Source organism: Phaeovulum sp. W22_SRMD_FR3, assembly GCF_052113705.1.
GTDB lineage: Bacteria > Pseudomonadota > Alphaproteobacteria > Rhodobacterales > Rhodobacteraceae > JBGQOG01.
In genome coordinates, this window is record NZ_JBGQOG010000013.1 from 1 (window position 1) to 54,819 (window position 54,819).

Genomic DNA, 54,819 nt, shown 5'->3' on the forward strand with positions numbered 1-54,819 from the left:
GTCGGTTCGGGAAAAAGGTTGGGGGGTGGGGGGGGGGGGTTGGGGGTGGTTTTTTTTTGGGGTTGCTGGTGTGGGGGGGGGGGGGGTGGGCTGTGGTGGGGCCCCTCCCCCCCCACCCCCGGGATATTTCTGACAAAGCAAGGGCAGGGGCGGTGCTTGTGCGGTTGACAGTGCGCGCCGCCCCTGTATAAGCCCGCCATCCGGGTCCTTTGGGGCCCGGTTTTCATTGGTGTTGGTGGACTTCGCAAGAAGAACCCTGTCGGGCCTCGGCCAAAGGACAACGCCCTTCGAAACTTAAGAAGGAGATCAGAGATGACCAAACGGACCTCTGCCAAGTATAAAATTGACCGCCGCATGGGCGAAAACATCTGGGGCCGCGCCAAATCCCCGGTGAACAAGCGTGAATACGGCCCCGGCCAGCACGGTCAGCGCCGCAAGAACAAGCTGTCGGACTTCGGTACCCAGCTGCGCGCCAAGCAAAAACTCAAAGGCTACTACGGCGACCTGACCGAAAAGCAATTCCGCCGCATCTATGGCGAAGCTGAGCGCGTCAAGGGCGACACCGGTGAGAACCTGGTGGGTCTGCTCGAGCGCCGTCTGGACGCCATCGTCTACCGTGCGAAATTCGTGCCGACCGTGTTCGCTGCCCGTCAGTTCGTGAACCACGGCCACGTGACCGTGAACGGTCAGCGCGTGAACATTGCCTCCTACCGCGTCAAGGAAGGCGACGTGATCGCCGTTCGCGACCGGTCGAAGCAACTGGCGATCGTGCTGGAATCGGTCTCGCTGACCGAGCGCGACGTTCCGGACTATCTGGAAGTCGACCATTCGAAAATGACCGCCACCTTCGTGCGCACCCCCTCGCTGGCCGACGTTCCGTACCCGGTCGTGATGGAACCGAACCTGGTCGTCGAATATTACGCGAAAAACTGATCCTTCGCGGATATTGGAATTCAGGGAAGGGCTGCGCCGCAAGGTGCGGCCCTTTTCTTTTGTCCCGGGCCGTAGCTCCGCGGTGGCTGTGGCGCTTTGGCGCCAACGCGGCGTGAAGGCGGGGTGGCGGGGCAAAATCGGCAACAAGTCGCTGGCGTCGCGCCCGGTGCAGGGCTAAAAGGCGCCAATTGGGAGAGTGATCCATGACCGAACATATCCGTCCGCAGCCCGGAATTCTCGACATCGCCCTTTATGAGGGTGGGGCAGCGCATGTGGCAGGGGTCTCGGACGCGGTGAAACTGTCGTCGAACGAGAATCCGCACGGGCCTTCTGACAAGGCGCGCGAGGCCTTTTCGCGGGCGGTTCACAAGCTGCACCGCTATCCCAATACCGACCACGCCGCTTTGCGCGAAGCCATTGGCGACATGCACAAGCTGGACCCTGCGCGCATCATCTGCGGGGTGGGGTCGGACGAGATCATCCACTTCCTCTGCCAGGCCTATGCCGGGCCGAAGGATGAGGTTTTGTTCACCGAACACGGCTTTCTGATGTACCGGATTTCGGCGATGGCGGCGGGGGCGACCCCGGTCGCCGTGGCCGAGCGCGAGCGCACCACCGATGTCGATGCGCTGCTGGCGGCCGCCAACAAGCGCACCAAGGTGGTGTTTCTGGCCAATCCGAACAACCCGACCGGCACGATGATCGGTCTGGCCGAGCTGGAGCGTCTGGCCACGGGCCTGCCGAAACAGGCAATTCTGGTGATCGATTCCGCCTATTCGGAATATGTTGAAGGCTATGACGGCGGGGCCGAACTGGCCACGCGTCTGCCGAATGTGTTCATGACGCGCACCTTCTCCAAGATCTATGGTCTGGGCGGGTTGCGCATCGGCTGGGGCTATGGCCCGAAACACATCATCGATGTGCTGAACCGCATCCGGGGGCCCTTCAACCTCTCGACCGCGCAGCTGGAAACGGCCGAGGCGGCGGTGCGTGACGTCGAATATCTGGACAAATGCCGCAGCGAGAATGCCCGCATGCGCAGCTGGCTGGCCGAGGCTTTGGCCGAGCGCGGTGTGCCCTCGGACACGTCCTGCGCCAATTTCATCCTCGCGCGCTTTGCCGATGAGGCCGAGGCGATTGCCTGCGACCTGCATCTGCAGGGCGAGGGGCTGATCGTGCGGCGGGTGGCGGGATATGGCCTGCCGAACTGTCTGCGCATCACCGTGGGCGATGAGCCCTCTTGCCGCCGCGTGGCGCATGTGATCGGCTTGTTCAAAGCGCAATACAAGGCCTGATCCCATGGCGGTTATCTACAATCGCGTGGCCCTGATCGGTCTCGGGCTGATCGCTTCTTCCATGGCGCATGCCATGCGCTGGAAGGGGTTGGCGGGCGAGATCGTCGGCCATGCGCAATCCGAAGCCAGCCGGGCGACGGCGCTGGAAATCGGCATTTGTGACCGGGTCTTTGCCACGGCGGCCGAGGCGGTGCAGGGCGCCGACCTTGTCGTGCTCTGTGTGCCGGTGGGCGCGATGGAGGCGATTGCCAGTGAGATCGCGCCGCATCTGGCGCCGGGGGCCACGGTCACCGATGTGGGTTCGGTCAAGCAGGCGGTGATTGATGCAGTGGCGCCGCATATCCCGGCGGGCGTGCATTTCATCCCGGGCCACCCCTTGGCGGGGACCGAGCATTCCGGCCCGCGCTCAGGCTTTGCGACGCTGTTTGTCAACCGCTGGTGGCTCCTGACCCCGATGCCCGAGGGCGATGAGGCCGCGACCGCGCGGCTGCGGTCGCTGCTCGAAGGGATGGGGGCCAATGTCGATCTGATGGATGCGCCGCACCATGATCTGGTGCTGGCCGTCGTGTCGCACACGCCACATCTCATTGCCTATACGATGGTCGGCGTCGCCGATCACCTGCGCCGCGTCTCGCAATCCGAAGTCATCAAATATTCCGCCTCGGGGTTCCGCGATTTCACCCGGATTGCCGCCTCTGACCCGGTGATGTGGCGCGATGTTTTCCTGACCAACCGTGAGGCGACGCTGGATATTCTCGGCCGCTTCACCGAGGAACTCTTTGTGTTGCAGCGTGCCATCCGCATGGGCGACGGGCCGCAGTTGCAGGAGTATTTCACCCGCACGCGCGCCATCCGCCGGGGCATCATCGAGGCGGGGCAGGATACGGCGGCGGCCGATTTTGGCCGGGGCACACCGCCGCCGCCTGCCGCCGATGCGTCTGTGGATCCCAAAGCATGATGCGGCGGCGCGCCTTGCTCGCCTCGGTCGCCCTTGCGGGGGCGCAGGGCTGGGGCAGGGGGGCAGCCGTTGTTCTGCTCGCGTTGCTGCCGCTTGGTGCATTGGCTGCCGGGCTGGAGCAGTCGCCGCGCCCGCAGCCGCGTCCCGCAAGCGAAACTGCGGCCAGTACCAGTGCGGCGGTGCTGACCGTGCCCGCATCGGCGCTGTCGCTGCCCGAAACGCCGGGCGGGGTTCAGGTTTCGCTGGCCCCCGCGGATGCCCGCCGCCCGGCGCCGCGCCCCGATGATCTCGTGCAACCCGCCGTGGCCGCGCCGGATGGCGCGCTGGCGGTCAGCGCACGTCCGGTGGCCCGGCCTGTCCTGAACCCTGAGATGACCGTGGTGGCCCCCGACACCGACCATATGGCGGCCGCCGCGCCCGCGCAAACAGCTCCGGCGCCCAAACGTGGCGGCTTGGCAAGCCTGTTCCGCGCGCCCGCCAAGCCGGGGGCGGCGGCGCGGTCCGCGCCCTCGGGCGAAGCGGTGGATCCGATTGATACCGCCGCCGTGGGCGCCATGGTGGCGCGGCCGGGGCAGACCCGGGGTCAGCTCTGCGGCATCGCCGGGCTGGAAGGCGCGCCGATCCCGCCGATCCCGGGGGCGGCAAAGGGCTGTGGTCTGGCCGATGGGGTGCAGGTCACCCGCGTCTCGGGCATTCCGCTCTCGATCCCGGTGCAGGTGGATTGCACGACCGCGATCGCGTTGAAAACATGGGTGGACAAGGGGATTGTCCCCTCGGTTGGCAAGACCGGCGGTGGATTGGCGCGGCTGGAAATCGCGGGCTCTTATGCCTGCCGTCCGCGCAACCATCAGTCGGGGGCCAAGATCTCGGAGCATGGCCGGGGACATGCGGTCGATCTGCGGGGCATCAAGCTGAATGATGGCCGGGTGATTGATGTGGCCTCTGGCTGGCGCAGTCAGGCCAAGCTGATGCAGGCCATTCACCGCACTGCCTGCGGCCCCTTTGGCACCGTGCTCGGCCCGAAATCGGATGCGTTCCACAAGGATCACATCCATGTCGATACGGCCAGCTACCGCAGCGGCAATTACTGCCGCTGAGCGCTGCGGGACCAAGGCGGCGGCCTGATCGCCAGCCGCCGCGCACCCGTCAGATCGGCTGTTGCAGCACCGGCGCCATGCCCAGCGGGATCGGCCCCAGCGACATCCGCCCGCCCTGGAACACCAGCGGCAAGGTCACCGATTCCTGCCCTTTCGCCAGCATCGCCAGCATGCCTTCGCCCATCTGCGCCACATTCGGCGGCAGGATCCTGGCGGCCACGGACATCGCGAGGAGCTGTTTCCAGCCGGTCACCGTCACCTCAACCGTGCCTTCGGGCTGCCCGGTGGCGGTCACCGTCAATGCGCCCTTGGCCTCCAGCGTGATGTCGCCCCAGCCAAGCGACAGCGCCCGCAGATCCAGCGTCATCAGGCGCGGCTGTGACACCGCCACTTGATTGTCGAGCACCCGGTCGAGGCCGACCCGCGCATCCAGCCGCGCCCATTGCACGATGTCCGACCCCGTGTCAGAGCGGGTGCCACTGGGATCGGCGGCGGGCATGCTGCCCTGCAGCCGCGCGGTCAGCGCCTCGGGCAGCGAGAGGTCGAGGATCTCCACCCCCAGCTGATAGCTCGGATACCCCGCCGCATCGGCATCGGTTTCCTTGATCGCGGCGCGGGCCTCGCGGGCCTCCATCTGCCCCTCATTACCGCCGATGCGGGGGGCCTCGATCACCAGCACCGCTTCATCCAGCGGCAGGCCAGAGCGGGGCTTGACCTTGAGGCTCGCGCGCATGTCGTCGTTTTTCACGGCGTAATCATGGCCCGCGATGCGCAAGGATTGCTCGGGCGACCACCAGCCGATCAGGTGATGCGGCGTGTAGCTGAGCGACATCAGCTGAAACAGATCCGCCCGCCATTCGATGACGCCATTCGGGCTGCGCAAAACCGGCTTGTCGAAGGTCAGGTCAAAACGGGCGGGATAGCCCTCCATCGTGACGCCTGCCGCATCAAATTGGCCGGTGCTGCGGCCTTCGGCCACCAGCGCCTCGGCCCAGTTCAGCGCGGCGCGGGAGCCGACCCACCACCATCCGCTGCCGCCAATGATCAACACCAGCGTTATCGCCCAAAGTTTGCGCATGTGGGATCTTTCCTTTGCTGCCCGCGCCTGTTTACACAGGGGCATGGACAAGAACCAGCCTCTGCCCGCCCCGCTTTGGATCTTCGGCTATGGATCGCTGATCTGGCACCCCGGTTTTACCCCCGCCCGGCAAGAGCTTGCCGTTCTGCAGGGCTGGCACCGCTCATTCTGCATGCGCTCCATCCACCATCGCGGCACTGAGGCCGCGCCGGGCCTCGTGCTGGCGCTGGATGCGCAGGCGGGGGCGCGCTGCGCGGGCGTCGCCTTTCAGGTGGCACCGGGCGAAGAACCTGCGGTGATGGCCGAATTGCGCGCGCGTGAGCTGGTCAGTTCCGCCTATCTCGAGGTGGTGCTGCCGGTCACGCTCGCCTCGGGCGCGGTGGTGCAGGCGGTGACCTATGTGATCGACCCAGACCATGTGCAATATTGCGGCGGCCTGCCGTTGGATGAACAGGCGCAGATCATTGCCGCCGCCGTGGGCGGGCGTGGGCCCAACGCGGAATATCTGTTCAACACGGCGCAGCATCTGGCCGAGCTGGGCCTGCCCGATGCCGAACTTGCGGCGCTGGCGTCACAGGTGCGCGCGCTGATTTCTTAAGGCTTGGCAGCACCGGGTGTGCCGCCTATCCTCGCGGAAAATCGGTGGAAAAAGGCAGGGACAGGATGCGGGCGCCGTTGCGGCAGACAGAACCACAGTTTTCGCAACCGGTGCGTCAGGTCACCCTGATGCTGCTGGTGATCGGTCTGGTGGCGATGGGCGGGTATTTCACCTATGCCCGTATTTTTCCGATCTTTCTGGCCAGCCCGCTGCTCAACGGGTTGATCCTGTCGGTTTTCGTCCTGGGGATTCTGGCCTGTTTCTGGCAGGTCGTGCAGCTGGTGCAATCGGTCAGCTGGATCGAGAGTTTTGCCACCGACCGCCCCGGCCGCCCGATGCACAAGGCGCCCTTGCTGCTGGCGCCGCTGGCGGCGCTGCTCGGCAGCCGCGACGTGCAGCGCGGCATCGCCAATTCCTCGGCCCGCTCGATCCTGGAATCGGTGGCGACGCGGATTGACGAGGCGCGCGACATCACCCGCTATCTGGCCAGCCTGCTGATTTTCCTCGGGCTTCTGGGCACCTTCTACGGCCTTGCCACCACCGTGCCCGCCGTGGTCGAAACCATCCGCGCCCTCGCTCCGCAAGAGGGCGAGACGGCGATGGCAATCTTTGAAAAGCTGATGACGGGGCTGGAGAAACAGCTGGGCGGCATGGGCACGGCGTTTTCCTCCTCGCTCCTTGGCCTCACCGGCTCGCTGGTGATCGGGCTGTTGGAGCTGTTTGCCACGCATGGTCAGAACCGGTTCTACCGCGAGCTGGAAGAGTGGATTTCCTCGATCAGCCGTATCGGTCTGGCAGGCGACAGCGGCGATGGCGCGGGCAACAATGACGCGCTGATCGTCAGCGTGCTAGACCAGATCGCCGGGCAGATGGAGGCGATGCAGGAGGTTGCGATGCAGGCCGATGCCGGGCGCATCGCGCTGGATGAGCGGCTGGCGGCGCTGACTGAGGCGGTGAATGCCATGGCCGCGCGCAATGCCGCGCAGGATGACAGCTCGGCGATGGACCGGATCGCCGCCTCGCTGGAGGCGCGCAGCGCGGGTCTGGTGGACGACGGCGAGGCGCGGATGCGCCTGCGCTCGATCGACGTTCAGCTTTTGCGGCTTTTGGAAGAGGTGGCGGCGGGGCGTCAGGAAAGCATGGCAGAATTGCGCAATGATTTCGCAGCCTTGACCCGTGCGATCCTGTCGAACCGTGGCGGGCGGGGCGAGCACTGATGGCCCTGTCGCGCCGCTCCAATCCGCAGCGCTTCTCGGCCATGATCTGGCCGGGCTTCGTGGATGCGATGACCTCGCTCTTGCTGATCCTGATGTTCGTGCTGACGATTTTCATGGTGGTGCAATCGGTCCTGCGCGACACGATCACCTCGCAGGATACGGAATTGGACGCGCTGAGCACGCAGGTGTCGGATCTGTCCAGCGCGCTCTCGCTCGAGACGGCGAAGACGGCAGAGCTGAACACCGCCCTGCAAGGCGCGCGCGACAAGGCCGATACCCAGGCCTCGCTGATCGCCACGCTGACCGGGCAGATCGCCACGCAGAATGACGCGCTGAATGCCGCCCAGCTGAAGATCACCGATTACGAAGCGCAGGTGGCCAACCTCTTGGCGGGCAAGGAACAGGCCGAGACGCAGCTGGCTGAGGCACAGGGCACGATCACCGCGCAGGATGAGGCGGCGAAGCTGGCCACCGCGCGGCGCGAGGCGCTGGAGGCGCTGCTGGAGGAATTGCGGCAGGGCAAGGCGGATACGGAAACCAAACTCTCGGAGGCCGAAACTGCGCATCTGGCCGATGCGGCCGCGCTGGCGGCGCTGCGCGACAAGCTGAAAGGGGCGGAGGATGAGATCACCGCCATGACGCTGTCGCTCGAGGCCAGCCGCAAGAAGGCCGAAGACACGCTGACCCTGCTGGCGGCGGCCGAGGCCGCTAAGAAGCAGCTGGAAGCGGGCAAAGGCGACGAGATGAGCCGTGCCGAGAAAGAGGCAGCTCTGCGCGCGGTGGCCGAACAGACCTTGGCCAGCGAAAAGGCGGCCTCTGCCGAGGCGCAGCGCAAGGTGGCCCTGCTGAACGAGCAGGTCACGGCATTGCGCGGGCAGCTGTCGGCGCTGCAGGCGGTGCTGGATGAAAGTGCGGCCAAAGATGCGGCAGCCAAGGTGCAGGTGGAAAACCTGGGCGGGCAGCTGAACGCGGCGCTGGCGCAGGTGGCGGCCGAACAGCGCCGTCGGGCGGAACTCGAGGAACAGGAACGCAAGCGGCTGGAAGAGGAAGCCAAGGATCTGACGCGCTACCGCTCGGAATTTTTTGGCAAGCTCTCCAAACTGCTCGAGGGCCGCGAAGGGGTACGGGTGGTCGGTGACCGCTTCGTCTTCTCCTCCGAAGTGCTGTTCCAGCCGGGCTCGGCAGAGCTCTTGCCCGAGGGGAGGGCACAGATCGCGCAGGTGGTGGCGACGCTGACCGGCCTCTCGCGCGAGATCCCGCCGGAGATCGACTGGATCCTGCGGGTGGATGGCCATACCGACAATGTGCCGCTCTCTGGCAATGGGCTCTATGCGGATAACTGGGAGCTGAGCCAGGCCCGGGCCCTTTCGGTGGTGCGCTACATGCAAAACCAGCTGGGCTTTCCGCCGGAGCGGATGGCGGCAACCGGCTTTGGTGAATACCGCCCGGTGGCGACCGGGGACAGCGCGGATGCCCGGGCGCAGAACCGCCGCATCGAGCTGAAGCTGACCGAGCGCTGAGGCCGGCGGCGAAAAGGGGGGCTCTGCCCCCCGCCTGCGGCTCCCCCCGGGATATTTAGGATCAGGCAAAGGGGAAAGACTGCCCCATCCCTTTGCCTGATCTTAAATATCCCCGCCGGAGGCTTCCGCATTTGTCGCATCTGTCCGGGTATGAAAAAGGGCGCCCCGCGGGACGCCCTTGATTTTTTTCTGTGAGGCGTTGCTCAGCCAGCGGTCAGCAGCGGCGGTTTGGTGCCGGTGATGCGGGCCTTTTGCGGCTCTTCCACGATGAGCTCGATCGCGTCATCCTTGACCGTAACCTTCACCACGCCGCCTTTGGTCAGGCGGCCAAAGAGCAGTTCTTCCGCCAGCGGTTTCTTGATGTGCTCCTGGATCACGCGGCCCAGCGGACGCGCGCCCATCTTGTCGTCGTAACCCTTCTCACCGAGCCAGGCGGCGGCTTCCGGGGTCAGTTCGATATGCACATTGCGGTCGATCAGCTGCGCTTCGAGTTGCAGCACGAATTTGTCGACCACCTGCAGGATCACCTCACGCGGCAGCGGCGCAAAGCTGACCACCGCGTCGAGACGGTTGCGGAACTCCGGGGTGAAGGTCCGCTCGATCGCGGCAGTGTCTTCGCCCGTGCGGCGGTCGCGGCCAAAACCGATGGCCTCTTTCGCCTGTTCCGAGGCCCCGGCATTCGAGGTCATGATCAGGATCACATTGCGGAAATCCACCGTCCGGCCGTTATGGTCGGTGAGTTTGCCGTGGTCCATCACCTGCAGCAGGATGTTGTAGACATCCGGATGCGCCTTTTCCATCTCGTCAAGCAGAAGCACGCAATGCGGGTGCTGGTCGACGCCATCGGTCAGCATGCCGCCCTGGTCAAAGCCGACATAGCCCGGAGGCGCGCCGATCAGCCGGGAAACCGCGTGTTTCTCCATGTATTCCGACATGTCAAAGCGCAGCATCTCAACGCCCAAGGTGTTGGCGAGCTGTTTGGCCACTTCGGTCTTGCCCACCCCGGTCGGCCCGGCGAAGAGGTAGTTGCCGATGGGTTTTTCCGGCTCGCGCAGACCTGCCCGCGCCAGTTTGATCGCCGAGGACAGTGCCTCGATGGCTTTGTCCTGGCCGAAGACCACGCGCTTGAGCGATTTTTCCAGATCGCGCAGCACTTCGGCATCGTCCTTGGTGACGTTTTTCGGCGGGATCCGCGCGATTTTCGCCACCACGGCTTCGATCTCCTTGGCGCCCAGCGTCTTGCGGCGTTTGCTTTCGGAAACCAGATGCTGCGCGGCACCCGCTTCGTCGATCACGTCGATCGCCTTGTCGGGCAGTTTGCGGTCATGGATGAAGCGCGCCGACAATTCGACCGCCGCCTTGATCGCATCATTGGTGTAGCGCAGATCGTGGTGCTTTTCGAAATAGGGCTTCAGCCCCATCAGGATCTTGATGGAATCCGCCACATTCGGCTCGTTCACGTCGATCTTCTGGAAGCGGCGGGCAAGGGCCCGGTCTTTTTCGAAATGCTGCCGGAACTCTTTATAGGTGGTCGAACCCATGCAGCGCAGCTTGCCGCCCGCCAGCGCCGGTTTCAGCAGGTTGGAGGCATCCATGGCGCCGCCCGAGGTGGCACCGGCACCGATGACGGTGTGGATCTCGTCGATGAAGAGGATGGCGTCCGGATGGTCCTCCAGCTCCTTCATCACCTGTTTCAGCCGTTCCTCAAAATCACCGCGGTAGCGGGTGCCCGCCAGAAGCGCGCCCATGTCGAGCGAGTAGATGGTGGCCTTTTTCAGCACATCCGGGGTCTCGCCACGGGTGATCTTCAGCGCGAGGCCCTCGGCAATCGCGGTTTTGCCCACGCCCGGGTCACCCACCAGAAGCGGGTTGTTCTTGCGGCGGCGGCAGAGGACCTGAATGCAGCGCTCCACTTCGGACTCGCGGCCGATCAGCGGGTCGACATCACCCTTTTTCGATTTGTCGTTCAGATCGACGCAGTATTTCGACAGCGCGGATTCCTTGGCCTCGCCCGGAGGGGCTTCGGCCTTGTGCTCTTCTTCGGCGCCGATCACCGGGCGCGGCTCGCCAAAGCTGGGGTCTTTCGCCACGCCATGCGCGATGAAATTCACCGCGTCATAGCGGGTCATGTCCTGCTCTTGCAGGAAATAGGCGGCGTTGCTCTCGCGTTCGGCAAAGATCGCGACCAGCACATTGGCCCCGGTCACCTCGGTGCGGCCCGAAGACTGCACATGGATCGCGGCCCGCTGGATCACCCGCTGGAAGGCGGCGGTGGGGACGGCTTCGGAGCCCTCCACATCGGTGATCAGCGTCGAGAGGTCATCGTCGATGAACTCGGTCAGGGTCTTGCGCAGCTCGTCCAGATCGACGGAGCAGGCCCGCATCACCTTGGCCGCCTCGGGTTCATCCACGAGCGCCAGCAGCAAATGCTCCAGCGTGGCAAGTTCATGGCGTCGTGCGTTGGCAAGCGCCAGCGCACCATGGATGGCTTGTTCGAGAGTGGTTGAAAACGACGGCACGGTGGTGCTCCTTTCCTTGGACCGGAGGGCGGGCGGATGCCCACGATCAGCTTGGCCCAATATGGTTAAACTTCGGTGGAAATCGCGCCGCTTCAAGTCCTTTCTCAAAGATTTTGGGTGCGAAGGTCCTCAAAGCCCAAAATGTGATCGGCAAAACACGTCGGATGCCTCTTCAGAATCGATCTTTCAATGCGCGGAGGGCGGCAAAGACCGCCAGCGGCTCTGCGTCGGGCAGACCGGCGGCGCGGGAAAGGGCCGGATCAGCGGCCCGCAAAAAGGGGTTGGTGGCGCGTTCAAGCGCGAGGGGAACCGGAACGGTGGGGGTGTTTGCGGCGCGGGCGGCATTCACATCTCCGAACCGCGATATAAGGGCGGGATTGTCCGGTTCAAGATGCAGGGCAAAGCGGCCGTTTGAGGTGGTGTATTCATGCCCCGAACAGATCAGGGTCTCCTCGGGCAGCGCGGCCAGTTTTTGCAGGCTCTCCCACATCTGGGCGGGCGTGCCCTCGAACAGGCGGCCGCAGCCCCAGGACATCAGGCTGTCGCCGGTAAACACCATATGGCTGTGCGGCAGGTGAAAGGCGATATGACCGACCGTATGGCCGGGCACGTCGATCACCTCGAAATTCTCGGTGCCGAATTGTACCATGTCGCCCTCGGTCACCGCTTCGGTCAGGGGCGGCAGGCGGTGCGCATCGGCCCGGGCGCCGACGACGCGGGCGCCGGTGGCCGCAACCAATGCCTCTACCCCGCCGATATGGTCGTCGTGGTGGTGGGTCAGCAGGATATGCGTCAGCTTCCAGCCGCGCTCGGCGAGGGCGGTCAGGATGGGGGCCGCCTCGGGGACATCCACCACGGCGGTGGCATCTGTCGCGGTGTCATGGATGAGATAGGCATAGTTATCGTTCAGGCAGGGGACGACGACGAGATCCGCGGGCATGGTATTTGGCTCCGATATCCGTATGGTAGGGGCCGAGTTTTGCCCAAACCCGGGGAGGGGCGCAATGCATCTTGATGTTCTGGACCTGCGCAACTTCTATTACCGCACGCAGCTGGGCCGGGCGGCGCAGCGTGCCATCCGCGACCGGGTGGTGCAACTGTGGCCCGCCACCCCCTCACGGATGGCCGGGCAGACCGTGCTGGGCTATGGATTTGCCGTGCCGTTGCTGCGTCCCTATCTGGCGGATTCGCGCCGGGTCATCGCGCTGATGCCGGGGCAACAGGGGGTGATGCCCTGGCCCGCGGGGATGCCCAATGTCTCGGTGCTCTGCGATGAGATCTCCTGGCCGATCGAGACGGGCATGGTGGACCGGCTGATCGTGCTGCACGGGCTGGAGACCTCGGAACATCCCACGGCGCTTCTGGAGGAATGCTGGCGGGTGCTGGGGCCGGGCGGAAGGGCGCTGTTCATCGTGCCGAACCGCGCGGGTCTCTGGGCGCGGCGCGAGGGGACGCCCTTTGCCTTTGGCCGTCCCTATACACTCAGCCAGCTCGACAGTCAGGTGCGCAACGCGGGCTTTGTGCCCGAGGGCCATGCGGCGGCCCTCTATACCCCGCCCTCGGACCGGCGTTTCTGGCTGCGCTCCGCCCCGATGTGGGAGCGGATGGGGCAGCGGTTGCCCGCGCTGCTGGCCGCCGGGGTGGTGATGCTGGAAGTGTCGAAACAGGTGCATGCGCCCCGGCGGCCGGGGCTGCGTGCTGCAGTGCGGCGACCGCTGGCGGTGCTGGAGGGCGCCACCCAGCCGCAGGCCGCGCCGGCGGGGCTGTTGTCCGGGCCGAACGCGACGGCGGTTTCGGCCAAAGGGGCGCCGCGCCACAGCCTGATACCGCTACCACCTTTCCCTGTGAAATAAGACCGTTTCGGGCCTTTCGCGGCGTCAGACGGCGCGGCGACCTGCGGGCGGCTAAGGGCGGGCGATGTGCGCGCAGGGGGGGGGCGGGCAGGGGGCCGGCACCCCCGGATTGGTGCGGAAATGATTCCGTGCCGCGGGCGCCGGACAGCGGCGACAGGGGGGTGCCAAAGCGGGCAATCGGGCCGGTTTTCCGCCAAATTGCCTGTTGACGCGGCGGCGCAGCAAATCAGGGCCGCTCCCGAGACGATTCTGCGGCAGAATGACCCGCAGATCTTCACATTCTGTTGTGCAAGGCGGTTGCGGGGTAAACAGGGCTCTGCTACACGAACCCCGAATTGAGACGTGCGGGGTCCCTCGCACGCCATGGGGAGCCTCTATCCTGTCACCAGATGGGAGGGGGCAAGTTATCGGAAGGGTTGACGTGTCCGAACCAGCTTCGATTTCCGCAGCCATCGCCGGGCGCTATGCCTCGGCCGTGTTCGAGCTTTCGCAAGAAGCCGGCGGTTTTGCCGCCCTTGAAAGCGATATTGCTGCACTGGCCGCTGCATTGGCCACCAGCGCTGATCTGCGTGACCTGATCTCTTCGCCGCTCTACGCACGCGAAGCGCAGGCCAATGCGATGGCCGCCGTTGTGGCGCAGATGGGCTTGTCCCCGCTGATGGCCAACACGCTGGCGCTGATGGCCGGCAAACGCCGTCTGTTCGTGCTGCCGCAACTGCTGTCGGCGCTGAACGCGCTGATCGCGGAAGCCAAAGGCGAAGTCACCGCTGATGTGACCGCCGCAGAAGTTCTTTCTCCGGCGCAGGCCGACAAACTTGCCGCGGCCCTCTCGGCCAAAACCGGCAAGATCGTGAAACTGAACCTGTCCGTTGATGAGTCCCTCATCGGCGGCCTGATCGTCAAGCTGGGCTCGAAGATGATCGACACCTCGGTCGCCTCGAAGCTCGCTTCCCTCCAGACTGCCATGAAAGAGGTCGGATAATGGGCATCCAAGCAGCTGAGATCTCTGCGATCCTCAAGGACCAGATCAAAAACTTCGGTCACGCCACCGAAGTCGCCGAAATCGGCCGTGTGCTGAGCGTCGGTGACGGTATTGCGCGTGTGCACGGGCTCGACAACATCCAAGCGGGTGAAATGGTCGAATTCCCGGGCGGCATCCGCGGCATGGCGCTGAACCTTGAAGTCGACAACGTCGGTATCGTTATTTTCGGTGCTGACCGCGACATCAAGGAAGGCGACGTCGTCAAGCGGACCCAGTCGATCGTGGACGTTCCGGTGGGCGAAGGCCTGCTGGGCCGCGTTGTGGACGGTCTGGGCAACCCGATCGACGGCAAAGGCCCGATCATGTACGCCGAGCGTCGCGTTGCGGACTCGAAAGCCCCGGGCATCATCCCGCGGAAATCGGTTCACGAACCGATGGCAACCGGCCTGAAATCGGTTGACGCGATGATCCCGGTCGGCCGTGGCCAGCGCGAGCTGATCATTGGTGACCGTCAGACCGGCAAGACCGCAATCGCGCTCGACACCATTCTGAACCAGAAGTCGTACAACGAGGCGAACCCCGCCGCGATGATGCACTGCTTCTATGTCGCCGTGGGTCAAAAGCGTTCGACCGTGGCACAGCTGGTGAAGAAACTGGAAGAAACCGGCGCGATGGCTTACACCACCGTGATCGCCGCCACCGCTTCCGACCCGGCACCGATGCAGTTCCTGGCCCCCTATTCGGGCACCGCGATGGCGGAATATTTCCGCGACAGCGGCCGCCACGCGCTGATCATCTATGATGATCTGTCGAAACAGGCCGTGTCCTATCGCCAGATGTCGCTCTTGCTGCGCCGCCCGCCGGGCCGTGAAGCCTATCCGGGCGACGTGTTCTACCTGCACTCGCGTCTCCTCGAGCGTTCGTCGAAACTGAACGAAGATTTCGGTTCGGGCTCGCTGACCGCACTGCCGATCATCGAAACCCAGGCGGGTGACGTGTCGGCCTATATCCCGACCAACGTGATCTCGATCACCGACGGCCAGATCTTCCTGGAAACCGAACTGTTCTACCAGGGCGTTCGTCCGGCCGTGAACACCGGTCTGTCGGTGTCGCGCGTGGGCTCCTCGGCGCAGACCAATGCGATGAAATCCGTCGCAGGTCCGGTGAAACTGGAACTGGCACAGTACCGCGAAATGGCGGCCTTTGCGCAGTTCGGTTCGGACCTCGACGCTTCGACGCAGAAACTGCTGAACCGTGGCGCACGCCTGACGGAACTGATGAAGCAGCCGCAATACGCCCCGCTGACCAACGCGGAAATCGTTTGCGTCATCTTCGCAGGTACCAAAGGCTACCTCGACTCGGTGCCGGTGAAAGAAGTCGGCCGCTGGGAAGCTGGCCTGCTCGCTCACCTGCGGACCAACTGTGCCGACCTTCTGAACTGGATCACCACTGAAGATCCGAAGATCAAGGGCGCCGCTGAGGACCGTATCAAGGCTGCAATCGCAGATTTCGCCAAGACCTTCGCGTAAGCGGCAGGTGAAAGGACAGGGATATGCCCAGCCTTAAGGACCTGAAAAACCGGATCGCCAGCGTTAAGAACACGCGGAAGATCACCAAGGCGATGCAAATGGTCGCGGCTGCAAAATTGCGCCGCGCCCAGGATGCCGCCGAGGCTGCCCGGCCCTATGCCGAGCGGATGAATGCAGTGATGGCAGGGTTGGCGGCTTCGGTCGGCGGCTCGGATGGCGCGCCCCGGCTTCTGGCCGGGACGGGCTCTGACCAGATCCAGCTTCTGGTTGTACTGACCTCTGAGCGCGGCCTGTGCGGCGGCTTCAACTCCACCATCGTGCGGCTGGCCCGTGCGCGGGCGCAGGCGTTGCTGGCGGCAGGCAAGACGGTGAAAATTCTCACCGTCGGCAAAAAGGGGCGTGATCAGCTGAAGCGCGATCTGGGCGCGTATTTCGTGGGCCATGTCGACCTCTCCGAGGTCAAGCGCATGGGCTATGACACGGCGCAGGCAATCGCCCGCGACGTGTTGGGACGGTTTGAAGCAGGCGAGTTCGACGTGGCGACCCTGTTCTACAACCGCTTCCAGTCGGTGATCAGCCAGATCCCGACCGCGCATCAGGTGATCCCCGCGCAGTTTGACACCGATGGGGCGCAGGCCTCGGCGTTGTACGACTACGAACCGTCGGAAGAGGCCATTCTGGCCGACCTTCTGCCGCGGGGTGTGGCGACGCAGATCTTTGCGGCGCTGCTGGAGAACGGTGCCTCTGAACAGGGTGCCCGGATGTCGGCGATGGACAATGCCACCCGCAACGCGGGCGACATGATCAACAAGCTGACGATCCAGTACAACCGCTCGCGTCAGGCCGCGATCACCAAAGAGCTCATCGAAATCATTTCGGGCGCCGAGGCGCTCTGATCGAGACGGAGAAACGTAATGACCCAAGCAATTGGCAAAGTGACGCAAGTCATCGGCGCCGTTGTCGACGTCCAGTTCGAGGATAGCCTCCCGGCCATTCTCAACGCGCTGGTCACCGAGAACAACGGCAAGAAACTGGTGCTGGAAGTTGCCCAGCACCTCGGCGAAAACACCGTGCGGACCATCGCGATGGACGGTACCGAGGGTATGGTGCGCGGCGCTCGCGTCGAAGACACCGGCGCGCCGATCTCGATCCCGGTGGGCAACGCGACCCTCGGCCGTATCCTCAACGTCATCGGCGAGCCGGTGGACGAGCGTGGGCCGGTCAACGCGACCGAAACCCGTGCGATCCACCAACCGGCCCCGGACTTTGCGGATCAGTCGACCGAGAGCGTCGTGCTCGTCACCGGCATCAAGGTCATCGACCTGCTGGCTCCCTATGCAAAGGGCGGTAAAATTGGTCTGTTCGGCGGCGCCGGCGTGGGCAAAACCGTTCTGATCATGGAACTGATCAACAACATCGCCAAAGTGCACTCGGGTTTCTCCGTGTTCGCCGGTGTTGGTGAGCGGACCCGTGAAGGCAACGACCTTTACCACGAGATGATCGAGTCGGGCGTTATCAACCTCGACAACATGGAAGAGTCGAAAGTGGCTCTGGTGTACGGTCAGATGAACGAGCCGCCGGGAGCGCGTATGCGCGTGGCGCTGTCGGGTCTGACCCTGGCCGAGCAGTTCCGCGATCAGTCGGGCACCGACGTTCTGTTCTTCGTCGACAACATCTTCCGCTTTACCCAAGCGGGTTCGGAAGTGTCGGCGCTTCTGGGTCGTATCCCGTCGGCCGTGGGCTATCAGCCGACGCTGGCGACCGACATGGGCGCGCTGCAAGAACGCATCACCTCGACCAAGCGTGGCTCGATCACCTCGGTGCAGGCGATTTACGTGCCGGCCGATGACTTGACCGACCCTGCGCCGGCCACCTCGTTCGCCCACCTCGACGCGACCACCAACCTTAACCGGGCCATCTCGGAACTCGGGATCTATCCGGCGGTTGACCCGCTCGACTCGACCTCGCGTCTGATGGACCCGATGATCGTGGGCCAAGAGCACTATGACGTTGCCCGTTCGGTGCAAGGTATCCTGCAGCGCTACAAATCGCTGCAAGACATCATCGCCATCCTCGGGATGGACGAGCTGTCGGAAGAGGACAAGCTGACCGTGGCCCGCGCCCGGAAAATCCAGCGTTTCCTCTCGCAGCCGTTCGACGTGGCGAAAGTGTTCACCGGTGCCGACGGCAAACAGGTGCCGCTGGAAGACACGATCAAGTCGTTCAAAGCGGTTGTGGCCGGCGAATACGACCACCTTCCCGAAGCGGCCTTCTACATGGTTGGCGGCATCGACGAAGTGATCGCCAAGGCACAGCGCCTGGCTGCAGACGCAGCGTAAGGGGGCAGGAATGGCCAATACGATGCAGTTCGACCTCGTCTCCCCTGAACGGAAGCTCGCTTCTGTTCAGGCCACCGAGGTGATGATTCCGGGCGCCGATGGCGATATGACCGCGATGCCGGGCCACGCGCCGACGATCACGACGCTGCGTCCGGGCATTCTGGCCGTGGTGACAGCTGAGGGCATCACCGAATATGCGGTGACCGGGGGTTTTGCCGAGATCGGTCCCGAGGGCGTCACCGTCCTCGCCGAGCGCGGCCATCCGGTGGATGAAATGACCCAGAAGGTCTATTCGCAAATGCTCGCGGATGCCCATGCGGCGCATAAGGGCGCGGCATCGGATATGGTGGATGCCACTGCCAAACTCTTGGCGGATATGGTGGCGATCGGGACCCATATCGGTCTGGATCACGACCACGCCAATTTCATCGAGTAAGCGGCGCTTCATCGCATGCTGTCAAAGCCCCGGAGAGATCCGGGGCTTTTCTTTTGCGACAGAGAGATGTCATCCCGGCCCTTTGCCCGCACGCGGCCCTTTTTTCTGGCACCGTCTCGGTTTACACCTGAGTGGAGACAGGGGGGAGCACAGAGCATGCTGCGTATGGATGGCTACACGATGGGAATTGATCGTGGTTCTCTCGTGCTGTTCTCGGATTATCAGGACGGCGGCGTGATGTGGACCGGCGACGGACCGCGCGAATTGCGGCGTCTGGTCGAGTTTTCCGCCCCCTACAAGGTGCCGCCGGTGGTGCAAGTCTCGCTGTCGATGTGGGATCTGGATCAGAAACACAACGGCCGGATGGATATTTCCTCCGATATGATCACCACCGAAGGCTTTATCATTGTGTTCCGCACCTGGGGCGACACCCGTGTGGCGCGTGTGCGGGCGGATTGGTTGTCGATGGGCCCGGTGGGGCATGACGACGACTGGGACGTGCACTAGCGCCAGGCGCAGACCGCGCCGGAGGGGACCTTGCCCGCAAGCATGTTTCTGCCCTTCTGGCGCCCGCTGGGGGCCCAGGGGTGCTTTGGTGTCCGGCGGCAGCGGACTGGCCCCGAGGGCGCTTCTGCCCTGGTCTCACCGCGGTCTTCGCGTCGCGACATCGGTTGCCGCCCCGTGCGGGCCAACGGCCCCGGCCTATCAATGATGTGGCCCTGCGGCAGATGACGAATCGGGGGTCTGGCGATCATCAACTCGACAGTTCGGAGCCCGGCCGGCCGGGGGCAATCCGAGCGCTTCTGCCGATCGTGCCAATTTTTTAGGCATGAATCCGCGCAGAACCGGAATTTTTCTTTCGAAATTTAGCGACCTTACGCAGCCCCGCACCGGGGCGGACCACGCCGTCGGGGATTTAACAACCCTAGGATGTAAAATGCTGAAATCTTTATAAATTATCAATTTGATCGCAATTTGAGGCAAGGTGAATTTACCCATGCAACCTGGGGATGTGCCAGTCTTCACCGGGAGAGCGGGTGTTAAGACCTTATTAAGACTATTGACGAGGTGCCCCCAAATGCCACCCTCAACCTAAGCGCGAAAGTATGGTTGGCTATCAGAAGGTGTGGGCATGGATACGACAGTTCAGACGCGGGTCTACAATGGGGCATTGTTGACGACGAATTTGTTGGCCTCGCAGCAAACGATCGTGTTGGGAAGCTTCGGTGCCGTGAATTCCGGCGTGACGCTGACCGATGACAATGCCAAGGCCACGGTCGGGGAGACGATCGCGCTGAATGGATCCGACTATGTTGTTGTGGGCTCGGGCACGGCCCAGCCCGGCGTCAATCTCCTGGGGCTGACCGTGCCGCTTGGCACCGCCAAAGATATGATTCTGGTGCAAAGTGTCACCACCGGGCAGCTGACGTTCATCTTTCCGGATGGCTTGCCAAGCGCCACCGGCATGATCGCGCTGGTGATCGACGTGGATCCCATCGGCTATGATCTGGTCGACAAGGCACCGCTGTGCTTCGCCGCCGGAACCCGCATCCTGACCGAAAAGGGCTACCGCAGCGTGGAGGAGCTGGTGCCGGGGGATCTGCTGATGGATGCGGAGGGCGGAATGGTGCCTCTGCTCTGGAAGGGCACTCTGGAGCAGCCGCTGGTCTGGGAGCGTCATCAGCGGCACCGGCCGATCGAGATTGCGGCCGATACCTTTGGCCGCGGCCTGCCGGAGCGCCCGCTGCGTCTGTCGCCGCAACATCGGGTCAGCATCCGCCATCCGCGTTTCCGCGATGAATTCGGGTCTGAAACGGTGTTGGTGCCGGTGAAATACCTGCTGAACGGCGAATGCATCACCGAAGTGAGCGGCCTGACCGGCATCACCTATCATCACCTTCTGTGTGCGCGCCATTGCTTGCTGGTGGCCGAAGGAATGCCCGCTGAATCGCTCTTGCAAGGGCCGATGGCGGTGGAGGCCATGTCGAAGATGCCAGATGTTCCGCTGCGCCGGTTCTCCACCGTGCCCTGTTTGCCGGTGCTGAAGCGCCGCGATCTGCGGCAGGTTGGCTACCACTTTGAGCCCGCGCAGGTCCCCGCCTGAACCTGTCATCGCATCGGGTTCTGCCATAGGGTGCTGCAACACCCTACCGTCCCGATGGTGGTGACACGACTGAGCGGCATTGATCGCCGCTCCGCTCCGCCCTCGGGCGGAGTTTTTTTGTGCCACGCCACGGGTTTCCGTGCTGTCGCGGCAATGCGGCCTCGCTTTGGTCAGTGCCGTGCCGGACGCTGTGCAGGGGCCATGATGGGGTGTGGCGGTGCAGGAAGGCCGCCTGGTGGAGCCGGAGCGGCAATGGCCGCGCCTATGGTTTTGGCGCCGTCGTGGCCGCGCTGATCGCTTTGGTCGGGGCGGTGCCGGACGCTGGGCAGTGGTCATGATGGGTGTTGCGAGGCAGGGAGGCCCGCCTGCGGGCCCCGAGCGGCGGGGGCCGCGCTTTGCAGTTTCGCCGCGTGCTGGGGCTGAGATCCGGTGCCTGCGGCAGGGGAAGGGGGCGTTGATCGTCTTGGCCCGACAATCTGGTCCTGCCCTTTGGGGGACACTCTTGCCGTGCCAAGGGCGCGGCGGAGCCGATTTCATCCTGGCGGGAGATATGAAATGGCGGCAGATATGAAAAAGGACGCCCGAAGGCGCCCTGATCCGTTTGACCGGTCTCTCGACCTGTCTGGTGTGGCTTATGCCAGCGCCAGGTTCGTCGCCGATTCGCGACCGTCACGGCCGGCTTCGATGTCGAAGGTAACCGCTTGGCCGTCGTTCAGCGCGCGGATGCCTGCACGCTCGAGAGCCGAGATGTGCACGAACACGTCACGGTTGCCATTTTCCGGTGCGATAAAGCCGAAACCTTTGGTTGCGTTGAACCATTTCACGGTGCCGTTGGCCATCGTGTATACTCCTGTTTAATTGCCACCCACGAGACTGCGGTGGCCCGGCTCCGTCAGATCAAGATCGAGAACTGAAGCCGTAAGGAAACAGAAGGTCGATAGAGAAAGCATTGCTGTGCTTGTATCGGTGATCACCATCCGAATTGCAAGCTTATTTTGCCCCGCCAGACGCGGGCAGGCGCGCCGCTGCTGCGCGGCACGCATGCGGTTGGCACGCGGCGCGTATGGGGCGGGTACGGGGCAGGCGCGCAGTGGGTGTGGGGCGGGCAGTGCGTATGCGGGCAGGGGCAGGCACAGGCGGGCCCAAACGATTGCGCATGAAAAAGGGCGCCCGGAGGCGCCCTTTTCCGTCCCGTGAGGGGCGATGATTACATCATGCCGCCCATGCCGCCCATGCCGCCCATATCGGGCATGCCGCCGCCTGCGCCTTTCGGCTCCGGTTTGTCGGCGATCATGGCTTCGGTGGTGATCAAGAGGCCCGCGATCGAGGCTGCATCTTCCAGCGCGGTACGGGTGACTTTCGCCGGGTCGATGACGCCGAACGCGAACATGTCGCCGTACTCTTCGGTTTGAGCGTTGAAGCCGAACGACAGGTCGGTCGACTCGCGCACTTTGCCGGCCACGACAGCGCCGTCGACGCCAGCGTTTTCCGCGATCTGACGCAGCGGCGCTTCCAGCGCGCGGCGCACGATGGCGATGCCTGCTTCCTGGTCCGAGTTGGCGCCGGTCATGCCGATCAGCACTTTCGCTGCCTGCACAAGGGCGACGCCGCCGCCGACCACGATGCCTTCCTGCACGGCCGCACGGGTCGCGTTCAGGGCATCGTCAACGCGGTCTTTGCGCTCTTTCACTTCGATCTCGGTCATGCCGCCAACGCGGATGACAGCAACACCGCCAGCCAGTTTGGCCACGCGCTCTTGCAGTTTCTCGCGGTCGTAATCCGACGAGGTTTCTTCGATCTGGGTGCGGATCTGTGCCACGCGGGCTTCGATCTCGGCCTTGTCGCCAGCACCGTCCACGATCGTGGTGTTTTCTTTGGTGATGGTGATTTTCTTGGCGCGGCCCAGCATGTCCATGCCGACATTCTCAAGCTTCATGCCCAGATCTTCCGAGATCACTTGACCACCGGTCAGGATCGCGAGGTCTTGCAGCATGGCTTTACGACGGTCGCCAAAGCCCGGTGCTTTCACAGCCGCGATTTTCAGGCCGCCGCGCAGTTTGTTGACCACGAGGGTCGCCAGCGCTTCGCCTTCAACGTCTTCAGCGATGATCAGCAGCGGTTTTTGCGACTGGATCACTTGCTCCAAGAGCGGCACCATCGGCTGCAGCGACGAGAGTTTTTTCTCGTGCAGCAGGATGAGGCAGTCTTCCAGATCTGCGATCATCTTGTCCGGGTTGGTGACGAAGTAGGGCGAGAGGTAGCCGCGGTCGAACTGCATGCCCTCAACGACTTCAACTTCGGTTTCCATGCCTTTGTTTTCTTCGACGGTGATCACACCCTCGTTGCCAACTTTTTGCATGGCGTCGGCGATGAAGCGGCCGATGACAGCTTCGCCGTTTGCCGAGATGGTGCCGACTTGCGCGACTTCGTCGCTGTCTTTCACCGGACGCGAGGCTGCTTTGATGGCTTCCACGACTTTGGTGGTGGCCAGATCAACGCCGCGCTTCAGGTCCATCGGGTTCATGCCAGCGGCAACCGCTTTCAGACCCTCTTTGATGATCGCCTGAGCGAGCACGGTGGCGGTGGTGGTACCGTCGCCAGCTTCGTCATTGGTGCGGGAAGCGACTTCCTTCACCATTTGCGCGCCCATGTTCTCGAACTTGTCCGAGAGTTCGATCTCTTTGGCAACCGACACACCGTCTTTGGTGATGCGCGGCGAACCGAAGGATTTTTCGATGACCACGTTGCGGCCTTTCGGGCCCAGGGTCACTTTGACGGCATCGGCGAGGATGTTGACGCCTTTCAGCATCCGGTCGCGGGCGTCGGTGGAGAACTTTACGTCCTTGGCAGCCATTATATAGCTCCTGTCAGTCTAAATTACGGTTGGAAGAAGCGATCTCAGGCGATGATGCCGAGGATGTCGCTTTCTTTCATGATCAGCAGCTCTTCGCCGTCGATCGTGACTTCGGTGCCCGACCATTTGCCGAACAGCACTTTGTCGCCAGCTTTGACGCTCATCGCGATCAGCTCGCCCGAATCTTTGCGCGCACCAGCGCCGCAGGAGACGATTTCGCCTTCAGCGGGTTTTTCTTTGGCGCTATCGGGGATGATCAGACCGCCCTTGGTCTTTTCGTCGCCTTGGACGCGGCGAACCAACACACGGTCATGCAGCGGTGTGAATGCCATCTCGAGAACTCCCTTGAGTCTTCCATTTCAAAACTGTTGGCACTCAGCCTTGGCGAGTGCCAGCGCCGTACAGTTAGGCAAGGGCAGGGGGCCTGTCAACGGGCGGGTCGGGAAAAATGTGCCGGATTTTCGGGGCAGGGCGGATCCGGGTGAAACCGGCGGAATGCAGCGCATCCGGGGGCCGCGGGTGGGGGCCGTTCAGCCTGCCGGATTGCGGCTTCACCCTGCGCCAGGCGGTTGGACTGGGGGCTCTGGGGGCCTATCTGGTATCCGGGGGCGGGTCATGGCAGTCTCGGGTCAGACCTTTGCGGATTGGCTTTCATCCACTGAACTTTCGGGGAATTTTCTTCATGTGTGCTGCCTTGCGCCGATTGGCGACCTTTTTGGCTCTGAGTGTTGCGCCGGTCTCGGCGGGGGCTGTGTGCACGGGCGATGATCTTTTGGCCTCCATGGCGGCGGACAAGCGCGCGGCGCTGATGGCGGCGGCGGATGCGGTGCCCAACAGCCATGGCATCCTGTGGCAGGCAGAGCGGCCGGGCGCGCGGGTGATCCTGCTCGGCACCTACCACATGAACGACCCGCGCCATGCGGCGATCGTGACGCGGATCGACGATTTCCTGCCCGATTCTGCGGCGCTCCTCGTCGAGGCGGGGCCGGAGGAGGAGGCGCGGCTGAAAAAGGCGATGGCGGAGGATGTGGGGGTGATGATCAACACCTCCGGCCCGACGCTGCCCGAAAGGCTGAGCCCGGAGGAATGGGAGAGCCTGTCGGCGGCGGCGCTGGAGCGCGGTCTGCCGCCGTTCATGGCGGCCAAGATGAAGCCCTGGGTTCTGACAATGATGCTGTCGATGTCGCCCTGCATGCTGGCCGAGCAACAGGCGGCGGGCAAGATGAACGGGCTGGACGCGCAGGTGATGGACCGGGCGCGGGCCGCGGCGGTGCCGATCACGGCGCTTGAGCCATGGGACACCGTGCTCAGCCTGTTCGCTGGTCTCAGTCCGCAGGACGAGCTGGACATGGTGCGCGGCAGCCTGCTCTCGGCGCGCACGGCGGATGACAATGCGGCCACGCTGGCAAACGCCTATTTCAACGAAGTGCCGCAATTGATCTGGGAACTCAGCCGCCAGATGGCGCTGGATGCGGGCGATATGGCGCCCGAGACGGTGGCGGCGCAGATGGCACTGGCGCAAGAGATCCTGATGGATCAGCGCAACCGGGCCTGGGTGCCGGTGATCGAAAAGACTCTGGCGGAGGCTGGCGCATCCGGCACCGGGGGCGCGCCGGTGCAGGCCGTCGTCGCGGTGGGCGCGCTGCATCTGCCCGGGGAGCAGGGCCTGTTGTCGCTGTTGGCCGCGCGGGGTTTTACCCTCACCCGATTGCCGCTCTGACACCCTGTGACACCTCGGGCGGTCACTCTTCCGGCCGCCGCTTCCGGCCCGGCTCTCTGCATGGCGGCTTTGCAGCAAGGGGCCGCCACTCCCGGGTGACAAGCGCCGCGCCCTTGCGTATACACCGCGCGAAACCCCTTTTTGAACGGATAGACCCATGATCAAGGTTCTTGGCCACAAATCCCCCGATACCGACTCGACCGGCTCGCCCATCATCTGGGCCTGGTACCTGACCGAAGTGAAAGGCACCCCGGCCGAAGCCGTGCTGCTCGGCGAGCCGAACACCGAAGCGGCCTTTGTGCTGAAATACTGGGATCTGGCGAAACCGGCGATCATCTCGGATGTCACCGCCGACGACAGCGTCGTCATCGTCGACACCAACAACCCGGCTGAGCTGCCCGCCGCGATCAATGACGCGAAGATTCTGGGCATCATCGACCACCACCTGCTGGTCGGCGGCATCAAGACCAAGAACCCGATCGAGATCACCATCCGCCCGCTCGCCTGCACCGCCACCATCATGCATGACCTGATGGGCGATGATCTGGCAAAGGCACCGCGCGGCATCAAAGGCGCGATGCTCTCGTGCATCCTGTCGGATACGCTGGAATTCCGCTCGCCGACCACCACCGCGCATGACCGTGCCGTGGCCGAGAAACTGGCCGCCGAGCTGGGCGTCTCGATCCCGGAATTCGCCGCTGAAATGTTCGCCGCGAAATCCGATGTCTCGGCCTTCTCGGATGCCGAACTGCTGCGGATGGATTCGAAAGAATACGAAGTCGCCGGCAAACAGCTCCGCGTTTCCGTGCTGGAAACCACCGCGCCGAAGGTTCTGCTTGACCGCAAAGACGCGCTGATGGCGGCAATGCCGGGCGTGGCGACCGAGGATGGCGCCGATCAGGTACTTCTCTTCATCGTCGACATTCTGAACGAAGAAGCCACGCTGCTGGTGCCGAACGATCTGGTCAAGGCTCTGGCCGAAGCCTCGTTCCCCTGCACCGTTTCGGGCGACACCGTGGTGCTGCCGGGCGTGATGAGCCGCAAAAAGCAAATCATCCCGATGCTGAAACTCTGATCTGAACGGCGGGCGGCAGAGGCATCGAGCCTCTGCCGCCCGCGCCCCTTTCGGGGCGGCGCGACACCCGATCTTTGCGCCATCTGCACCTGTTTCCGGCCCGGTGCCGGGATGCCTCCTTCCCCGCGAAAGGCCCGCTGACATGACCCGGATCATCTCCTCGCTTGCTGACATCGGCACCAATTATGACGCGCTGCTCTGCGATCTCTGGGGCTGCCTGCACAATGGCGTGACGCCCTATCCCGCGGCCATCGCGGCACTTCAGGCGTACCGCGCGGGCGGCGGCAAGGTGGTGCTCTTGACCAATGCGCCGCGCCCGAACCCCTATGTCATTGCGGGGCTGGACCGGATGGGCGTGCCGCGGGACGCCTGGGATCTGGTCGTCTCCTCGGGCGATGCCGCGCAGGATGCCATGCTGGCGGGCGCGGTGGGCCGCAAGGTCTGGCATCTGGGGCCGCAGAAGGATGACGGCTTTTTCACCGATATTCCCGCCGCCTGGGCCGATGCCCCCGCGATCGAGCGGGTGCCGCTGGCCGAGGCCGAGGGGATCGTCTGCACCGGCCCCTTTGACGAGACGACCGAAGTGCCCGAGGACTACCGCGCGCGGTTTCTCGACGCCAAAACCCGCGGGCTGAAACTCCTCTGTGCCAATCCCGACATCGTGGTGGATCTGGGCGAAAGCCGGATCTACTGCGCGGGCGCGCTGGCCGAGCTTTATGCCGATATGGGCGGCGAATCGCTCTATTTCGGCAAGCCGCATCCGCCGATCTATGACCTCGCGCGCCGCCGACTGGCGGCGGAAACCGGCGTCGACAGCCCGCGTCTGCTGGCGATTGGCGATGGGGTGATGACCGATGTGGCCGGAGCGGCGGGCGAAGGCATTGACTGCCTGTTTGTCACCGGCGGTCTGGCGGCGGCGCAGTTCGGCGATGATGTCGAGGCCCCGCATGCGGCCCTGCTCGACAGCTGGTTGCAGGCGCGGCTGCAGGATCCGACCTACAGCATCGGCCGTTTGCGCTGAGATCCGCGCGCTCCGCGACCGTCAGGCGCCCCTCGGGGCGCCTTTTTGCTGCGATCTGTCTCAAATTCGGGATTCCATCCCGCAATATTGTTGCCAGCAATGCCGATTTATGCAGAATATAATTACGCTGCGATTGCATAAATCTTGGCGCAGGGCTATGCTGCACCGCAACACCAACGTCGGGATGGGACATGATGCTCGATAATTTTCCCCGCGGGACGATCTGCATCGAAGATCTGGAGATCGGGATGACCCGCCATTTGCGCAAAGTGGTCACCGACCGTGACATCGCGCTGTTTGCCGAGGTCTCCACCGACCACAACCCGGTGCATCTGGATGAGGCCTATGCGCAAGACACCATCTTTGAGGGGCGGATTGCGCATGGGATGCTGACCGCCGGTCTGATCTCGGCGGTGATCGGCGAGCAATTGCCCGGCCATGGCACCGTCTATCTGGGGCAGAGCCTGAAGTTCATGGCCCCCGTGCGCCCCGGCGATATGGTCTATGCCGAGGTGAAAGTGACCGCAATTGATCATGGCCGCCGGCGTGTCACGCTTGAAACCCACTGCGCTGTGGGCGATACGGTGGTCTTGAAAGGCGAGGCGCTGGTTCTGGCGCCCAGCCGCAAGTTCGACTGATCCGGCGGGGCTGACCCGCCCCTGGCCAAAGCGGGACTGATGCACACCTACACCCAGTGGCGGGTTCTTCCGCAGACGGCGCGCGGCGCTTCGGTCGCAATGGGCAATTTCGACGGGGTCCATCTGGGGCACCGCTCGGTGATTGAACGGGCGGCGGCGGCGGGGCAGGGCGCGCCTTTGGGGGTGATCACCTTTGAGCCACATCCGCGTGCCTTCTTTGCGCCTTCCGCAGCGCCCTTCCGGCTGATGAATGCCGAGGCGCGCGGGCACCGTCTGGCCAAACTCGGCGTCGAACATCTCTATGAGCTGCCCTTTGATGCGGGTCTTGCGGCGATGTCGCCCGAGGACTTTGCCCGCGATGTGCTGGCGGCGGGGCTCGGGATTTCCCATGTCACCGTGGGCGCGGATTTCCGCTTTGGTCAGGGCCGCAAGGGCACGGCAGAGACGCTGGCGGGCTATGGTGCCGCCTATGGCTTTGGCGTCACCATCGCGCCGCTGCTGCAAATCGCGGATTGCGAGGTATCCTCGACCGCGATCCGCAGCGCCTTGGCCGAGGGCCGCCCGCGCGACGCTGCCGCCATGCTGGGCCATTGGCACCGGATCGAGGGCGCGGTGATCCATGGCGAAAAGCGCGGGCGCGAGCTGGGCTACCCCACGGCGAACATGTCGGTGGCGGGGCTGCATCTGCCGAAACTCGGCGTCTATGCAGTGAAGGTGGACGTTCTGACCGGCCCGCAGGCGGGCAGCTATAACGGTGCCGCCAGCCTGGGCGTGCGGCCGATGTTTGGCGAGAACACCCCCAATCTTGAGACCTTCATCTTTGATTTCAAAGGGGATCTTTACGGTCATCACCTCTCGGTCGCCTTTGTCGATTATCTGCGGCCCGAACTGAAATTCGATGGCCTGCCCGCGCTGATGGATCAGATGCAGGCCGATTGCGACCGCGCGCGCGCGATTTTGGAGGCGATATGAGCCGCAAATCCGCGCCGCCCCCTGCCGCCCGCGCCAAAGCACAGCCGAAACGCGCCGAATTCTGGACGCTGCCGCTCACCTCGCTGAACCCCACCGAATGGGAGGCGCTCTGTGATGGCTGCGGCAAATGCTGTCTGAACAAGATCGAATATGAGGATAATGGCGAGGTGGATTTCACCCGCGTCGCCTGCCGCCTGCTGGATGGCGACAGCTGCCAATGCGCGCATTACGAGAACCGGCACCAGTTCGTGCCCGATTGCGTGGTGCTGACGCCGAAGAACATCAAGGACATCGCCTATTGGATGCCGGGCACCTGTGCCTACCGGCTGCGGTTCCAGAACCAGCCGCTTTATGACTGGCACCCGCTGATCTCCGGCGATCCGGCTTCGGTGCATCTGGCCGGGCAATCGGTACAGGGCTGGACGGTCTCGGAGATGGAAGTCTCGGAAGACGATTGGGAAGATTACATCATTGAGGATCTGTCATGAATTTTGCTTCTGACAACACCGGGGGCGCATCGCCCGAGATCATGGCCGCGCTGCAGGCCGCCAATGCCGGGCACATGTCCTCCTATGGTGCCGATCCGATCATGGCCGAGGTGCAGGCGCGGATCCGCGAGATTTTTGAGGCCCCGGAGGCGGCGGTCTATTTGGTGGCGACCGGGACGGCGGCGAATGTGCTCTCCTGCGCCATCCTGACCCAGCCTTGGGGCGCGATCTTCTGCCACCGCAACGCGCATATCGAGGAAGACGAATGTGGCGCGCCGGAGTTCTACACCGGCGGCGCGAAACTGGTGCTGGTCGAGGGGGCGCATGCGAAAATGGCACCCGAGGCGCTGGACAAGGTGATCCGCTTCACCGGCCGCTCGGGCGTGCATAATGTGCAGCGCGGCATGGTCTCGATCACCAATGCCACCGAGAACGGCACCGTTTACTCGGCGGCCGAAGTCGCTGCCCTCTGTGCCGTGGCCAAGGGCCATGGCCTGCCGGTGCATATGGATGGGGCGCGCTTTACCAATGCGCTGGTGGCGGCGGGCTGCACGCCTGCCGAAATGACCTGGAAGGCCGGGGTGGATGTGCTCTCGTTCGGCGGCACCAAGAACGGCTGCATGGGCGTGGAAGCGGTGGTGATCTTTGATCCGAAACGCGCCTGGGAGTTCGAGCTGCGCCGCAAACGGGGCGGGCATCTCTTTTCCAAGCACCGGTTCCTCTCGGCGCAGATGCTCGCCTATCTGACGGATGATCTCTGGCTGAAAAATGCCCGCCATGCCAATGCGATGGCCGCGCGCCTCTCGGCGGGCGTGGTCGCTGCCGGGGCAGAGCTGACCCACCCGACCGAAGCGAATGCGGTCTTTGCGGGCTGGCCGCGCGCGGGCCATGCGCAGGCGATGGGGCAGGGCGCCTATTACTATTTCTGGCCCTTTGATCAGACCCTGGAAGGGCCGGGCGAGGCGATGCTTACCGCCCGGCTGGTTTGTGGCTGGAACACCTCCGAAGCGGAAGTGGACCAGTTCCTGGGCGCTATTGCCGCTCGAGGTTGAGCGCGATCAGCTCGGCGGTCTGACTGGCATGGGTGAGGGGCAGCATATGCCCCGCCCCCGGCACCACCGCCAGCCCGACATCGGGCAGCCGCGCGGCAATCGCCTCGCAGACCGGGGCGATGATCGCGGGGCTGGTCTCGCCGCGGATGATCAGCACCGGGGCGTCGATGCCCTCCAGCCCGTCTTCGCGCAGGATATTCCCCGGATCGGCGAAATTCGCCGCTGTGACGGCCTGAACGAGATCCATCTGCTCGGCAAAGCGGGCGCGTTGTGCGGGGGGCATCGCCTCCCACGGCACCCCGGCGCCCCAATCCGCCATGAAGGCGCGGGCGGCCTCTTCGGCGCGGCCCTCGGCCAGCATCGCCTCAAGCTGCGCCTGACCCGGCCAGACGGCCTTCCAGTCGGGCGTGCCGCGCACGGCGGCGAACAGCACCGGCTCGATCAGCGTCAGCGTGCGGATCGCCTGCGGTGCCGCCACCGCCAGCCGCAGCGCCACCAGCGCGCCGAAACTATGGCCGATCAGATCAATGGGACGGTCGATGAAACTCGCCGCCACTTGCGTCGCCAGCTTTTGATAGCCCCCGGCTTCGCTTTCACCCGCCCAGGGCGCGGATTTCCCATGCCCCGGCAGGTCAAAGCCGGTGAGGGTGATCTGCGCGCCCAAAGCCTCGCCAATCAGCCCCCAGGGGCCCGAATGCCCCAGCATGCAGTGGATGGCGAGGGCCGGGCGCGGCCCATGCCCCCAGCTTTGCCAATGCGTGCCATGGCCTGCGCGGTCGTCCAGCGGCATCAGAGGCTGCCCAGATGCGCATCAAGGAACGACAGACGATCCTGACCCCAGAAGCGCTGATCGGTATCGGTCACGATGAAGAAGGGCGCGCCAAAGACGCCCGCCTCCACCGCCTCTTCCAGATTGCGGCCATAGGTCTCGGCGCCGATGAAGAGGCCGCTGTCCGCAAGGCCGCTGTCAAAGCCCGCAGCGGTCAGCTTTTCGCGCACCACGGCATCCTCGGCGATGTTCTTTTCCTCCGCCCAGACGGCGCGGGTGATGCTGCGCACCAGAAGGTCGAGATCGCCCGTGGCGCCCTTGGCCAGTGCCGCCTGCGCCGCGATGATCGCATAAGAGGCGGGGGCGGGGTTGGTGGGCGAAAAGGCCGGTTTCAGGTTCAGCGGCATGTCGAGATGCGCCGACCAGCGGGCCAGCTCCTGCGCGCGCAGCGCCATCCGGTTCGGGTGGCGGTCGGCGGGGCGGGTGCCGCCGGTGCGGTCGAACAGCGCCATCACGTCGAGTGGCTTGTAGGTGACGCTGGCGCCATGTTTGACGGCAATGGCGGCCAGACGGTCGCCCACCAGATAGGTCCAGGGCGAGATCGTCGAGAAATAGTAATCTATATGTGACATCGGGGCGCCTTCCGGGTGGTTCAGTTTGCGGGGAAGCTAGCCCGGTGCTAAGGCAGGCGCAATCTCACGAATCCGTCATTCGAGCTGCCCGAAGGATGCCGCCCATGCCTGCCATGCAAGAACCGAAACTGATTTCCGGGAATGCCAACCTCCCGCTGGCTCAGGCCATCGCCCGGCGTATGTCCATGCACCGTGGCATGAGCGTGGGTCTGGTGAATGCCCGCGTCGAGCGCTTCAACGATGGCGAAATCTTCGTCGAAGTGTTTGAGAATGTGCGTGGCGAGGACATGTACATCATCCAGTCGACGTCGAATCCGGCGAATGACAATCTGATGGAACTGCTGATCATGACCGATGCGCTGAAACGCTCGTCGGCGGCGCGGATCACCGCGGTGATCCCCTATTTCGGCTATGCGCGGCAGGATCGCCGGGCCAAGGCCCGCACGCCGATCTCGGCCAAGCTGGTGGCGAACCTGCTGACCGAGGCGGGGGTGGACCGGATCCTGACGCTGGATCTGCACGCGACGCAGATTCAGGGCTTCTTCGACATCCCGGTGGACAACCTCTATGCGGCGCCGGTTTTCGCGCTGGATATCCTGCACCATTTCAAGGGTCAGCTCGGCGATGTGATGGTGGTTTCGCCCGATGTCGGCGGTGTGGCGCGGGCGCGGGAACTGGCCACCCGCATCGGCGCGCCGCTCTCGATCGTCGACAAACGCCGCGAAAAGGCCGGGGAAGTCGCCGGAATGACGGTGATCGGCGATGTGACCGGCAAGAAATGTATCATCGTGGATGACATCTGCGACACGGCCGGAACGCTCTGCAAAGCCGCCGAGACGCTGATGGAAGCGGGCGCGATCGAGGTGCACAGCTACATCACCCATGGCGTCCTTTCGGGTCCGGCGGTGGAGCGCGTGTCGAAATCGGTGATGAAATCGCTGGTGATCACCGATTCCATCGCGCCGACCGACGCGATCAAGAACTGCCCGAACATCCGCATCGTGCCGACCGCGCCGATGTTCGCGCAGGCGATCCTGAACACCTGGAACGGCACCTCGGTGTCGTCGCTGTTTGAGACGGATACTTTGGTGCCGATCTATGAGGGCATGTATTCGCGCGGTTGAGGCCGGGCGGAGATGCGAGAGAGGGGCCGTCGGGAAACCGGCGGCCTTTTTGCTTTCTTAGAGGCGTGACAGGCGGGCGTTTCAGGGGGTGGAGAGCGGCTCCAGCGGGTCGTATGGCGCGGATTGCGTGCCCCAGGCCACCTCGGCCAGACTGTCGGGCTTGTGCCGCAAGGTGGCCAGTTCAGGGCGGGTGACGAGGCGGCGGCTGTGGACCACGCCTTCGGTGTCGCGCCAAACCTCGGGCAGCGGGCCGTTCAGCGTGCAGCGAAAGAAAATCTCGACCTGATGGAAGCGCTTTTCCGCGGAATGATATTCGTTGATCAGGGCGGGGGCGCCGACGGTGACCCCGACGCCGCATTCCTCCCAGATCTCGCGGGCGAGATTGTCCGGGAGCGAGCTGTGCGGATCGGCGCCGCCGCCCGGGGCGCACCAGAGATCGGATTGCGCGCCGGGGAAGGCGTTGACGATCAACAGGCGGTTCTCGACGAGGATCAGGGCGCGGGTGGCGAGGCGGATCGGCATCGGGACCTCATGGCGGGCGGCGGGAAGGGGGGAGAGGCCGGGGGCGCTGCCCCCGGACCCCCGAGGTATTTTGGCCAAGAAGAAAGGGTCAGGGGCGCTTTTGGATGCGGTTGACATGGCCCATCTTGCGGCCGGGTTTGGCTTCGGCCTTGCCGTAGAGGTGGATCTGGGTGTGCGCCTCGCGCGCGAGGGCGGGAAGGCGGGCGATGTCGTCGCCGATCAGGTTTTCCATCACCACATCGGCGTAGCGGCTGCCATCGCCGAGCGGCCAGCCCGCGACGGCGCGGATGTGCTGTTCGAACTGGTCGACGGCGCAGCCCGCTTGTGTCCAATGGCCGGAGTTGTGGACGCGGGGGGCGATTTCATTGACCAGAAGGCCCGTCGGCGTGACGAAAAGCTCGACCCCCATCACGCCGACATAATCGAGGGCGTTCAGGATTTTGGCGGCGATCAGCACGGCGTCCATCTGCTGCGCCGAGGTGATCTCGGCGGGCAGGGTGGTGGTGTGCAGGATGCCGTCGCGGTGGACATTCTCGCCCGGGTCATAGGCGGCCACTTCGCCGGAAGGGCTGCGGGCGGCGATCACGGAGATCTCGCGGGAAAAATCGACGAAACCTTCGAGCACGGCGGTGGCGCCCTGCATGGCGGCAAGCGCGGCGGGGGCGTCTTCCGGCGTTTTGATCCGGGCCTGGCCCTTGCCGTCATAGCCGAGGCGGGTGGTTTTCAGGATGGCCGGGGTGCCGATCCTGGCCAAGGCTGCGTCAAGGCTGGCGGCATCGGTCACCTCGGCCCAGGGGGCGGTGGTCAGGCCGAGATCGTTGAGGAAGGTTTTCTCGGTGATGCGGTCCTGGCTGATGCCCAGCACCCGGCGGCCCGGGCGGATCGGGCGATGCGCTTCCAGAAGGTCGAGCGCGTCGGTGGGGATGTTCTCGAATTCATAGGTGATGACATCGACCGAGGCCGCAAAGGCGGTGAGGGCGGCGGTGTCGTCATAGGGGGCGGTGGTCACGCGGTCGGCGACCTGCCCCGCGGGCGGATTGGCCAGCGGCTCATAGATATGGGTGGTGAAGCCGAGGCGCGCGGCCGCGACCGAGAGCATGCGCCCCAGCTGGCCGCCGCCAAGGATGCCGATCACGGCGCCGGGTTGCAGTTGGGTGGTCAGCGTATCGGCCATTTGGGTCTCACTCATCGGTCGGTTCATCGGGGATCGAGGCGGAGAGCGCCTCGCGCCAGGCATCCAGCCGCGCCGCCAGCGCGGCATCGCTGATCGCGAGGATGCCCGCTGCCATCAGCCCGGCATTGGCCGCCCCGGCCGCGCCGATGGCCATGGTGGCGACCGGAAACCCCTTGGGCATCTGCAGGATCGAATAGAGGCTGTCGACGCCCGAGAGGGCGCGGGTCTGCACCGGCACGCCCACCACCGGCACTCGGGTTTTCGAGGCCATCATGCCAGGCAGATGCGCGGCGCCACCAGCGCCCGCGATGATCACCTGCAGGCCACGGTCGACCGCGGTCTTTCCGTAGGTCCAAAGACGGTCCGGTGTGCGGTGGGCCGAAACGATCTTGGTCTCATAGGCAATGCCCAGCTCGTCCAGAATGTTTGCCGCCTCGCGCATCGTGGGCCAGTCCGACTGGCTGCCCATGATGATTCCCACTTTCACGCCCATGCGATGTCCCCAGCTTTTGGCCCCGTTTTCAGGAAGGCGCACTATAGCCACGGGCCAAGCCCATGCAATGCCGCCGCCGCCCGCACCGCGCTTTTCGCGCCGAAAAATGCCGTTCGGGCGAAGATCAGGCGATGATATCGGGGGTGAGCAGGTCTTCGAGCCGGGTGATCTGATCCTTCAGCGCCAGCTTTTGCTTTTTCAGCCGCCGCAGGGTCAGCTGATCGCCGCGTCCCGAGGTTTCCATCACATGGATCGCATCATCCAGATCGCGGTGATCGCGCCGCAGGACCTCAAGCTTGATCCGGCCCATCTCTTCCGGGTTGAGTTCGGTGGGAGCATTCATGGCGTGTCAGTCCGGTTCAACGAATTCAGGGTCTTTGGGTGCTTGCGGGCGATGGTGCCAGCCGTCTCGGCCCCCTTTCACAAGGTTTGCCCGACTCGCCGTCACCCGAAGTCCAAATATAGCGTTTTCCGGCCCTTGCGGGGAAAAATTATTCTGCAATTGCGCGCAGTCTGCCGGGGGCCTGCACAGGCGGGCGAAAGCGCTGCGCTGCGGCACCATGCAGGGGGCCCGCCGCGCGTCAGGCCCTTGCGGCGGGCGGATGGCTTCCCCATATTCAGGGTCAAGGGTGCCCGTGATCGGGGCCCTATCCCGCAGGGTCGCTTGTTGAAGGACTTGCCCGATGACGAAGCTGAGTTTTGGTGCGCATCCCTATCTGCTGGGCTTTGACCAGCTGGAGCGGCTGGTGGAGCGTACCGCGAAAACCGGGTCGGACAGCTATCCGCCCTATAACATCGAACAATCCGCCCCCGATGCCTTTCGCATCACTCTGGCCGTGGCGGGCTTTGCCGAGGAAGATCTGGCGATCACCATGGAAGACCGGGCGCTGGTCGTTCGCGGTCGCCAGTCCGAGGATGAAAGCAGCCGGGTCTATCTGCACCGCGGCATCGCGGCGCGGGCCTTTCAGCGCAGTTTCGTGCTGGCCGATGGGGTGGAGGTGCGCGGCGCCTCGATCGAGAACGGGTTGCTGCATGTGGATCTGATGCGCGCCCAGCCCGAGCCGGTGGTGCAAAGCATCCCGATCCAGCGCAAGTGAGCGGATCAACGCAAATGACGACAGGGGTTGCGCCGAAGCGGACCCCAAATTGAGGAGAGCGTGATGAATACGAAATTCGATTTTGGCCAAGCTGCCGCGGATCGCATTGCCTATGTCCGCGCGGTGAATGTGGCCGATCTTCCGGCCGATGTGCAGGCGCAGGCCGAGGGGCTGGTGCAGCTCTATGCGCTGCATGATGCGAGCGGGGAGCGGCTGGCGCTGGTGCGCGACCGCGCCATGGCCTTTCAGCTGGCGCATCAGAACCAATTGGATCCGGTCGCGGTCCACTGATCCCGGGGGGCTGCGGCTGATCCCGGGTGGCTGCGGCCAGCCGCCCGGCACCGCGGCCGCCCGTGCCGGGGCGCCCAACAGCATCAGGCGGCGCGCAGCAGCGCCGCCTCATAGGCCTTGAGGCAGGGGCGGGCCGTCGGGCCATATCCCTGCATATCCGCCCCCAATTCCGGGAACAGCGCCAGTATCTCCGCCCGCGTTTCGGCGCCGGCGGTGGTCAGGCTGCCCGCGCAGGGGTGAAAGCTCTCGGTCCAGAGACCCTCGGACAGGATCACCTCATGCTGATCAAACAGCAGGTGAAAATAGGTGACCTCCGGGCAGGGGCGGCGGCGGATCGTGCGGCCGTTGACCAGATGTTTCACCGCCACCAGCACTTCATCCGAGCCAAAATAGAGTTCCGCCCGCCAGTCATCGATCAGCACCCGGTGATTGGGCGACAGACGCAAAGCTGCGCTGTTGCCGAGCGCCGCGGCCGCAATCTCAACCGGGGCCATCCGTCCCGTGCCACGCACCCGCCGCTGCCCGATCCAGCGCAAAGGTTGCAGGCCATGGTCGCGGGTGGGAAGCCGCATGCCGACGCGGAGCGCCTCAATCGGCAACGGGCCGGTTTCGGTCTCGATATGGCAGCCACCGGCAAAGCAGACAAAGGCCTGATCCACATTCGCCACCGTCACCGCCCCATATTCGGTGCCGTTGAAACTGCCCAGATGTACGGCGCTGACATTGGCGAAATTGGTGCCGGGCGGGATTGAGCTGTCCATCAGCCGCACGCCATAGGTGCCATCATCGAACAGCAGCACCGACATGGTGACATTGCTGTAGGTCACGCCGCCGATGGTGACCGACGAGCCGGTATAGGCCGCCACTTCGCGCACGGTATGGTTCACCCCGTCGACGCAGACATAGTCGCCGTTTGAGGTGGTGTTGTCGCCGGTGTCGGAATCCGAGATCAGCCCGTCTGCGTTCTGGTCATGCAGCGTCACCGCGCGGTATCCGCTCGGGCTCACGCTCAGATTGTTGCCGTTCGTACCGAGGTTGTTCTGGTTGGCGGAGGTATATCCCGGCCAGGTAGTGCTCGATTTCCACAGCCAGCTGGAGGTGTCGGTCATGGGCGGTTCCGGAAAGCATCTTGCTCAGCAGTTTCCGCGTATTTGATTAAAAGACCGTCAAAACCCTGGGGGGACGCCCCTGAACCAGAATGAAAAACGCCGCCCCGGGCGGGGGCGGCGTTTGCATTTCTCAGGCTGTGGCGGCGCGGGATCAGGCGCCGATCAGGCCCATTTGCTCCAGCTTCAGGATCACCTGATGCGCGCAGTTGTCCACGTCGACATTCTCGGTTTCCACCACCAGCTCGGCTTTGGTCGGGGCTTCATAGGGATCGGAAATCCCGGTGAATTCCTTGATCTTGCCTTCGCGGGCGAGGGCATAGAGGCCCTTGCGGTCGCGGCGTTCGCATTCTTCCAGCGTGGTGGCCACGTGAACCTCGACGAAGGCGCCGTAGGATTCGATCATTTCGCGGACCGCACGGCGGGTGGCCGTGTAGGGCGCGATCGGGGCGCAGATGGCGATGCCGCCGTTCTTGGTGATTTCAGAGGCCACATAGCCGATGCGCTTGATGTTGATGTCGCGGTGCTCTTTCGAGAAGCCGAGCTCGGAAGAGAGATGCTTGCGCACCACATCGCCGTCGAGGAGGGTGACCGGGCGGCCGCCCATTTCCATCAGTTTCACCATCAGCGCGTTGGCAATCGTCGACTTGCCCGAGCCGGAAAGGCCGGTGAAGAAGACGGTAAAGCCCTGGTTCGCCCGCGCCGGACGGTTGCGGCGCAGTTCCTTGACCACCTGCGGGAAGGAGAACCATTCCGGAATCTCCAGCCCCTCGGCCAGACGACGGCGCAGTTCGGTGCCCGAGATGTCGAGGATGGTCACGCCTTCTTCGACTTCATCGCGCGGCTCATACTGAGCGCGTTCCTGAATGTAGACCATCTGTTTGAAATCGACCATTTCGACGCCGATTTCCGACTGGTATTTCGCAAACAGCTCTTGCGCGTCATAGGGGCCGTAGAAGTCCTGACCGGCCGAGTTCTTGCCCGGGCCTGCATGGTCACGGCCCACGATCATATGGGTGCAGCCGTGGTTGCGGCGGATGATCCCGTGCCAGACGGCTTCGCGCGGACCGGCCATGCGCATGGCGAGGTTCAGCAGCGACATCGTCGTGGTCGAGGCCGGGTATTGGTCGAGCACGGCTTCATAGCAGCGCACGCGGGTGAAGTGGTCGATGTCGCCCGGTTTGGTCATGCCGACCACCGGGTGGATCAACAGGTTGGCCTGCGCTTCTTTCGCGGCGCGGAAGGTCAGTTCCTGGTGCGCGCGGTGCAGCGGGTTGCGGGTCTGGAAGGCCACGATGCGGCGCCAGCCGAGCTTGCGGAAATAGGCGCGCAGCTCGTTCGGGGTGTCGCGGCGGGCTTTGAAATCGTAATGCACCGGCTGCTGGATGCCGGTGATCGGGCCGCCGAGGTAGATCTTGCCGGCCTGATTGTGCAGATAGTTCACCGCCGGGTGGGCCACATCATCGGCGCCAAAGACCTTTTCCGCTTCCAGTGCCTTGTTCGGTTCCCATTTGTCGGTGACCGAGAGGATGGCGAGGATGACGCCCTCGGCATCGCGCAAGGCGATGTCCTGACCGGCTTCGATCTTCTCGGCAAAGGCCTCGTTCACATCAAGGGTGATCGGCATCGGCCAGAGCGTGCCATCGGCCAGACGCATTTCCGAGACGACGCCATTGTAATCGGCCTCGTTCAGAAAGCCTTTCAGCGGGAAGAAGCCGCCGTTCATCAGCAGCTCAAGGTCGCAGACCTGGCGCGGGGTCAGATCCCACGAAACGAGATTGCCCGCTTCGGCTTTCAGCTTCAGCGCGGATTCGTGGGAAACATACAGCTCGGGAATGGGAGCCAAATTGGGCAGGGACATGACAATACTCGCGGTTTTCAAAGGGTCCGGGGACGGGGTCACGCCCCGCAATTGCTATGGGGGGCTTAGACCCTGAATGTGTCCAAATTCAAGCCAAACGAGCAGAATTTTCGCAAATGAGGCGGTTTTGCTGCGGTGCAGTATGTTTTTGGGGCAGCTTTGCCCGTTCCGGCCTCTCAGCGGGCCATTCGTTCCGCAAAACCGGCCGCTGGGATGCTTCTGGTCCGCGGCGAGGGCGCCCGACCTGCCCAAAACCAAAGCGGCCCCCGGTTTTGCCGGGGGCCGCGGGGGCGATTATTCCGCCAATTCGTGTTCGGCGAGGTATTTTTCCGCATCCAGCGCCGCCATGCAGCCCATGCCCGCCGAGGTGACCGCCTGCCGGTAGATGTGGTCGGTCAGATCGCCCGCGGCAAAAACGCCGGGGATCGAGGTGCGAGTCGAGCCGGGTTGCACCACGACATAGCCGCCGTTGTGGAGTTCCAGCTGGTCCTTGACCAGTTCCGAGGCGGGCGCATGGCCGATGGCCACGAAGAACCCGGCGCAGGGGACATCCGTCGTCTCGCCGGTCTGCACGTTTTTGGCGCGCACGGCCGTCACGCCCAGCGGCGTCTCATCGCCCAGCACTTCCGAAACCTCGTGGTTCCACAGGATCTCGACCTTCGGGTGTTTGAACAGCCGGTCCTGCATGATCTTTTCGGCGCGCAGCGTCGAGCGGCGGTGAATCAGCGTGACCTTGGTGGCAAAATTGGTGAGGAAGAGCGCCTCTTCCACCGCCGTATTGCCGCCGCCGATCACCACGACCTCCTTGCCGCGGTAGAAGAACCCGTCGCAGGTGGCACAGGCAGAGACGCCAAAGCCCTTGAACTTCTCTTCCGAGGGCAGGCCCAGCCAGCGCGCCTGTGCGCCCGTCGCCAGGATCACCGCATCGGCGGTATAGGTCACGCCAGAGTCGCCCTTGGCGGTGAAGGGGCGGTTTTGCAGATCGAGGCTGGAGATGTAATCGCCGATCACCTCGGTGCCCATCGCCTCGGCATGTTCTTGCATCTTCACCATCAGGTCCGGGCCCTGAATATGCGTCTCGCCGGGCCAGTTCTCCACTTCGGTGGTGATGGTCAGCTGGCCGCCGGGCTGGATGCCCTGCACGAGGATCGGCTGCAGCATGGCGCGCGCGGCATAAACCGCCGCCGTATAGCCCGCCGGACCCGAGCCAATGATCAGAACCTTGGTATGGCGCGTCTCGCCCATGTCACCTACTCCATCTTGATGTCCCGCATATAGTGGGGCAAAGGGGCGACGAAAACCCCCGTTGGGGTGGTCACACCGATCCGACAGGGTGATCCGGGCCGGTGTTTCGCGCCGGTGATCTGGCGAATTGCCGGCATTTGGTGTTATACGAAATAATATTGCGCAAAACCGCCCGGACGGATAGGTTTTGCGAAAAGACAGAGGAGCAGACCCATGGCGGGCACCAAGCTGGACGAGATCGACCGCAAGATCCTGGCTGAGTTGCAGGCGGATGGGCGGATGACCAATGTCGAATTGGCCAAACGGGTGGGCATTTCGGCCCCGCCCTGTCTGCGCCGGGTCCGCACGCTGGAAGAGGCGGGCTATATCCGCGGCTATCATGCCGATGTGAACCCGCGCGAGCTGGGCTTTGAAGTGCAGGTTTTCGCCATGGTGCGGCTGCATTCTCAGGCCGAGGTGGATCTTTCGGCCTTTGAAGCGCGGTGCCGCGACTGGCCGCTGGTGCGCGAATGCCACATGCTGAACGGCGAGATCGACTTTATTCTCAAATGCGTCGCGCCGGATCTGAGCACGTTTCAGAGCTTTCTGACCGGGCAGCTGACTTCGGCGGCGAATGTGGCCAGCGTCAAGACCAGCCTGGTGATCCGCTGCGCCAAGGATGATCCGGGCGTGCCGTTCGATGTGCTGGAAGACCGGCTCGCGCGTTCGGCCTGAGTGTTCAGCCCGGGGCTTTGGGCTGAGTCTTTGCCCCGGGTCTTCGGACTGAATGCCCGGCCTGAGCGCCCCGGCTAATCCATTGAAATTATGAAGAATATGGGCACCTTCGGGTGCCTTTTTCAACTCTCGAGCAGTTGCTCCATCATCGCGGCCGACAGGCGCGGCCGGGTCAGCGGGCCAAAGTCCTGCACCCCGTTCAGATGCGGGAACAGGCCGGCAAACAGCGACAGCATCCGCGGTTCGATCCGCGTCTCGAGGCCGGTGCCGGGGTGGTAGCTTTCCACCGCTATCCCCAGGGTGCGGATCGCCGCATGCCGCCGCAGGGCCAGATGATAGACCGGCATCGGGGCCGCCGGACGCAGCGCCAGCACCGCGCAGCCATCCGCCAGCGCCTGCGCCGGGACAAAGGCCTGTTCGGCGCCGCAATACCGCGTCAGGCGCGGATCGCGCCAGAGCAGGCGCGCAGCGGGGCCCAGAACGAGGTCACTGCCCGCGCGGCCATGGCCAAAGGCATCGGCGGTGATTCGGGTCAGCCGCAACGGGGTGGCATCCGCGGAGGGGCCGCCGGGATAGAGGGTGATCGCGCCGATCCATTGCACCGGCTCGGCGCCGCCACCCGCGGTCAGCACCTGCATGCCGGGCACCATATCCTCGACCGCAACGCCGCCCTGATCGGTCAACACCACCGTGCCGCGCGCGAGCGCCGAGCAGGCCTCGTCAAACAGCGGGATCGCCGGGGCCAGCCGGGTCGAGGTTTCAATGTCCCCAAGGGGGGTAAGCCAGGCGGCCTCGATGCGGCGGGTCAGAGGATTCGCACGCAGAGGCCGCCTGTCCGGCAGGATGGCCCGCAGAGGACGGGCCGGAGAGATGCCGATAGCTTCGGGTTCCGCCGCGACGCGCGCGGCAGCAGGGTGGGAGAGTGACATGCGAGCAGCCTTTTCAGTCTGTCACATCTGCAGTGGCCCCCACCATGTGCAGAGAGACGATGGCCCCTCATGGCATCACGACAAATGCCTGTCAAATTTTCGCTTTAATTGAAAGAGGGGCGGCGCCAATCAAATGGCCCGCCCCCGAACTGTTTCCCAAACGGTCACCCATGGTGCCACTTGGGGAGATAAAAGCCCGGCCCTGGGGCCGAATCGCGGCAACCTTGTGGTGCACAACGGCGGCCCGCCACGGTCAGGTCAGGTCAGGTCACGCGGTGCCCGGCCTCAGCGGCAGGCGGCGCGGCGGGCCTGGGCGGCGGCGGCAAAGGCGACCATGAAGGCCGGCGGCAGTTTCTCGGCGCGGCGGGCCAGCATCAGCGCCCGCGGTGCGCCGCGATGATAGGGCATCACCGGCGCTTCGGACTGGCGCACTTCGCGGATGACGGACTTCAGCCAGCGCGGGGTTTTGGAAAGGGTCAACATGCTGCACACTCCTGCCAGAGGTCCGCCGTTGCGGCGGGTCATTGTTTCTCGATGCCGCTGTTTTGACGGTGCAATGCGGCGGCATCGCGGCAATTGATGTGCGAATTGAGACAATTTTTAGGAATTTGTCGGAAAGGCCCGGCGCGCTTTCGCCCCGGCGCCACCCGACGCCCGGCGCACAGCCAATCTGCCTGCCAGGACGCCGCGCCACACTCTTTATCCGGGTACGCCAGTCGGGCCGCGTGTGGGGGCGCAGGCCGGGACGCGTGTCGGGACGCCCTGCGCCTGCGTCCCACGGGAGGCGGCGGCAGGAGAAGTGATTTTCGGGCGGCGGCGGTCTGGCAGCTTCGGGCCGGGGGAGGCGCCCGGCGCGCCGTGTCAAAGCTCTCCGGCCCTTGGACCCGGGACCGCGCCCGTCAGAGCCGGATGACTGAGATCAGGCGGCCATAATCCGCCTCGCCCAGATGGGTGGTGCGGCGGAAAGAATAGAAGCGGTCAGGCTCGCCATAGGTGCAATGACCGGTCCAGACCGCGGTGCCGACCCCGGCTTCGCGCAGGCAATGCAGCCCGAAAGCGGGCAGGTTGAACAGGGGCTTTCCGGCGGGGCCACCCGCGAAAAAGCGCCCATGGTCGGGGTTGTCCACCAAAAAGCTCTCCATGAAATCATGGCCGACTTCATAGGCTTGCTGGCTGATGCAGGGGCCGATCACCGCGGTGATCCGGGCGGCGCGTGCGCCCAGCCCCTCCATCGCGCGCACCGTGGCCTGCAAAACCCCGTCCTGCGCGCCGCGCCATCCGGCATGGGCGGCGCCGATCACCCCGGCCTCCACATCGGCAAAGAGCACGGGCTGGCAATCGGCGGTCAGGATCGACAACGCCAGCCCCGGCGTGGCGGTCACCAGCGCATCGGCGCGCGACGCGCCCTCGGGGACAGCGTTGACCACGCTCACATCGGCGGAATGCACCTGATGCACGCTGACAAGCGCGCTGACCCCCATTGCCTCGGCAACCCGCTGGCGGTTGATCGTCACCGCTTCGGTCAGATCCGACGAGCCATGCCCGCAGTTCAGCCCGGCGAAAATTCCCGAAGAGGCCCCGCCGCGGCGGGTGAAAAATCCGTGACGAACCCCCGCGAGTTCCGGGGCAGTGAGGATTTCGAGATTGGCGAGCATCGGGGCACTTCCGGTCAGGTCAGTATGCGGGGCGGTCATCAATCAGGATCTGTCTCTGGGCTGTGGCGCGGGGCAGGGCGGTGGTAGGGTGGCGGGCGGGACGGTTGTCAGGGGTGGCCCCCGCTCTGGGGTGCGGGGTCGAACCCGGGCGGCGGCGGCGCATCGGCGGGAAACACCGCCAGCGTCTGGAACAGGTTTCCCATTTCCGCCGGGTGGGTCAAGCGGCGATGGGCGGCAATATGGCTTTCCAGCGCCGTCCCCTGCAGTTTCTGCGCCAGAGCCTGTGCCCGCCCGGTGATCCCCAGCCGCTCGAGCAGCACCCCTTGCGGCGTCATCGCGCTGGTCATGGCCCCGGCCCGGCGAGCGGCGCGGGCCAGCGGCTCAAAATCCACATGCGCGGTCAGATCGGCGCTGCCGGGCGCGGCCAGCGGATCGACGCTCTGGTGGTGGTGCAGCGCCTGAAACGTATCGCCCCGGCTGATCCAGCCGCCGTAATCAATCCAGATCGCCACCCCGCCGTCGCGGGCGATGCGCGTGGCGATCGCGGCGGCGATCTCGGTTGCCTGCGGGCAGATCTCGACGATCTCGCCCGGGTGGGTATCGGCCAGCCGATGCGCCAGAAGCGCCAGCGGCGCGGGCGGCGCCAGACCCAGCACCAACGCATCCCCCTTCAGCCCCACTTGCCGTTCGGCCCAGCCGTCATCGCTGCGCTGAAACTGCCGGATCGGCAAAGCGTCAAAGAATTCATTGGCCAGAAGATAGAGCGGCCCCTCCGGCAGATCCCGAATGCTGTCGTGCCAATGGACGCTGTGCCCGGCCAACGTCGCGCGCTGCACCCCGCGCAGATGCGCCGAGGCCTCAACCAGATGCAGCTCCGCCGCGTCGGCCATGCCGGGCACGCGCGCGATCACCCGGCGCACATCGGCCATCAACGTGCCGCGACCGGGGCCGATCTCGGCCAGCAGAAAGCGGGAGGGGCGGCCCTGGTCCATCCAGACCTGCGCCAGACAGAGGCCCAGCATCTCGCCGAACATCTGGCTGATCTCGGGAGCGGTGGTGAAATCGCCCGCCGCACCAAAGGGATCGCGGGTCGCGTAATAGCCGTGCTCGGGGTGCAAAAGGCACAGCGCCATGTAATCCGACAGCCGCATCGGCCCCTCGGCCGCGATCCGCCGCGCGATGAGCCCGGCCAGCAACGTCATGCTTCAGCGGTTCCCGCGCGGGGCCGGTTCAGGGCACGCAGCACAAAGATCAGCCCGATCAGCACCATGGGCACCGACAAGAGCTGCCCCATCGAGAGACCGAAATCGGCGCTGCCGATCACATGGCCCAACGGGTTTTCCGGGGTGATGAATTCGGCATCCGCCTGCCGGAACAGCTCGACAAACATCCGCGCCAGACCATAGCCGGTCAGGAACACCCCCAGCACCAGCCCCGGCCGGGTCAGCGCGCCGAACCGCACCAGCACCCACAGGATCAGCCCCAGCAGCAACCCCTCCAGCCCCGCCTCATACAGCTGCGAGGGGTGGCGCGCGCAGAGCGTCAGCACGCCCGGGCAATCCTGCGCCGCCGCACCGGGGAAGATCACCCCCCAAGGCATGTCGGTCGGGCGGCCCCAGAGCTCGGCATTGATGAAATTGGCGATCCGGCCAAAGAACAGCCCGACCGGGGCCGCCAGCGCCAGCGCATCGGCCAGCGACCAGGCGTTGATCTTGTGGCGGCGCGCGAACCAGAGCCCGGCCACCATGACCCCCAAAAAGCCGCCGTGGAAGGACATGCCGCCCTCCCAGACCTTCAGAATCTCAAGCGGATGCGCGCTGTAATAGTCAAAACCGTAAAACAGCACGAAGCCCAGACGGCCCCCGAGGATCACCCCCAGAATGATCGCCGTCAGCAGGTCATCGACCTCTTCGGCGGCCATCGGCGCGGTGCCGCCCCAAAGTTTGGCCCGTCGCATCAGGGTGATGATGATGCGCCAGCCGAGCAAAAGCCCCGCGATATAGGCCAGCGCGTACCAGCGCAGCGAAAATTCATGGCCCAGCAGATGCAGGGTGAAAATCTCGGGGCGGATCTCCGGAAACGGGATGGCATTCAGCATGGGGCACCTCTTTGCTCCCGAAAGAACCTCTGAGCGGCGCGAAGTCAACCGCCGACTTTTCTCCTCGCAGAATGGTGTTTGTTGTCATCCGTTTGGCGCCGCAACGGCCATGCCGCACGGGCCGCGGCGGCCCCCGGCGCCGCCGCTTTTGCGGCCCGCGGCGGCGCAACATCACCTTGAGCTTTGGGGTCTCAGCGCCCATATAGGGAGAAATCCCGACACTCACCCGGTGCCGCCGGGACAAGGAGAGCGCAAATGCAATCGAACAATAAATTCTTCGATGAAATGTCCAAGCTGATGACCAATGCCATGGGGGTGGCGCAGGGCGCGAAATCCGAAGCCGAGACCGCGATGAAGTCCTGGATGGACCGCTGGCTGGCCGAGCGTGATTTCGTCACCCGCGAGGAATTCGATGCCGTGCGCGCGATGGCGGTGAAAGCCCGCGAGGAAAACGCCGCCTTGCAGGCGCGTCTCGATGCTCTGGAAGCCGCGGCGCAGAAGTAACCCTGCGCGCCGCACCCCCTCGGGGATGACATGCCGGCCGGGGCTTGCTTCGTGCAAAATATCCCCGCCGGAGGCTCCGCCCGCGCCACCCGCACCGCGGCGGGGCCTGCATCACGCCCGTGCCGCCGCAAAAGCCCCCCAGGTCACCTTTCCGACTGCGGGCGAACAAGGCCCCGGGTCACAAGATGCAGGGCGCCCAAGTTTCAGGGCTCTCCGCGTTTCGGGCGCATAAGGCCCCGGGCTCCCGACACTTGGAACTCCCGACGCTTGGGGCGCCTCAGCGCATCAGCATCTGGCCGCGCAGGCGTCCATCGGTGTCGAACATCATCACCGTCGCCTGATCGGTGACCACCAGAATGAACCCCTGACCATAGGTGACGGCGGTGGCCTTGGCACCGGCAGGCAGGGTGATGGTGGCGGGCAAATTCGGGACCATCGGGCTGGAACTGCCGCCAAGGCGGATGACAAGCAGGCCGATGATCGCTATCAGGCCGACAATCATCGTTCCTGCCAGTACCGTGACGAGGGCTTTCAGGAACCGCAATTCGGGCAGAGGCTGTTCCTCGGCGTCGCCCGGCAGATCGAATTGGGGTTTCGCCATGGAAAGCCGTATCCTTCATATCACCATTGGCGCCGATGCGCCTGAGCGTCTTGATAAGGCGCTTGCGCGCGAAGTGCCAGAGGAAGCCGCACTCTCCCGGTCGCGGCTCATGCGATTGATCGCAGAGGGTGCGGTCCGCTGCAAGGGCCTCGTAGTGACTGATCAGAAAGCGAAAGTTGCGGAAGGCGAGGTCTATGAGATCGCCATCGGCGCGCCCGCCCCGGTAGAGACGGTGGCGCAGGACATCCCGCTGCAGGTGATCTGGGAAGATGAGGATCTGATCGTCATCGACAAGCCCGCGGGCCTTGTGGTGCATCCGGCCCCCGGCTCGCCGGATCAGACATTGGTCAATGCCCTGCTGCACCATTTCGGCGGCAATCTCTCGGGCGTGGGGGGCGAGGCGCGTCCCGGCATCGTGCACCGGATCGACAAGGATACTTCGGGCCTCCTCGTGGTGGCGAAATCCGACCGCGCGCATCACGGCCTTGCCGCGCAGTTTGAGGCGCATTCGGTGCATCGCCACTATCTGGCGCTTTGCAATGGCGTGCCCGATGCCAATGACCCGCGTTTGCGCGGCTGCAAGGGCACCAATTTTGAAGCGGGCGGCGTGTTGAAAATCACCACCCAGCTCGCGCGCCACAAGACCGACCGGCAGCGGCAGGCGGTGTTGTTTCAGGGCGGGCGGCACGCGGTGACCCGCGCGCATGTGGTCGAAAGCTACGGCACACCGCCTGCCGCCGCGCTGATTGACTGCTGGCTCGAGACCGGCCGCACGCATCAGATCCGCGTGCATCTCGCGCATGTCGGGCATGGGCTGATCGGCGATCAGACCTATGGTGGCAAACGCAAGCTGGCGGTCAAGGCGGTGGGGGCCGAGGCCGCCGACGCCGTCGCCGCTTTCCCGCGTCAGGCCTTGCACGCGGCCACGCTCGGCTTTGAGCATCCGGTGACGGGGGAGGAGCTCTCGTTCACCTCACCTTTGCCCGAGGACATGCAGGCGTTGATCACGCTCTTGCAGGCGGGAAACCCTGATCTGCGCTGATGCGCGGAACCCTTGTGCGAAATTGCAGCTTGCGTAACTGAACTATCTGGTTCACTTTCGGGTGAAGCGGCGGCTTTGTGCTGGCGTCAGGTCTTTGGAACCGTCACGCTCCAATCAGAGTTTTCTGAGTGAGCCTGCGACGCGACAGGGCCGGACGCTTGGACCGGGCGCTTGAAACCCGAAGCCGTTCTACCCATGTTGCGTCATCCTCGATCAGGGAGAGAGGACCGAATGAGCACTACCTATACGAACCTTCCCGCCCCCAGCCCGGAACAGGGGCTGAACCGGTATCTGCAAGAAATCCGCAAGTTCCCGCTCCTCGAGCCGGAACAGGAATACATGCTGGCCAAACGCTGGGTCGACCATCAGGACACCGGCGCCGCGCATCAGATGGTCACCAGCCACCTGCGCCTCGCGGCGAAGATCGCGATGGGCTACCGGGGCTACGGCCTGCCGCAGGCCGAAGTGATTTCCGAGGCCAATGTCGGTCTGATGCAGGCGGTGAAACGCTTTGATCCCGAGAAGGGCTTTCGCCTCGCGACCTATGCGATGTGGTGGATCCGCGCCAGCATTCAGGAATACATCCTGCGCAGCTGGAGTCTCGTGAAGCTCGGCACCACCTCGGCGCAGAAAAAGCTGTTCTTCAACCTGCGCAAGGCGAAATCCAAGATCGGCGCGCTGGAAGAGGGCGATCTGCGGCCCGAGAATGTTGCGAAAATCGCGCATGACCTGAACGTGACCGAAGCCGAAGTCATCTCGATGAACCGCCGTCTGGCGGGGTCGGATGCCTCGCTGAACGCGCAGGTCGGCTCGTCGGATGGCGACAGCTCGACCCAGTGGCAGGACTGGCTGGAGGATGAGGGCGCCAACACCGCCGAAGCCTATGCCGAGGCCGATGAGCTGGACGCCCGCCGTGCGATGCTGGTCTCGGCGATGGATGTGCTGAACGAGCGCGAACGCGACATTCTGATGGACCGTCGTCTGCGCGATGAGCCGGTGACGCTGGAAGATCTCTCGGCCCGGTTCGGCGTCAGCCGCGAGCGGATCCGCCAGATCGAAGTGCGCGCCTTTGAAAAACTGCAGGGCCGCATGCGCGAACTGGCCCGCGACAAAGGCATGGCGATCCCCGCCTGATCGCATCGCCGCGCCGGTTCGGGGGCTCCGTTTTTTGGGCCCCCGTGTTTGGGGCCCCCGTGCCTCGCTCCGCGCGTCGATCCCTCGCGCTGCTGGCCGCCGCTCCTCCGGCTCCGCTGCGCCAAGGTGACCTCCCTGAATGCCCCCGTGATCGGCCACGATCGCGGGGGCATTCTTATCGGCGCAGCCCCGGACCTGCCCGCCGTTTATCGCAGCGTTCCTGTGGCCTTGCGCGCAGAGGCAGGCTTGCCACGGCCCCCGCCGCCTTGCATCCTGCGGCCATGAGCACCGCCGCCCTTCAATTCCACATGCCCGCGCATATGGCCGCCCCCGATGGCAGCCGTCTGCCCGAGTTTTACCGTAAACTCTGCGCCGGCTTCACCGCGCGCGGGGCCGAAGTGCGCATCCTGCACCGCGATCTGGCGGCGCTGGCCCGGCCACGCCAAAGCCAGGACTTTGATTTCGTGCACAATGGCCGCATCGCCCGCGACGGTCTCCTGAACACCGGCCTCGGCTATCTCTATCCGTTCTGGTACATGGACCCGCAGGGGATTTTCGCGGATTCCGCGCTTGCCGATGCCCGCTTCGACCCGGCGGCGCAACCGGCGGCCGAGGCCGAAGCCTTTGCCAAACGCCTCTACCAGCGCTACGCGGCGGCGCGCAAAAGCCGCTATACCCAGCCCGAGGAAGTGACCGAAATCCCCGCGGGCTGCATTGCGGTTTTCCTGCAGGATCTGTCGGACCCGGTGGAGCGCGCGCGGCATATGGATGCCAAAGCCATGCTGAAAGCGGTGCTGGCCGATACCGGCGGGCGGCGGGTGGTGGTGAAACCGCATCCGCGCAATCAGGGGCCCGAGACCTATCGGCTCGTGCGCTGGCTGGGCAAACATCACCCGCAGGTGCTGGTCAGTGGCGCCAATGTGCATGACATTCTGGCGCGGGCGGCGCTCAGCGTCTCGATCAGCTCGGCGGTCTCGCTGGAGGGGATGATCCACCGCGTGCCGTCGGTGCTGTTCGGGCGCTCGGATTTCCATCATAATGCCTGCACCGTGGTGGTGCCCGGCGACTGGCCCGCCGCACGCGACCGGGCGCTGGGCGGCGAATGGCCGCATGCTGCTTTTTTGTGGTGGTTCTTGCACGAGCAGATGATCCGCTCGGGCAGTGACGACATGATGGATGTCGTCTTGGCGCGGATGGCGGCGCGGGGGGCGGATCTGGCCCTGCTGCGGTTGATTTGAAGAACGGATTCGGGAGGATAGGATGCATCAGAATGTGAACTGGGGGGTGCTGGGGGCGTCGAATTTTGCGCGCAACCTGATGGGGCCGGCGATCCATGCGGCCAAGGGCGCGCGTCTGGCGGCGCTGGCGACCAGCAGTCTGGAAAAGGCCAAAGGGTTTCAGGCCTTTGCGCCGGATCTGAGCGTGCATCTGGATTATGATACCATGCTGGCCGATCCGGCGGTGGATGCGGTCTATATTCCGCTGCCAAACTCGATGCATGTGGAATGGTCGCTGAAGGCGCTGGCGGCGGGCAAACATGTGCTGACCGAAAAGCCGGTGGCGCTGACCGCGCCCGAGATCGACCAGCTGATCGCCGCCCGCGATGCCAGCGGCCTGCACATGGCCGAGGCCTATATGATCGTGCACCATCCGCAATGGCAGCGGGTGCGCGACTGGCTCTCGGCGGGCGAGATCGGCACGCTCCGGCATGTGGACACCGCCTTCAGCTTTGACAACCGCGCCGACACCGCCAACATCCGCAACCGCCCCGAGACCGGCGGCGGCGGCATCCGCGACATCGGCGTCTATGCCTATGGCTCGATCCGCTGGGCGACGGGGGCGGAACCCACCGAGATGAGCGCGCGGCTGAAGCGCGAGAACGGCATTGATACCTGGGCGCAGGTGGTGGGGCAGATGGCGGCGGCGCGGGTCGAGCCCTTCACCTTTTCCGCGATGACCTCGATGCGGCTGCCCAAGCGGCAGGAGGTGGTGTTTCAGGGCGACCGCGGGCTGATCCGGCTGACCGCCCCCTTCAACGCCAATGTCTTTGCCGAGGCGCAGGTGCATCTGCACCGGGTGGGCATGCCCGAGTTGACCGAGCGCTTTCCCGGCGTGGACCAATATGTGCATCAGGTCGAGGCCTTTGGCCGCACGGTGCGGGAGGGCGCGCCCTATGCCTGGACGCTGGAGCAGGCGCGCGGGACGCAAGAGATGATCGACCGGGTGTTTGCGGAAGCCGTGGAGATCTGAGCTGTGGATCCGGCGCCGCCTTTGCCCGGGGGTGTTCTGGGTGGCGGCGTCGGATGCCTCCGGCGGGGATATTTTGAACGAAGCAAGGGCAGGGGCGGCGCGCGAGGGCCGTAGACGACGCTAATCCGGCAGGCTTTCGCGCAGGAAGCGCTGCATATTGCCGCCCATCACCTGGGCGATCTCGGTCCCGGTCAGGCCAAGGTCCATCAAGGCGCCGGTGAGGGCGGCGAGTTCCTCCACCCGCATTTCGGTTTCGACCGCGCCGTCATGGTCAGAGCCGAGCGCCACATGGTCGATGCCGACAAGGCGGATGGCGGCGAGGATGCTTTTGGCGATGCCATGCGGGGTGGCGTCGCAGGTGACATCGGCCCAGAAGCCGATGCCGATCAGCCCGCCTTTGGCGGCAATCTCCTGCATCAGAGCATCGGGGAAATTGCGGGGGCTGGGGCAGGCGCTGTAGATGCCGGTATGGCTGACGATCGGGCGGGTGCCGGGCATCGCCAGCACGTCGCGCACCAGCGCCGGGCTGGCATGGGCAAGGTCGATGATCATCCGGCGCGCCTGCATCTCGGTGACCACGGCGCGGCCAAAATCGGTCAGCCCGCCGCCCGGGCCGTTTTCGCCATGCAGCGAGCCGCCAAGTTCATTGTCAAAGAAATGGGTGAGGCCGATGAGGCGGAAGCCTGCATCATAGAGCCGGGCGAGATTGCGGATGTCGCCCCGGAGCGGTTGTCCGCCCTCGGCGCCAAGAAGGCCGCCGATCAGCGGCTGGCCCGCGGCGCGGGCGGCAAGCACGGCGTCGAGATCCGCTTTGCTGCGCAGGATGCGGAGTTGGTCGGGATGCGCGCGGGCGGTGGCGTTCAGCCGCGCCGCCTGATCAAGCGCGCGTTCGGTCAGGTTGAACCATGTGCGCGGCGGGCGCAGTTGCGCGATGACGAGGGGGGTGATGTTGTCCGGCGCCCCGGCGCTGTTATGGCCGTAATTCTGGCCGCGCGGGCTTTTGGTCACCGTGGTGAAAACCTGCAGCGCCACATTGCCATCGCGCAGGCGCGGCAGGTCGATCTGGCCGCGCCTGCTGCGCCGGGCGAGGTCGCGGTTCCAGAGCAGGGGGTCGGCGTGCAGATCGCCGATGGTCAGCCGCGCGTGCAGATCGGCCGCCTCGGGCGCGATTTTCCAGGGCTCATGCGGTTTGATGCGGTTTTGCGCGCGCTCGACCACGCCGGGGCCGAGGATGAACAGCGCCAGCGCCGCCACAAGCAGCACAAGCGCCAGCAGAATCAGCAGTTTGCGCAGCATGATCGCCCTTTGCTCTTTCCCCGCCTTCAGTCTGGTCGCTGCGGGCGGGGGAGGCAAGAAAAACCGCCCCCCGAGGGGAGGGCGGCGGGGTCTCAGTCTTCCAGCGCTTCCAGCTCGTCGATCATGTCCGCGATCATCGACAGGCCCTTGTCCCAGAAGGCCGGGTCCGAGGCATCGAGGCCGAAGGGGGCAAGGAGTTCCTTGTGGTGTTTCGAGCCGCCGGCTTTCAGCATGTCGAAATACTTCTCTTCAAAGCCGGGCAGGCCGTCGGCATAGGCGGCATAGAGCGCATTCACCAGACCGTCGCCGAAGGCATAGGCATAGACGTAGAAGGGCGAGTGGACGAAATGCGGGATATAGGCCCAGAAGGTCTCATATCCCGGCATGAATTCAAACACATCACCCAGGCTCTCGCCCTGCACCGACATCCAGAGGGTGTTGATGTCCTCGGGCGTCAGCTCGCCCTCCGCGCGGGCGGCGTGGAGCTTGCACTCAAAGTCGTAGAAGGCGATCTGCCGCACGACCGTGTTGATCATGTCCTCGACCTTGCCTGCGAGGAGCATTTTGCGCTCGGCCTTGCTCTCGGCGTTGTCGAGGAGGCGGCGGAAGGTCAGCATTTCGCCAAAGACGCTGGCGGTTTCGGCCAAGGTCAGCGGGGTGGAGGCGAGAAGTTCGCCCTGACCCGCCGCCAGCACCTGATGCACGCCATGCCCCAACTCATGCGCCAGCGTCATCACATCGCGCGGTTTGCCGAGGTAGTTCAGCATCACATAGGGATGCACGGTGGTGACGGTTGGATGCGCGAAGGCGCCGGGGGCTTTGCCCGGTTTCACGCCCGCATCGATCCAGCCTTTGTCGAAGAAGGGCTGTGCCAGTTCGGCCATCTCCGGCGCGAAAGCGGCATAGGCGCCGAGCACGGTCTCTTTCGCTGCGTCCCATTGGATCGGCGCGGGGTTTTCGGCGGGCAGCGGCGCGTTGCGGTCCCAGACCTGCAGTTTTTCCAGCCCCAGCCATTTCGCCTTCAGCCGGTAATAGCGGTGCGACAGCTTCGGATAGGCGGCGACCACCGCATTGCGCAAAGCCTCGACCACTTCCGGCTCGACATGGTTCGACAGGTGGCGGCCGTATTGCGGGCTGGGCATCTTGCGCCAGCGGTCCTCAACCTCTTTTTCCTTGGCCAGCGTATTGTGCACACGGGCGAAGAGTTTGATGTTCTTGCCAAAGACCTCGGCCAAGGCATGGGCACCCGCCTCGCGTTTCGCGCGGTCATGGTCCGAGAGCAGGTTCAGCGTCGCTTCAAGGTTCAGCACCTCGCCCGCGACGATGAATTCAAGGCCCGCCATCGTCTCATCGAACAGGCGGTTCCAGGCGGCGGCGCCGACAACCGATTGGTCGTGCAGGAATTTTTCCAGCTCATCCGAGAGCTGATGCGGCCGCATGGCGCGCATGCGGTCAAAGACCGGTTTGAACCGGGCGAGGGCCGCATCGGCGAACAGAGCCTGATAGGCGGCATCCTCGATCCGGTTGAATTCCAGGCTGAAAAACACCAGCGGCGTGGTGAAATTGGTGATCCGGTCCTGCGCATTGGCCATGAATTGCGCCCGCGCGGAATCGGTGGTGTTCTGGTAATAGCGCAGCCCGGCATAGGACATTACACGCCCGGCGGTGATGTCGATCGCCTCATAGCGGGCAATGCATTCGGCCAGGGCGGCGGCGTTCAGCTCCGCCAGCTTCCCCTCATAATCCCGGGCGAAATCGGCGCAGGCGGTTTCGAGCCAGGCCATGTCGCGGGCGAATTCGGGGGCATCGGGCGCGGTGTAAAGATCGCTCAGATCCCAATCGGGCAGGGCACCAAAGCTGCCACCGGCGGCATTTGCGTCAAAGACGGGGCGGGGCAGGGTCAGGGTCATCGGCTTCCTCATGTCTTGGTTGCCCCAGAGATAAGACCCTTGCGGGCCGGGCTGCAAGGGCGGGGGGCGGAAAAGGCCGGATCCGAATGCCCGC

Annotated in this window: 54 protein-coding genes; 31 read left to right on the top strand and 23 right to left on the bottom strand. The window is 64.6% G+C overall.

All coding sequences use genetic code 11. The annotated features are described in order from the left end of the window. The first annotated feature begins 312 nt into the window (after positions 1-312). The 4 genes from rpsD (at position 313) to ACEN2S_RS15455 (ending at position 4,283) form a co-directional block, all read left to right on the top strand. The gene (rpsD, locus tag ACEN2S_RS15440; protein ID WP_441867464.1) at positions 313-933 is read left to right on the top strand and encodes a 30S ribosomal protein S4; all 621 of its coding nucleotides are present in this window, start codon (positions 313-315) and stop codon (positions 931-933) included. Between the two features lie 203 nt (positions 934-1,136). Beyond that, a complete protein-coding gene (gene hisC / locus ACEN2S_RS15445) occupies positions 1,137-2,228 on the top strand; it encodes a histidinol-phosphate transaminase (RefSeq protein ID WP_441867467.1) in 1,092 nt (363 codons plus the stop codon). A 4-nt stretch (positions 2,229-2,232) separates the two neighbouring features. Continuing rightward, entirely contained in the window at positions 2,233-3,186 is a 954-nt protein-coding gene (locus ACEN2S_RS15450) for a prephenate/arogenate dehydrogenase family protein (RefSeq protein WP_441867470.1), read from the top strand. Continuing rightward, positions 3,183-4,283 (top strand): extensin family protein, encoded by a 1,101-nt coding sequence (locus tag ACEN2S_RS15455; RefSeq protein WP_441867473.1) that lies wholly within the window; start codon positions 3,183-3,185, stop codon positions 4,281-4,283. The genes ACEN2S_RS15450 and ACEN2S_RS15455 overlap by 4 nt, the downstream gene beginning before the upstream one ends. 49 nt (positions 4,284-4,332) lie before the next feature. On the opposite strand, the gene ACEN2S_RS15460 is transcribed toward ACEN2S_RS15455, so the two are convergent. Next, positions 4,333-5,361, bottom strand: coding sequence for a DUF2125 domain-containing protein (locus ACEN2S_RS15460; RefSeq protein ID WP_441867476.1), 1,029 nt, complete (start codon positions 5,359-5,361; stop codon positions 4,333-4,335). Positions 5,362-5,404: 43 nt separating this feature from the next. Here ACEN2S_RS15460 and ACEN2S_RS15465 point away from each other — a divergent pair, with 43 nt between their 5' ends. From ACEN2S_RS15465 to ACEN2S_RS15475, 3 genes are all read left to right on the top strand, one after another. Then, positions 5,405-5,959, top strand: a complete 555-nt coding sequence (locus ACEN2S_RS15465) for a gamma-glutamylcyclotransferase (RefSeq protein WP_441867479.1) — start codon at positions 5,405-5,407, stop codon at positions 5,957-5,959. 65 nt (positions 5,960-6,024) lie between these two features. Further along, positions 6,025-7,176: a biopolymer transporter ExbB gene (locus ACEN2S_RS15470; protein ID WP_441867481.1), complete on the top strand. Its 1,152-nt coding sequence runs from the start codon at positions 6,025-6,027 to the stop codon at positions 7,174-7,176. Continuing rightward, positions 7,176-8,696: a peptidoglycan -binding protein gene (locus ACEN2S_RS15475; protein ID WP_441867484.1), complete on the top strand. Its 1,521-nt coding sequence runs from the start codon at positions 7,176-7,178 to the stop codon at positions 8,694-8,696. Before ACEN2S_RS15470 ends, ACEN2S_RS15475 begins: the two co-directional genes overlap by 1 nt. 203 nt (positions 8,697-8,899) lie before the next feature. Here the strand turns inward: ACEN2S_RS15475 and clpA are convergent, their stop codons facing one another. Both clpA and gloB read right to left on the bottom strand, forming a co-directional pair. Next, complete coding sequence (clpA, locus tag ACEN2S_RS15480) at positions 8,900-11,215, bottom strand: ATP-dependent Clp protease ATP-binding subunit ClpA (protein ID WP_441867487.1); 2,316 nt, start codon at positions 11,213-11,215, stop codon at positions 8,900-8,902. 172 nt (positions 11,216-11,387) lie between these two features. Next, entirely contained in the window at positions 11,388-12,155 is a 768-nt protein-coding gene (gene gloB, locus ACEN2S_RS15485; RefSeq protein WP_441867490.1) for a hydroxyacylglutathione hydrolase, read from the bottom strand. A 64-nt stretch (positions 12,156-12,219) separates the two neighbouring features. Between gloB and ACEN2S_RS15490 the strand changes: the two genes are divergently transcribed. From ACEN2S_RS15490 to ACEN2S_RS15525, 8 genes are all read left to right on the top strand, one after another. Continuing rightward, positions 12,220-13,068, top strand: a complete 849-nt coding sequence (locus tag ACEN2S_RS15490) for a class I SAM-dependent methyltransferase (protein ID WP_441867493.1) — start codon at positions 12,220-12,222, stop codon at positions 13,066-13,068. A gap of 421 nt (positions 13,069-13,489) precedes the next feature. Then, positions 13,490-14,050, top strand: a complete 561-nt coding sequence (locus tag ACEN2S_RS15495; RefSeq protein ID WP_441867496.1) for a F0F1 ATP synthase subunit delta — start codon at positions 13,490-13,492, stop codon at positions 14,048-14,050. Continuing rightward, on the top strand, positions 14,050-15,579 hold the full coding sequence (gene atpA / locus ACEN2S_RS15500) for a F0F1 ATP synthase subunit alpha (RefSeq protein ID WP_441867499.1): 1,530 nt from the start codon (positions 14,050-14,052) through the stop codon (positions 15,577-15,579). The genes ACEN2S_RS15495 and atpA overlap by 1 nt, the downstream gene beginning before the upstream one ends. Positions 15,580-15,602: 23 nt before the next feature. Further along, positions 15,603-16,475 carry a F0F1 ATP synthase subunit gamma gene (locus tag ACEN2S_RS15505; protein WP_441867501.1) on the top strand — a complete coding sequence of 291 codons (873 nt, stop codon included), beginning with the start codon at positions 15,603-15,605 and terminating at the stop codon, positions 16,473-16,475. An 18-nt stretch (positions 16,476-16,493) separates the two neighbouring features. Continuing rightward, entirely contained in the window at positions 16,494-17,918 is a 1,425-nt protein-coding gene (gene atpD, locus ACEN2S_RS15510; protein ID WP_441867503.1) for a F0F1 ATP synthase subunit beta, read from the top strand. A 10-nt stretch (positions 17,919-17,928) separates the two neighbouring features. Then, on the top strand, positions 17,929-18,354 hold the full coding sequence (locus tag ACEN2S_RS15515) for a F0F1 ATP synthase subunit epsilon (RefSeq protein WP_441867505.1): 426 nt from the start codon (positions 17,929-17,931) through the stop codon (positions 18,352-18,354). 156 nt (positions 18,355-18,510) lie between these two features. Continuing rightward, complete coding sequence (locus ACEN2S_RS15520) at positions 18,511-18,861, top strand: H-type lectin domain-containing protein (protein ID WP_441867507.1); 351 nt, start codon at positions 18,511-18,513, stop codon at positions 18,859-18,861. 625 nt (positions 18,862-19,486) lie between these two features. Then, on the top strand, positions 19,487-20,458 hold the full coding sequence (locus tag ACEN2S_RS15525) for a Hint domain-containing protein (RefSeq protein WP_441867509.1): 972 nt from the start codon (positions 19,487-19,489) through the stop codon (positions 20,456-20,458). 632 nt (positions 20,459-21,090) lie between these two features. Here the strand turns inward: ACEN2S_RS15525 and ACEN2S_RS15530 are convergent. The 3 genes from ACEN2S_RS15530 to ACEN2S_RS15540 form a co-directional block, all read right to left on the bottom strand. Then, entirely contained in the window at positions 21,091-21,297 is a 207-nt protein-coding gene (locus ACEN2S_RS15530) for a cold-shock protein (RefSeq protein ID WP_441867511.1), read from the bottom strand. Between the two features lie 368 nt (positions 21,298-21,665). Further along, positions 21,666-23,312, bottom strand: a complete 1,647-nt coding sequence (gene groL / locus ACEN2S_RS15535; RefSeq protein WP_441867513.1) for a chaperonin GroEL — start codon at positions 23,310-23,312, stop codon at positions 21,666-21,668. 44 nt (positions 23,313-23,356) lie between these two features. Then, positions 23,357-23,644, bottom strand: a complete 288-nt coding sequence (locus tag ACEN2S_RS15540) for a co-chaperone GroES (RefSeq protein ID WP_441867515.1) — start codon at positions 23,642-23,644, stop codon at positions 23,357-23,359. 383 nt (positions 23,645-24,027) lie between these two features. Here ACEN2S_RS15540 and ACEN2S_RS15545 point away from each other — a divergent pair, with 383 nt between their 5' ends. From ACEN2S_RS15545 to ACEN2S_RS15575, 7 genes are all read left to right on the top strand, one after another. Beyond that, entirely contained in the window at positions 24,028-25,032 is a 1,005-nt protein-coding gene (locus ACEN2S_RS15545; RefSeq protein WP_441867517.1) for a TraB/GumN family protein, read from the top strand. Positions 25,033-25,189: 157 nt separating this feature from the next. Beyond that, entirely contained in the window at positions 25,190-26,107 is a 918-nt protein-coding gene (locus ACEN2S_RS15550) for a manganese-dependent inorganic pyrophosphatase (protein WP_441867519.1), read from the top strand. A gap of 142 nt (positions 26,108-26,249) precedes the next feature. Next, the gene (locus ACEN2S_RS15555; RefSeq protein ID WP_441867521.1) at positions 26,250-27,128 is read left to right on the top strand and encodes a TIGR01459 family HAD-type hydrolase; all 879 of its coding nucleotides are present in this window, start codon (positions 26,250-26,252) and stop codon (positions 27,126-27,128) included. A 194-nt stretch (positions 27,129-27,322) separates the two neighbouring features. Further along, the gene (locus tag ACEN2S_RS15560) at positions 27,323-27,766 is read left to right on the top strand and encodes a MaoC family dehydratase (RefSeq protein WP_441867705.1); all 444 of its coding nucleotides are present in this window, start codon (positions 27,323-27,325) and stop codon (positions 27,764-27,766) included. A gap of 39 nt (positions 27,767-27,805) precedes the next feature. Next, entirely contained in the window at positions 27,806-28,738 is a 933-nt protein-coding gene (locus tag ACEN2S_RS15565) for a bifunctional riboflavin kinase/FAD synthetase (protein WP_441867523.1), read from the top strand. After that, the gene (locus ACEN2S_RS15570; protein ID WP_441867525.1) at positions 28,735-29,226 is read left to right on the top strand and encodes a YcgN family cysteine cluster protein; all 492 of its coding nucleotides are present in this window, start codon (positions 28,735-28,737) and stop codon (positions 29,224-29,226) included. Before ACEN2S_RS15565 ends, ACEN2S_RS15570 begins: the two co-directional genes overlap by 4 nt. Further along, positions 29,223-30,278 (top strand): threonine aldolase family protein, encoded by a 1,056-nt coding sequence (locus tag ACEN2S_RS15575; RefSeq protein WP_441867527.1) that lies wholly within the window; start codon positions 29,223-29,225, stop codon positions 30,276-30,278. Before ACEN2S_RS15570 ends, ACEN2S_RS15575 begins: the two co-directional genes overlap by 4 nt. Here ACEN2S_RS15575 and ACEN2S_RS15580 read toward each other — a convergent pair. Together ACEN2S_RS15580 and ACEN2S_RS15585 are read right to left on the bottom strand one after the other, a co-directional pair. Next, positions 30,259-31,068, bottom strand: a complete 810-nt coding sequence (locus tag ACEN2S_RS15580; protein ID WP_441867529.1) for an alpha/beta fold hydrolase — start codon at positions 31,066-31,068, stop codon at positions 30,259-30,261. The genes ACEN2S_RS15575 and ACEN2S_RS15580 overlap by 20 nt on opposite strands. Continuing rightward, positions 31,068-31,679 (bottom strand): 2-hydroxychromene-2-carboxylate isomerase, encoded by a 612-nt coding sequence (locus tag ACEN2S_RS15585; RefSeq protein ID WP_441867531.1) that lies wholly within the window; start codon positions 31,677-31,679, stop codon positions 31,068-31,070. Before ACEN2S_RS15585 ends, ACEN2S_RS15580 begins: the two co-directional genes overlap by 1 nt. A 104-nt stretch (positions 31,680-31,783) precedes the next feature. Here ACEN2S_RS15585 and ACEN2S_RS15590 point away from each other — a divergent pair, with 104 nt between their 5' ends. Further along, complete coding sequence (locus ACEN2S_RS15590; protein ID WP_441867533.1) at positions 31,784-32,803, top strand: ribose-phosphate pyrophosphokinase; 1,020 nt, start codon at positions 31,784-31,786, stop codon at positions 32,801-32,803. Between the two features lie 81 nt (positions 32,804-32,884). Here the strand turns inward: ACEN2S_RS15590 and ACEN2S_RS15595 are convergent, their stop codons facing one another. From ACEN2S_RS15595 to ACEN2S_RS15610, 4 genes are all read right to left on the bottom strand, one after another. Further along, on the bottom strand, positions 32,885-33,325 hold the full coding sequence (locus ACEN2S_RS15595) for an NUDIX domain-containing protein (protein WP_441867535.1): 441 nt from the start codon (positions 33,323-33,325) through the stop codon (positions 32,885-32,887). An 88-nt stretch (positions 33,326-33,413) separates the two neighbouring features. Continuing rightward, entirely contained in the window at positions 33,414-34,514 is a 1,101-nt protein-coding gene (locus tag ACEN2S_RS15600) for a 5-(carboxyamino)imidazole ribonucleotide synthase (protein WP_441867537.1), read from the bottom strand. Continuing rightward, positions 34,507-34,992 carry a 5-(carboxyamino)imidazole ribonucleotide mutase gene (gene purE / locus ACEN2S_RS15605; RefSeq protein WP_441867539.1) on the bottom strand — a complete coding sequence of 162 codons (486 nt, stop codon included), beginning with the start codon at positions 34,990-34,992 and terminating at the stop codon, positions 34,507-34,509. Before purE ends, ACEN2S_RS15600 begins: the two co-directional genes overlap by 8 nt. 124 nt (positions 34,993-35,116) lie before the next feature. Further along, positions 35,117-35,335 carry a YdcH family protein gene (locus ACEN2S_RS15610; protein WP_441867541.1) on the bottom strand — a complete coding sequence of 73 codons (219 nt, stop codon included), beginning with the start codon at positions 35,333-35,335 and terminating at the stop codon, positions 35,117-35,119. A gap of 340 nt (positions 35,336-35,675) precedes the next feature. Between ACEN2S_RS15610 and ACEN2S_RS15615 the strand changes: the two genes are divergently transcribed. Beyond that, complete coding sequence (locus tag ACEN2S_RS15615) at positions 35,676-36,089, top strand: Hsp20 family protein (RefSeq protein WP_441867543.1); 414 nt, start codon at positions 35,676-35,678, stop codon at positions 36,087-36,089. Positions 36,090-36,152: 63 nt separating this feature from the next. After that, a complete protein-coding gene (locus tag ACEN2S_RS15620; RefSeq protein WP_441867545.1) occupies positions 36,153-36,380 on the top strand; it encodes a DUF1150 family protein in 228 nt (75 codons plus the stop codon). Between the two features lie 83 nt (positions 36,381-36,463). On the opposite strand, the gene ACEN2S_RS15625 is transcribed toward ACEN2S_RS15620, so the two are convergent. The 3 genes from ACEN2S_RS15625 to trxB all read right to left on the bottom strand — a co-directional run bounded on the left by ACEN2S_RS15625 (position 36,464) and on the right by trxB (position 40,592). Next, a complete protein-coding gene (locus tag ACEN2S_RS15625; RefSeq protein WP_441867547.1) occupies positions 36,464-37,489 on the bottom strand; it encodes a Hint domain-containing protein in 1,026 nt (341 codons plus the stop codon). A 151-nt stretch (positions 37,490-37,640) separates the two neighbouring features. After that, positions 37,641-39,347 carry a bifunctional sulfate adenylyltransferase/adenylylsulfate kinase gene (locus ACEN2S_RS15630; RefSeq protein WP_441867549.1) on the bottom strand — a complete coding sequence of 569 codons (1,707 nt, stop codon included), beginning with the start codon at positions 39,345-39,347 and terminating at the stop codon, positions 37,641-37,643. A 294-nt stretch (positions 39,348-39,641) separates the two neighbouring features. Next, positions 39,642-40,592 (bottom strand): thioredoxin-disulfide reductase, encoded by a 951-nt coding sequence (trxB, locus tag ACEN2S_RS15635; RefSeq protein ID WP_441867551.1) that lies wholly within the window; start codon positions 40,590-40,592, stop codon positions 39,642-39,644. Between the two features lie 213 nt (positions 40,593-40,805). On the opposite strand from trxB, the gene ACEN2S_RS15640 reads away from it, so the two are divergent. Beyond that, positions 40,806-41,306, top strand: coding sequence for an Lrp/AsnC family transcriptional regulator (locus ACEN2S_RS15640; protein ID WP_441867553.1), 501 nt, complete (start codon positions 40,806-40,808; stop codon positions 41,304-41,306). A gap of 122 nt (positions 41,307-41,428) precedes the next feature. Here the strand turns inward: ACEN2S_RS15640 and ACEN2S_RS15645 are convergent, their stop codons facing one another. From ACEN2S_RS15645 to lgt, 5 genes are all read right to left on the bottom strand, one after another. Beyond that, positions 41,429-42,235: a Hint domain-containing protein gene (locus tag ACEN2S_RS15645; protein ID WP_441867555.1), complete on the bottom strand. Its 807-nt coding sequence runs from the start codon at positions 42,233-42,235 to the stop codon at positions 41,429-41,431. Positions 42,236-42,520: 285 nt separating this feature from the next. Then, positions 42,521-42,718, bottom strand: a complete 198-nt coding sequence (locus ACEN2S_RS15650; protein ID WP_441867557.1) for a hypothetical protein — start codon at positions 42,716-42,718, stop codon at positions 42,521-42,523. Between the two features lie 416 nt (positions 42,719-43,134). Continuing rightward, positions 43,135-43,929, bottom strand: coding sequence for a peptidoglycan editing factor PgeF (gene pgeF / locus ACEN2S_RS15655; protein WP_441867559.1), 795 nt, complete (start codon positions 43,927-43,929; stop codon positions 43,135-43,137). A 68-nt stretch (positions 43,930-43,997) separates the two neighbouring features. After that, positions 43,998-45,092, bottom strand: a complete 1,095-nt coding sequence (locus ACEN2S_RS15660) for a class I SAM-dependent methyltransferase (RefSeq protein ID WP_441867561.1) — start codon at positions 45,090-45,092, stop codon at positions 43,998-44,000. Then, positions 45,089-45,988 (bottom strand): prolipoprotein diacylglyceryl transferase, encoded by a 900-nt coding sequence (gene lgt, locus ACEN2S_RS15665; RefSeq protein WP_441867563.1) that lies wholly within the window; start codon positions 45,986-45,988, stop codon positions 45,089-45,091. Before lgt ends, ACEN2S_RS15660 begins: the two co-directional genes overlap by 4 nt. A gap of 255 nt (positions 45,989-46,243) precedes the next feature. Here lgt and ACEN2S_RS15670 point away from each other — a divergent pair, with 255 nt between their 5' ends. Then, positions 46,244-46,492 carry an accessory factor UbiK family protein gene (locus ACEN2S_RS15670; protein ID WP_441867565.1) on the top strand — a complete coding sequence of 83 codons (249 nt, stop codon included), beginning with the start codon at positions 46,244-46,246 and terminating at the stop codon, positions 46,490-46,492. Between the two features lie 277 nt (positions 46,493-46,769). Here the strand turns inward: ACEN2S_RS15670 and ACEN2S_RS15675 are convergent, their stop codons facing one another. After that, positions 46,770-47,093 carry a DUF6476 family protein gene (locus ACEN2S_RS15675; protein ID WP_441867567.1) on the bottom strand — a complete coding sequence of 108 codons (324 nt, stop codon included), beginning with the start codon at positions 47,091-47,093 and terminating at the stop codon, positions 46,770-46,772. Between ACEN2S_RS15675 and ACEN2S_RS15680 the strand changes: the two genes are divergently transcribed. From ACEN2S_RS15680 to ACEN2S_RS15695, 4 genes are all read left to right on the top strand, one after another. Then, a complete protein-coding gene (locus ACEN2S_RS15680; RefSeq protein ID WP_441867569.1) occupies positions 47,092-48,135 on the top strand; it encodes an RluA family pseudouridine synthase in 1,044 nt (347 codons plus the stop codon). The two genes, ACEN2S_RS15675 and ACEN2S_RS15680, sit on opposite strands and share 2 nt — an antisense overlap. Positions 48,136-48,366: 231 nt before the next feature. Continuing rightward, a complete protein-coding gene (rpoH, locus tag ACEN2S_RS15685; protein WP_441867571.1) occupies positions 48,367-49,269 on the top strand; it encodes an RNA polymerase sigma factor RpoH in 903 nt (300 codons plus the stop codon). Positions 49,270-49,550: 281 nt separating this feature from the next. Continuing rightward, positions 49,551-50,507 carry a hypothetical protein gene (locus ACEN2S_RS15690; protein WP_441867573.1) on the top strand — a complete coding sequence of 319 codons (957 nt, stop codon included), beginning with the start codon at positions 49,551-49,553 and terminating at the stop codon, positions 50,505-50,507. A gap of 22 nt (positions 50,508-50,529) precedes the next feature. Next, entirely contained in the window at positions 50,530-51,519 is a 990-nt protein-coding gene (locus ACEN2S_RS15695) for a Gfo/Idh/MocA family protein (protein WP_441867575.1), read from the top strand. A 120-nt stretch (positions 51,520-51,639) separates the two neighbouring features. On the opposite strand, the gene ACEN2S_RS15700 is transcribed toward ACEN2S_RS15695, so the two are convergent. Both ACEN2S_RS15700 and ACEN2S_RS15705 read right to left on the bottom strand, forming a co-directional pair. Beyond that, entirely contained in the window at positions 51,640-52,815 is a 1,176-nt protein-coding gene (locus tag ACEN2S_RS15700; protein WP_441867577.1) for a dipeptidase, read from the bottom strand. 92 nt (positions 52,816-52,907) lie between these two features. Then, positions 52,908-54,725 carry a M3 family oligoendopeptidase gene (locus ACEN2S_RS15705; RefSeq protein ID WP_441867579.1) on the bottom strand — a complete coding sequence of 606 codons (1,818 nt, stop codon included), beginning with the start codon at positions 54,723-54,725 and terminating at the stop codon, positions 52,908-52,910. Positions 54,726-54,819: the final 94 nt, after the last annotated feature.

Bases quoted from the DNA above. Each gene is read 5' to 3' on its own strand.
- ACEN2S_RS15575 (WP_441867527.1), top strand. From the start codon at position 29,223: ATGAATTTTGCTTCTGACAACACCGGGGGCGCATCGCCCGAGATCATG.
- purE (WP_441867539.1), bottom strand. From the start codon at position 34,992: ATGGGCGTGAAAGTGGGAATCATCATGGGCAGCCAGTCGGACTGGCCC.
- ACEN2S_RS15455 (WP_441867473.1), top strand. From the start codon at position 3,183: ATGATGCGGCGGCGCGCCTTGCTCGCCTCGGTCGCCCTTGCGGGGGCG.
- ACEN2S_RS15560 (WP_441867705.1), top strand. From the start codon at position 27,323: ATGCTCGATAATTTTCCCCGCGGGACGATCTGCATCGAAGATCTGGAG.
- ACEN2S_RS15600 (WP_441867537.1), bottom strand. From the start codon at position 34,514: ATGAGTGAGACCCAAATGGCCGATACGCTGACCACCCAACTGCAACCC.
- atpA (WP_441867499.1), top strand. From the start codon at position 14,050: ATGGGCATCCAAGCAGCTGAGATCTCTGCGATCCTCAAGGACCAGATC.
- ACEN2S_RS15570 (WP_441867525.1), top strand. From the start codon at position 28,735: ATGAGCCGCAAATCCGCGCCGCCCCCTGCCGCCCGCGCCAAAGCACAG.
- ACEN2S_RS15680 (WP_441867569.1), top strand. From the start codon at position 47,092: ATGGAAAGCCGTATCCTTCATATCACCATTGGCGCCGATGCGCCTGAG.
- trxB (WP_441867551.1), bottom strand. From the start codon at position 40,592: ATGGGCGAGACGCGCCATACCAAGGTTCTGATCATTGGCTCGGGTCCG.
- ACEN2S_RS15540 (WP_441867515.1), bottom strand. From the start codon at position 23,644: ATGGCATTCACACCGCTGCATGACCGTGTGTTGGTTCGCCGCGTCCAA.
- atpD (WP_441867503.1), top strand. From the start codon at position 16,494: ATGACCCAAGCAATTGGCAAAGTGACGCAAGTCATCGGCGCCGTTGTC.
- gloB (WP_441867490.1), bottom strand. From the start codon at position 12,155: ATGCCCGCGGATCTCGTCGTCGTCCCCTGCCTGAACGATAACTATGCC.
- ACEN2S_RS15590 (WP_441867533.1), top strand. From the start codon at position 31,784: ATGCCTGCCATGCAAGAACCGAAACTGATTTCCGGGAATGCCAACCTC.
- ACEN2S_RS15490 (WP_441867493.1), top strand. From the start codon at position 12,220: ATGCATCTTGATGTTCTGGACCTGCGCAACTTCTATTACCGCACGCAG.
- ACEN2S_RS15550 (WP_441867519.1), top strand. From the start codon at position 25,190: ATGATCAAGGTTCTTGGCCACAAATCCCCCGATACCGACTCGACCGGC.
- ACEN2S_RS15520 (WP_441867507.1), top strand. From the start codon at position 18,511: ATGCTGCGTATGGATGGCTACACGATGGGAATTGATCGTGGTTCTCTC.
- ACEN2S_RS15595 (WP_441867535.1), bottom strand. From the start codon at position 33,325: ATGCCGATCCGCCTCGCCACCCGCGCCCTGATCCTCGTCGAGAACCGC.
- ACEN2S_RS15610 (WP_441867541.1), bottom strand. From the start codon at position 35,335: ATGAATGCTCCCACCGAACTCAACCCGGAAGAGATGGGCCGGATCAAG.
- groL (WP_441867513.1), bottom strand. From the start codon at position 23,312: ATGGCTGCCAAGGACGTAAAGTTCTCCACCGACGCCCGCGACCGGATG.
- ACEN2S_RS15630 (WP_441867549.1), bottom strand. From the start codon at position 39,347: ATGTCCCTGCCCAATTTGGCTCCCATTCCCGAGCTGTATGTTTCCCAC.
- ACEN2S_RS15505 (WP_441867501.1), top strand. From the start codon at position 15,603: ATGCCCAGCCTTAAGGACCTGAAAAACCGGATCGCCAGCGTTAAGAAC.
- ACEN2S_RS15525 (WP_441867509.1), top strand. From the start codon at position 19,487: ATGGATACGACAGTTCAGACGCGGGTCTACAATGGGGCATTGTTGACG.
- ACEN2S_RS15670 (WP_441867565.1), top strand. From the start codon at position 46,244: ATGCAATCGAACAATAAATTCTTCGATGAAATGTCCAAGCTGATGACC.
- ACEN2S_RS15515 (WP_441867505.1), top strand. From the start codon at position 17,929: ATGGCCAATACGATGCAGTTCGACCTCGTCTCCCCTGAACGGAAGCTC.
- ACEN2S_RS15585 (WP_441867531.1), bottom strand. From the start codon at position 31,679: ATGTCACATATAGATTACTATTTCTCGACGATCTCGCCCTGGACCTAT.
- ACEN2S_RS15620 (WP_441867545.1), top strand. From the start codon at position 36,153: ATGAATACGAAATTCGATTTTGGCCAAGCTGCCGCGGATCGCATTGCC.
- ACEN2S_RS15450 (WP_441867470.1), top strand. From the start codon at position 2,233: ATGGCGGTTATCTACAATCGCGTGGCCCTGATCGGTCTCGGGCTGATC.
- ACEN2S_RS15465 (WP_441867479.1), top strand. From the start codon at position 5,405: ATGGACAAGAACCAGCCTCTGCCCGCCCCGCTTTGGATCTTCGGCTAT.
- ACEN2S_RS15675 (WP_441867567.1), bottom strand. From the start codon at position 47,093: ATGGCGAAACCCCAATTCGATCTGCCGGGCGACGCCGAGGAACAGCCT.
- ACEN2S_RS15625 (WP_441867547.1), bottom strand. From the start codon at position 37,489: ATGACCGACACCTCCAGCTGGCTGTGGAAATCGAGCACTACCTGGCCG.
- ACEN2S_RS15530 (WP_441867511.1), bottom strand. From the start codon at position 21,297: ATGGCCAACGGCACCGTGAAATGGTTCAACGCAACCAAAGGTTTCGGC.
- ACEN2S_RS15475 (WP_441867484.1), top strand. From the start codon at position 7,176: ATGGCCCTGTCGCGCCGCTCCAATCCGCAGCGCTTCTCGGCCATGATC.
- ACEN2S_RS15580 (WP_441867529.1), bottom strand. From the start codon at position 31,068: ATGCCGCTGGACGACCGCGCAGGCCATGGCACGCATTGGCAAAGCTGG.
- lgt (WP_441867563.1), bottom strand. From the start codon at position 45,988: ATGCTGAATGCCATCCCGTTTCCGGAGATCCGCCCCGAGATTTTCACC.
- ACEN2S_RS15700 (WP_441867577.1), bottom strand. From the start codon at position 52,815: ATGCTGCGCAAACTGCTGATTCTGCTGGCGCTTGTGCTGCTTGTGGCG.
- ACEN2S_RS15555 (WP_441867521.1), top strand. From the start codon at position 26,250: ATGACCCGGATCATCTCCTCGCTTGCTGACATCGGCACCAATTATGAC.
- rpoH (WP_441867571.1), top strand. From the start codon at position 48,367: ATGAGCACTACCTATACGAACCTTCCCGCCCCCAGCCCGGAACAGGGG.
- ACEN2S_RS15640 (WP_441867553.1), top strand. From the start codon at position 40,806: ATGGCGGGCACCAAGCTGGACGAGATCGACCGCAAGATCCTGGCTGAG.
- ACEN2S_RS15695 (WP_441867575.1), top strand. From the start codon at position 50,530: ATGCATCAGAATGTGAACTGGGGGGTGCTGGGGGCGTCGAATTTTGCG.
- ACEN2S_RS15645 (WP_441867555.1), bottom strand. From the start codon at position 42,235: ATGTCACTCTCCCACCCTGCTGCCGCGCGCGTCGCGGCGGAACCCGAA.
- ACEN2S_RS15705 (WP_441867579.1), bottom strand. From the start codon at position 54,725: ATGACCCTGACCCTGCCCCGCCCCGTCTTTGACGCAAATGCCGCCGGT.
- ACEN2S_RS15650 (WP_441867557.1), bottom strand. From the start codon at position 42,718: ATGTTGACCCTTTCCAAAACCCCGCGCTGGCTGAAGTCCGTCATCCGC.
- ACEN2S_RS15660 (WP_441867561.1), bottom strand. From the start codon at position 45,092: ATGACGTTGCTGGCCGGGCTCATCGCGCGGCGGATCGCGGCCGAGGGG.
- ACEN2S_RS15460 (WP_441867476.1), bottom strand. From the start codon at position 5,361: ATGCGCAAACTTTGGGCGATAACGCTGGTGTTGATCATTGGCGGCAGC.
- rpsD (WP_441867464.1), top strand. From the start codon at position 313: ATGACCAAACGGACCTCTGCCAAGTATAAAATTGACCGCCGCATGGGC.
- ACEN2S_RS15470 (WP_441867481.1), top strand. From the start codon at position 6,025: ATGCGGGCGCCGTTGCGGCAGACAGAACCACAGTTTTCGCAACCGGTG.
- hisC (WP_441867467.1), top strand. From the start codon at position 1,137: ATGACCGAACATATCCGTCCGCAGCCCGGAATTCTCGACATCGCCCTT.
- ACEN2S_RS15690 (WP_441867573.1), top strand. From the start codon at position 49,551: ATGAGCACCGCCGCCCTTCAATTCCACATGCCCGCGCATATGGCCGCC.
- ACEN2S_RS15565 (WP_441867523.1), top strand. From the start codon at position 27,806: ATGCACACCTACACCCAGTGGCGGGTTCTTCCGCAGACGGCGCGCGGC.
- ACEN2S_RS15615 (WP_441867543.1), top strand. From the start codon at position 35,676: ATGACGAAGCTGAGTTTTGGTGCGCATCCCTATCTGCTGGGCTTTGAC.
- pgeF (WP_441867559.1), bottom strand. From the start codon at position 43,929: ATGACCGCCCCGCATACTGACCTGACCGGAAGTGCCCCGATGCTCGCC.